Source organism: Anatilimnocola aggregata, assembly GCF_007747655.1.
In the GTDB taxonomy this organism is placed as follows: domain Bacteria; phylum Planctomycetota; class Planctomycetia; order Pirellulales; family Pirellulaceae; genus Anatilimnocola; species Anatilimnocola aggregata.
Window position 1 is genome coordinate 2,133,070 of record NZ_CP036274.1, and the last position, 57,671, is coordinate 2,190,740.

Here is a 57,671-nt window from a genome sequence, read left to right on the forward strand (position 1 = left end):
CCGACTATGTGCTCGATCGTGCCATCGTTCGCCAAGATCGTCCGATGGTGTATCGGACTCGCATCCGTCGCATCGGCGGTTTGGCACAGTTCGGCGAGTGTTCGTTTCCGATCCAAGGCGGCCAAGTCGATCTGGAGCAAATCAAAGCCTTGCGAAAAATGCGGCTTCCGGAAAAGCTGCCGTACTTCGAAACTATGGATTCGCTTGGCATACTGACGAGCGCGCGTGAATCATATCGTCCGGAGGTCGGCAACTTCTCGCCGTATCATTCCGGTTACTACCGTATCCGCACGTCGGTGTGGAGCTTCGACTACAAGGCCGGCGAAATGAAACCGGCGCGGCGGATGCAATCGTTGGCCCTGTTGGCGAACGAGCGGCTGCTGGCGTATTTCGATGCGCCGTCATTGGCGGCGCGCGAGCATGAGATTGTGGTCTGGTTGAATGCGGCCGAGACGCTGCAACTCAACCCGGCCAACCTCTGGCCGAACTACTCCAACCCGCTGGGATACGACGGGCCGTGTGTGGCCGTCAACTGGGTGGACGTCGAAGGCCCATTGCACGACGCTTGGCCGCCGTTGAGTCACACGCGACTGTTCGGCAATCTGCCGCTGGCAGAATTGTCGAACGAGAAGAATCGACCGGTACCGCGTCAGCCGCCCCCTCCGCTGCGTCATCCGGGCTCCGTTCCGAACCATAAGGACGGCCGCGAATTTCAAAAGAATCAACCGGTTTGGACCGCTGCCTCGCCGTTGCCGACAGCCGACGCAGAGCGGCTGCTGGCCGACTTTCTGCCCCGTGCGTTTCGTCGCCCCGTCGCTGCCGAAGAGGTCGCCGAGTACGTCAAGATTGCGCATGAGCGTCTCGCCGCAGGCGATTTTCTTGAGACCGCCATGCGGGCCGCGTATCGCGTCGCTCTCTGTTCGCCCGACTTCTTGTTCCTCAACGAACCTCCGGGGGCCGCCGACCCGAAGGACCCGATGGCCCTCGATGCCTATGCCGTCGCCGCGCGGTTGTCGTATTTCTTGTGGAACTCGCTTCCCGACGACGAACTAACCACCCTTGCGGCGAAGCGACAACTCAGCGGCACGGCCCTCCCACAGCAAGTCGATCGCCTGCTCGCCGATCCGCGCTCCGATCGCTTTGTGAACGACTTTCTCGATCAATGGCTGGAGCTGCGCGAAATCGATGCGACCAGCCCCGAAGGAAAGCTCTATCCCGGTTTCCGCCTCGACCTGCGCGATGCGATGCTCGCCGAGCCACGGGCCTATTTCCGCGAGCTGCTCACGCACGATCTCGGTGCGGCCCATGCGATTGATTCCGACTTTTTGATGGTGAACCAGCGCCTGGCCGAGCATTACGGGATAGTGGGCGTGGAAGGGAGCGCGATCCGCCGCGTCGCTGTGCCGCCGGGCTGCGTCCGCGGCGGCTTTTTGACCCAAGCCGCCGTGCTGAAAGTGACGGCCAACGGGACTACGACTTCGCCGGTGCTGCGCGGCGCTTGGGTGCTCGACCGCCTGCTCGGCCGTGCGCCGCTGCCGCCGCCGCCGGATATCGCGGCCGTCGACCCCGACGTGCGCGGCGCCACGACCATTCGTGAGCAACTCGACAAGCATCGCAATCACGCGAGCTGCGCCGGTTGCCACGCCCAGATCGACCCGCCGGGCTTCGCATTGGAAAGCTTCGACGTGATCGGCGGCCAGCGGACCCGCTATCGCCATACCGGCGAGACGGGCGACTTGCCGAGTCGCGAGGAATTCGTCAACGTGCCGGCCAAGACGATACTTGAGAGCTTTCGATACGGTCTACCGGTCGACGCTTCGGGCACGACGGCCGACGGCAAAGCTTTCCGCAACGTCGCGGAATACAAACAACTGCTGCTGCGCGATCAGGAGGTCGTGGCCCGGGCGCTCGTCGAACGATTGATCCTCTACGCGACCGGCTCGCCGGTCAGTTTTGCCGATCGGGCCCAGGTCGAGCGCATCCTTACGGCGGCGCAGAAAAGCGAATACGGACTGCGGACGCTGTTACACCAAGTCGTACAATCCCCCCTCTTTCGCCGGAAGTAACGATGAACTCGCTCAAGCGTTGTGCCCTCTCGCGTCGCACATTTCTGCGCAGCGTCGGCGTCTCGCTGTCGCTGCCGCTATTCGACGCCATGACGCCGGCCCTGGCCCGAGCGGCTGAACAAGATACCGCACGACGGCTCGTCGCCGTGCAAACGAATCTCGGCATCATGCCGCACCTGTTCTTCCCGGAAATGGAAGGTTCCGATTACGAGCTGTCGCCGTATTTGAAACTGCTCGAGCCGGTCCGCCGCGACTTCACAGTCTTCTCGGGGCTGTCGCATCCCGGCGTCGATGGCGGTCACGCCAACGAAAAGGCGTTTCTCACCGGCGCGCCGCATCCGGCGGGGGCGGGCTTTCGGAACACCGTGTCGCTCGATCAAGTCGTGGCCGAACAGGTCGGCAGCCGCACCCGCCTGCCGAGCCTGACGCTCAACGTCAGCGCCGGAAACGGTACGAGCAGCATGTCGTTCACTCGCGCGGGCGTCGCGATTCCCGCCGAGTCGAGCGTCGCCGCGCTCTACAAACGGTTGTTCATCCAAGGGACGGCCCAAGAGACTGCCGCCCGTGTGGAAGACCTCAAGGCCGGCCGAAGCCTGCTCGATTCGGTTCGCGCGCGGGCCGGTCGTTTAGAAATGACGGTGGGGCCGGCCGATCGTCGGCGTCTCGATCAGTATTTCACCTCGATCCGCGAACTGGAGCAGCAACTGCTGCAGGCCGAAGCGTGGGAGTACAAACCGAAGCCGCAGGTTTCACTGGCGGAGCCGAAGGACGTCGACGGTCCGGCGCTGTTGATCTCGCAACTGCGGATGATGTTCGATTTGATTCGGTTGGCCCTGGAGACCGACTCAACCCGCGTCGTCAGCTTATACGTCGTTCCGCTCGGAACGCTGTCGGCCATCCCCGGCGTCGAGCATGAAACGCACTCGCTAACGCATCACGGTAACCGGCCCGAGATGATCGACGAACTGCGAAAGATCGAAGAAGCGCAGCTCGCCGCCGTCCGCGATTTTCTCCTCGGCCTGCAAACCGCGAACGAAACAGGCACGTCGTTGCTCGACCGCACGGCCGTGGTTTACGGCACCTGCATGGGGAACGCCAACGGCCACACGAACAAGAACTGGCCCATGCTGCTCGCCGGCGGCGGATTCAAGCACGGCCGACATCTGGCTTTCGATCGCGATCGCAACTATCCGCTAGCGAATCTCTATGTGTCACTGTTGCAACGCCTCGGGTTCGAATCAGACCGGTTTGCTTCGAGCACAGGCACGATGCGCGGTTTGGAAATGACCGCGTAAGTGCGGTTAACGCTAAAAATGCCGTCGATCTGAGCTTCGATTCGGTTCAAGTTCCGAGAAACGTCGGTTAAGATCGTGACTTGTCTTACTCGTCGATAGGGACAGATGCAGCGCGTTGAATTCCTGCGGCGCAGTGTGTCACGACCTTCTGGAGTTTTCTGCGCGAGTTCTCGCCATTCGCCAGCAAGTTCTACCAAATGACAGAGCGGCGATAGGCGGGCCGAGTATTGACCACCGTGCCGCCTAGAATCGGGCGGCGGCGCGAGTATACGACCGTAGAAGGTTGGTAGACAACCATCGGGGCTCGATAGACACGCGTCGCTGGCGGCGCCACGAACATCGGCTGATAAACGCGGCGATAAACCGGGCGATAGGTCCGCACCCATTGAGCGTTGGCCTCGGGTGCCAAGACAAACAAAGCCATAACGGCGAAAATCGAGAGGGCGAACCGCTTCATAGGATGCTTCCTTCTGGAGATGCCAACATGGTTACTTCGAAAAGCAGACCAAGTCTCGGGTGGACATCACGCATGCTTACAGATGTTAAGCACCATCCATGCCAATCGTCAACTGTTGTCAAAGTTTCTCGCCGTGCTGTGCGCCAAGACATTTGGGACTTTTCACGCGAGTTCTCGCCAGTCGGACGGCTACTCTCCTCGCTCGCGCTGAGTTTCACGCCGACGTGTTCTCGGTGATTATTGAGGGATGACCTCAATCACCCGGACCCAGCGCCGGTATGTTCATCGCCTGCGTCTGCAGCAGCAACAACATCGACGCAGCAGTCGGGTGAGGAGTACCCCGATCTACGGCGCGTGGCTGGCTCGCGCCGACGACGACGCTGCCAGTCGTCACGGTGCCAATGGAACGCTCGCCCGGCAGTGCTCACGCTGGCAGGAGCTTTTATCACTCGCAACTTGAAAGGGTCTGCTATTTCCGCCACTCATCGCATTGGATTCGAACTGATCGTTGGCTTCGCCTTCATACTGGGCAACGCTTAGCACAGTTCGCGGGGGCGCCAGGGCGAGAAGACTAAGGCGCTTCAGAAGCGGGAATACACATCGAGCGACAGCAACTCATTGACATTGATCCGGCCCTTGGTGGCCGATAACATAAACATTGCTTGATGGCTTGTGGATTCGCCATTTCTCGGGAGACGATGATGCTCACGATGTTTTCGCAACAGACTTCGCGGTCGTGCGACCAAGTTTCACGCCGCGAATTTCTCCGTGCGGGCGGACTCGGGCTGGGCGGATTCACCATGGTGGACATGCTTCGCTGGCGAGCGATGGGAGCGGTGGATGACCGGCAGCGGGCTAAGTCAGTGATTGTCGTTTTTCTTGCTGGTGGACCAAGCCACATCGACATGTACGATTTGAAGCCGGACGCTCCCGCCGAAATTCGCGGCGAATTCCAGCCGATCGAAACAAATGTTCCGGGCCTGCGCGTCTGCGAATTGATGCCGCGGCACGCGACGATCGCGGACAAGTTTTCGGTGGTAAACGGCGTGGAAATGTTGGACACGCATAGCGCCTGGGTGGTGATGACCGGTTTTGGGGAACGTGAAAAGCGGCCGGTGTTTGGCAGTTACATCAGTCGTATTCGTGGCAGCAGCGTAGGCGGCATGCCTACCTACGTTTCGCTGCGCGGCGAAAATGGCGCTGATCCCGGCGAACCGGCTTGGCTGGGCGCGGCTCATCGGCCATTCACGCCCAGTGGCGAAGGGATGAGCAGCCTGCAACTTTCGCGCGAAATCTCCACCGACCGCTTCGACGAGCGGCGCGGCCTGTTGCGTGATATGGACCGCCTGCCGCCGAACGCTCAGGATCAATTAGGTAATGTCGCGGGTTTTGATGGCTTTCGCGATCAGGCGCTGGAGATCATTCGTTCGCCGAAGACGCGTACCGCGTTCGACATCAGCCAGGAACCGAAGGCACTGCAAGACGCTTACGGCCCGGCCAAACGCTTGCTGCAAGCGCGACGGTTGGTTGAAGCGGGCGTCCCCGTGGTGACGCTTTCGATGGCGGGTACTATCTGCCCGCCGGGCGACTGGGATACCCACGCCGGTACCGACCAAAAGTCGCAAACCAACTTCTATGCCCTCCGGCAGAAGTTGCCCATTTACGATAAAGCGATTCATACCCTGATCACTGATTTGCACGATCGCGGTTTGGATAAGGACGTGTTGTTGGTGGTGCATGGCGAATTTGGCCGAACGCCCAAAATCAACAAGTTCGGCGGTCGCGACCACTGGGCTCCCGCCAGTTCCGTCTTGTTTTCGGGGGGGGGGCTGCAAATGGGCCAAGTCGTGGGCGACACCGGCCCACGGGCCGAACGAGCGGTAGATACGAATTACTCAGGCCAAAACATCCTGGCGACCATCTATCGCCACTTGGGAATTGACCTGGAAACCAAGTTGAACGATCTTTCGGGCCGACCACGCTATTTGCTGGACGACACGCGCCCCATTCGCGAACTGATCTAAGCCGCAAATCCTGATGGCATTTATCAGCAATTCCGTACGTGGTTTCACGCGGAAAGCCGTGCGCGGTTGAAAGGCGATTGCCAACGCGGATCCCGACTTCGTATTCTTATGACTTCGACGTGAACGATCCTAACTTGCGACGCGCATATTGGTGCGAACGGCTGCTCTCTTACGCCCGTTTTCCACAACGCTCACCCGGCGATTCACCAACTGTCCCGTTTCCGAACGCGCCGAAGTCAGCGGAGCACTAAGCTGTAGCATGCGGTGCTAGTGTTACCAACACGCGAATCGGCAGCAGTTGGACGCGCTGACAATGCGGCATGGCCCCGATGCTCTGCTATTTGCGGTGCTGAGAACCACGACATTTTGGACTTTTCGCGCGAATTCTCGCCACCGCTGGATCAAAATGCGATGGAAAAGCGACTAGCGACTCCTTTGGTCGGCAGCCACAATCGGGAGAATATCTAACACTTCAAAGCTGCCCCTCTAATTATTCAAACCTGCGACCCGACGGTTAACAGCCCCAGATCCCAGATGCTAAAGAAAAGCCACATCAGCCCCGGCCGCCTTGAGCGACCGGGGCCGACTGGGACTTCTGAATCCGTCAGTCAGCCACGTGCGGTCGAACGAGGGACCCCTCGTTGGATGGCGCAGTGAATCTCCCGTGTTGTGCGGACCAGATTCCGGAGACGGTGATCATAACGACGTTGCGTGCGAGTTGCGGTGGCCATCACTCGATCATGACCAACCCCACCGGTCGAGCAACCAGGCTGATGGAAATCGCCGCCTCGATTCGACTAAAATGGCGAGAACTCGCGCAGAAAACTCCAGAAGGTCGTGACACACAGCACGGCAACGCTCGTCGGTCGCTTGTCACCGAGCGCCGCTTTCACCTTATCCATCAGAACTTGGTAGAGATCGCCGTTGTTGACCTTTCGAGCAATTTCCTCAGCTCCTGCGGGCAGCGTCCATTTTTTGTGCCAGCGACGAATCGGCTGGCCGCTAATAGCATGCTTCACCACGATCACTTCATCGTCGGCGAATTCCTTGGTACGGCCGGCGTGAACGACACGTTGGGATCGAGGCCCGCCATATTCGATTGCCCCGAAAGAATGAACACCCGAACTTTCTTGTCAACCGCTTCGGCGGAAGAAAGACCGAGGAGTTATACAAAACCGAGGAAGAGAGGCAACGTAGGTTGTAGGCGGTGCATAACCGGTGAACTCCCAGCTGGCACGAGGCGGACTGTTTTCGACATCATGCGCTCCAACGCAGATCAGTGCAACCAAAGTCGATCGTGGGTGTGATACCGTTTGAGAATTCCCCTACCCTTCGCGATTTCGCTGCCCGTCCGCAACACATGCTGAAATTCCTACGCATCGTGAAATAGTGAGTTGCCCTGTTGTAGCATAGTCGATTGTGGTCCATGGTTGGGAGAGTTGCTAAACTGTCGGCTTCAATGAGGCGGCCGGGATTTAGCCAAGAAATGTCTGCGATTTGACGGACGAGCCACCCGTGTTTTGGCAACGCATGCCTGTTGCAAGATTGACTAGCTAACAGGGTTGGGCTATTCCCGCAGCCACCTAGTTGCGATTTGGAGGTATGGCTTCGCTGAAGGGAGTAGGGGTGACTGCCATTGGTGCGAGCAGGGGAGTTGTGTCGAAAATCCCGTAACTTATGCCAGCCGCAAGTGCAGGTTTCAGAAACGCCTCAAAGCGTGCGACGGCAGCAAATTGACCTTTTATAATCCGACCGCCAGACACGACGGCTTTGGCTGCGGTGAATAGAAAGCGATCAAAGTCGTTAACGACGACCTGGATAAAGGCAAGGCCAACCATGAGACAGTTTTGTTACGCGACACTCTTCGTACTGCTGTCCGTTTCTGCCTTAATTGGCGAAGAGCCGGTCGAGTCGGCCGTCGTGCTTAAGTTGAATGTTACGATCACCGATCCCTTGGCAATCGAATTCGGCGAGCTTCCCAAGATTACCGGCGAACATGCCGTCGTCTGTCCCGGGACGGAAGAGTTGAAGTTTCAACTGCACAATTATCTGATTCACCACGACGGCAAATATTGGTGCATGTTCAGTCATGGACCCGTTGTCGAAGACGTGCCGACTCAGTTTGTCAGCTATGCGACCAGCGACGATGGTCTGAAGTGGACCGCAGCGAAGCCAGTCATGACGGCACCCGAGGCTCCGTATGCATACATTGCCCGTGGGTTCTGGCTGCGAGACGGCGAATTGCTCGCGCTGGTCGCTCACTTTCGAGATAAAGGAGCATTCGGAGTCAACAAAGAATTGAAACTTGAAGCTTACGTCTGGGACAAGACGGCCGACGCTTGGAAGTTCAAAGACGTCTTGTACGAAGACGCCATCAATAACTTCGAGCCACAGTCGTTGAAAGACGGATCGTGGCTGATAACCCGCCGCGACGCGCGGTTCAACGTGTACATGCTCCGCGGCGGCGTGAAGGCGCTCGACGACTGGGAGTCGTTCCCTGTGATGCAACGGCTCCAGTATAAACCAATGGTCCCGGACGAACCGCTCTGTTTAATGTTGCCCGACGGCCGCATTCATGCGTTGTTCCGCGACAACGGTGGTTCGCAAAAACTGTTTCGCTCGTTTTCTTCCGACGGCGGCAAGTCCTGGACTAAGCCGGAGTTGACGAACTTTCCCAATGCGACGAGCAAGATCTATTCGATCCGGCTGAAAAGCGGTGCGTGGGTTTTGATCTCGAACGCCTGCGTCGGCGGACCGCCGATGATAGCCGGCCGTCGCTCGCTGTACGTGTCACTGTCGGAGGACGGCCTGACTTTCACGAAGATGGCGCAGCTTGTGATCCCCATGACCAAGGCGACGACGTTTCAGTATCCGCACGCGATCGAGCACAACGAGCATCTGCTCATCGCCTTCTCGCAGAAGAAAATGCAAACTGAGGTGCTCAAGGTGCCGCTGGCATCAGTCGAGGCATTGCGAAAGTGAAATACGGCCGGCTTCTCCAGGAGAAAGAATCATCATGAATCGGCAACTGATTTGTGCAGTCGCCTGCGTCGTTGCGATAGCACTCCTCTCGCCCGTCGTGGCCAACGACGTCGCGTCGCTCCCCAATATCGTCCTTATCGTTGCCGACGATTTGGGATACGGCGATCTCGGGTGCTACGGCGGTCAGCGAGCACGCACACCTCACCTCGATCGCTTGGCACAAGAAGGATTACGGCTGACCGATTTCCATGCCAACGCAGCCTCTTGTTCGCCGACCCGAGCCGCACTGCTGACTGGACAGTACCAGCAACGCTCTGGAGTAGTCGAGGCCCTGAGTGAACGTAGCCCGGGCCTTCCCGATGAAGCCCGCACCATCGCAGAGTATTTGAAGTCCGCCGGCTATGACACCGGGATCTTCGGCAAGTGGCATTTAGGATCGAAGCCCGAAAGCCGTGCGCTCCCCAACCGCCAAGGCTTCGACGTGTTTTGCGGTGCAAGGCACGGTGGAATCGATTACGTCTCGCACGTCGACCGTTACGGGCGACTCGATTGGTGGCACGACGAAAAACCCGTTGACGAGGCCGGCTACGCGACCGATTTGCTCGCCGAACATGCCGTTCGATTTATCGAAGGCCGACGCACCCGACCTTTCTTTCTCTATTTGCCGCACTTGGCCGTCCATTTTCCTTGGATGGAGCCAGGGGACGAAAGCTACCGTGAGGTCGGCAAGAACTACGACGATCGCACCAAGACGGGGCCGCATGCGCCCGAGAATGTTCCTCGCGTCGTCGATAAGATGGTCGAAAGGCTGGACGACGGCGTGGGCAAAGTGATGGATTGCCTGCGGCGATTGAAACTCGAGCGGAACACACTCGTCATCTTTACTTCAGACAACGGCGGCTACGTACATTATGCAGGGGCGAAAAACGTTTCGTCGAACGCACCGCTGCGGGGAGGAAAGATAGGGATGTACGAAGGCGGCCATCGCGTCCCCTGCCTTGCTTGGTGGCCAAGCAAAATTGCCGCAGGCGGCGTAAACTATGCGACGATGATGACCATGGACTTGCTGCCGACCTGCTTGGAGTTGGCAGGCTTGCCATTGCCACCCGCCGGCGGTCCCACGGCCCTCGACGGAGTGAGCCTAGTCCCCGTGCTGCTACGTGACGAACCCATCGCCGAGCGAACCTTGTTCTGGCAGACGGGCGATATGAAAGCCGTTCGCCGCGGACCTTGGAAAGTGGTGATTCAGCACGATCAGCCGGCGGAACTTTACAACTTGACGACCGATCTCGGTGAACGGAAGAATCTGGCGTCGCATGAACCGAAGCACATGCGAGATATGCTCACTGCTCTGGAGGTATGGCAATCGCAGTTCATAAAGTGATCGAATCGACGTGATAAGTCCTCGCAAGACGGTTTGGCAACCGGCTTTGATCCAGCGGTCTGGTGCGGCACTGGGATATGATGCCCCAGTTGCGGTCGTGGCTTCGGTAGCGGCTGCGACGACACCTCTAAGTCGTGTTGAAATTGCAGGTTAAGAAGATAGCCCCGGTGTCACAGCCGGGGTCTTTTTCGTTCTTGCCATGCACTGTTGTCCAGTTTTTTTCGACCCAAACTCCGGCCGCCAAAGATTTCAAAAATACGTGGCGGGTGCTCCTGACCGTTTGCGGGCTAAGTGTGACGAGGCGAATGACGCTTCGAAAAACAAACACTCAGATTTGGAGTCCTGACCATGAAACTTGCAACTCTCGCCGCGTCCCTGGTTGTTGCCGCTGTCGCCCTGATCGCCGTCCAATCGGCTTCTGCTCAAGGATACGGTGGTTTTCAACAAAGCTACTCCACGGGTTACGGCTGCCGCCCAGCCCCTTACTGCCCACCCCAGTTCTGCCCGCCGCAATATGGCCGGCCTTACTGCCCTCCAAGCTTCCAGCCCAACTGCTACCCAAACTGCCCGCAGCCTTGGTGCGGTACCGGGATGCAACGCCCAAATTACGGTTACGGCTTCAGTGGCGGCTACGGCAACCCCTAAGTTGTTTCTGAATCACAAGCTAAGAAGATAGCCCCGGTGTCACAGCCGGGGCTTTTTTTGTGTTTGCCAGGCATGTTTGCCAATTCGAGGGTGGAAGTCCCTTATCCAACCTGATGGAGGTGAAGGATCAGCGAAGCGCAAGGGCGTCGCGGTGACGCGGGGTTTGAAGGAAGCGTGGAGCAAAGTCGCGGCCTGACGCACAGGAATCGGATCGTAGGCAGTACCGGTGGGACGAGCCGCCACGAAACGGCGAAGTCCTCCATCCATCGAAGGCCGGTGCTGTAAATCCGGCGGGCGTGCGACGAAGGTTGTCAAACTTAACCTGGGAGGTCTGGCGTGTGTTTGGGAGGAACAGCCTTGCTGCTGCGACCCGAACTGATTGCTTCGCAAGGAGCGATGACCGCACGTCAGAAGTCAGCCGAGGGCATAGTAGGCGGGTGCCGCCGATCCGCTTGAGCGGGACACTGACTCGAAAGAGCAGAAACGGCCTGGGCTCACACGATCGTCGCGGTCCGTCCGAAGGCCCGAACGGTACCTCGTGCTAAACGAGGTAAATGGAGTGGCAAGTAAGTCCGAGAACTCATGGGCAGCAAACGGCAGAAAAACCAGACGCAGCAGACACAACTGCTGCTGGCCTTTGCGGGGGAAGCTGGGAGTGAATCTCCGAGCGCCCGCGACGAAGGGACCGTGCTGTCTGCGGCGAACTTGAGCACTGAACGCCCGACAGGTAGTGATCGGTTGATGGAGTGCATCTGCGACGCATCCAATCTCAACCAGGCGATTGCGAAAGTAATTGCCAACGGTGGCGCTCCCGGCGTGGATGGAATGCGTGTGACGCAACTCGAAAAGTATTTCGAGCGTCACCGCGACCGGATCGTCGGCGGGTTGCTCGCTGGGACGTATCGGCCTCAGCCGGTAAAGCGTGTGGAGATCCCTAAGCCCGACGGTGGAGTGCGTAAGCTTGGCATTCCGACGGTGGTGGATCGCGTGATCCAGCAGGCGATTCTTCAGGTGCTTTCACCGCTCTGGGACGCGACGTTTTCGGAGCACAGTTTCGGCTTTCGGCCGGGCCGGTCGGCTCACCAGGCAATCGCCCAAGTCCAGCAATATCTGGAGGAGGGGTACACCTGGGTCGTCGATTTGGATCTGGAGAAATTCTTCGACCGCGTGAACCACGACGTGCTGATGAGCCGCGTGGCTCGGCGTGTGGAAGACAAACGACTGCTGAAACTGATTCGTGCCTTCTTGAACTCGGGAGTGATGATTGAGGGGCTAACCGAGGCGACTCCGGAAGGAACGCCGCAGGGAGGCCCGCTCTCACCGTTGCTCTCGAACTTGCTGCTGGATGAACTGGATCGCGAGCTTGAGTCTCGCGGCCTGCGTTTCGCCCGCTACGCCGATGACTGCAACGTGTACGTCAAAAGCCAGCGGGCGGGACAACGTGTTCTGCAAAGCGTGACTCACTGGCTGGCCACTCAGCTCCGGCTGACAGTCAACCAGACGAAGAGCGCCGTGGACCGCCCTGGGAAACGCAAGTTCCTGGGGTTCACGTTCGCCTCCAGCAAGAAGCGGAGCATCGCACCTTCATCGCGAGCGAAGTTCAAGCAGCGAATCCGGCAACTGACCAAACGTAACCGGGGCTCGTCCTTGGAACGCGTGGTCAGCGAACTGCGCAGTTACTTGCTGGGTTGGCGAGGCTACTTCGGCTTCTGCCAGACCCCATCGGTGCTGCGTGACTTCGACAGTTGGATTCACCGTCGGTTGAGATGCTATGCGTGGAAGCAATGGCGGACTGGCCCACGCCGGTTCGCTGAACTGCGAAGGCTGGGAATCGGCAAAGACCTTGCCGCTCAAACCGCCGGCAGCCGCAAAGGCTACTGGCACCTCAGCCGCAGCCCCGCGCTGGGAATTTCGCTCACCCGAGCGTACTTCGAGGCGCTGGGCCTTCCGATGCTCTCCCCAACAACCTGAACCACCCGTTCACCCAGCCGAACCGCCGCGGTACGGACCCGTATGCCCGGTGGTGTGGGAGGGGCAGAGCCGAAAGGCTCTCCCCTATCCCGATTGTTGCCGTGGGCGGTTGTCCCGTTTCCTCCCGATCAAACTCCGGCCGCCAAAGATTTCAAAAATACATGGCGGGTGCTGCTGACCGTTTACGGGCTAAGTGTGACGAGGCGAATGACGCTTCGAAAAACAAACACTCAGGTTTAGGAACTTGGCCATGAAGCTCGCATCTATCGCCCTGTCGCTCGTCGTTGCTGTGATCGCCCTGGTAGCCGTCGAATCGGCGTCCGCTCAGGGCTTTGGCGGGTACTCCTACAGCTGGTCGAGTGGTGGCAACTGCCAGCCTGGTTTTCAGCAGAACTGCTCGCCCTACGGCCAACCCAACTGCCAGCCTGGGATGGGCCTGTACAACCGACCTGTGTGTCCACCGCAGTACGGCATGAACCCCGGCTACTGCCCGCCGAGCTTCCGGCCTTCTGGCCAGCAGATGACGCCCCACTGTGGCACCGGCATGACACCTCGTCAGCACAGCATGGGATACGGCTACAACCCGTAGAGCGACCGGCAGGTCATGAGCCACGCCAGCCCCGGCACTGCGACCGGGGTTACCCGATCCGAACGAGGCTTCTATTCTTCGGCCGATGTGACCGAAGTAGCTTGTTGTTAGGCGAAGGGACGGAAGCAAGCCGGCGGTAGGCCGAACGATTTTGAATTGTAGGCATGTCAGACACGGGCCCCAAACAAGGCCCCTACGCCAGCCGTGAGTGCCATCGCCAATATGCCCCAGAAAGTCACTCGCACCGCGGCTATGAGCACTGGAGCGCCTCCTGCATAGGCGCCAAAACCACCCAGCAATGCGAGGAATACAACGGAAGTCCCAATGACAACGGGAATCAATGCCTGCGGCGGAACCATGATCGCCGTGAGCAGCGGCATTGCTGCTCCCACGGCAAACGTGCCCGCGGAGGCGAAAGCTGCCTGCACGGGGCGGGCGGTCGTCAGATCCGAAATCCCTAGCTCGTCACGAGCATGCGTGGCGAGTGAATCGTGAGCCATCAACTGACCGGCAACCTGTTCGGCCAGCACTTCATCGAGTCCTCGCTGCACGTAGATGGCAGCCAATTCGCGATGCTCAGCGGATCGATCGGCAGCAAGCTCCTGGCGCTCGCGCGCCAGGTCAGCCTGTTCGGTATCGGCCTGCGAACTAACCGAGACATATTCACCAGCAGCCATCGACATTGCGCCCGCGACCAGTCCAGCCACGCCGGCTACAAGAATCTCACTGGATGCTGCCTGTGCAGAGGCTACGCCGACGACAAGACTGGCGGTCGACACGATACCGTCGTTGGCTCCGAGCACTGCTGCGCGGAGCCAACCGATGCGATCGGTGCGGTGCCATTCGCGATGTAACGCTCTCACAAAGTTCACTCCCAAACTGAATTCCTACCGTCCGCGGTGTCGGAACTGCAGTTTCGCGGCGGGTTGCATGATACCACCCCCTGCGCTACGCAAGTTCCGCTCTTGATCCGCCATCACCGCTTGTAAGGCGGCAGTCCACACATCGTCGTCTGCAACATCGTGGGCAGTGGCCACCGCTGCGAGTGTTTGTTCGTCAACATGCTGTAGGTGAATTGCCTGCCGTGGATCGGCAATGCCCTGTGGATTTCCGTCTGCGGAGTTGAGCGCGAAACTGAGTGCTGCGGACTGTTGTCCCGATAAGCGGCTGACAGCACTTGAGTATTCGTACACTCGATCGGTGCCAGAATCCACGATCCAAATGTGGTTGACGTCGTTCGGATCGATGGTCAAGCCAGTCGGATTGCGATTGGTGGCGTCGATTTGCCAGCTTCCTTGCCATGCGCCGGATAGTGAATAGCGAAATACCTTGTCCACCGAGTTGGTATTATTCACTACCCACAGATGCGCGCCATCCGTCGTTACATCAAACGGATCGCGATTGCTGACCGCAAGGGCGAAGTTGGATGTCGCCTTCACACTGCCACTGCGCCGCGCGGCGGCACCCGCAAAGAGAAATATCCGATCGGTTTCGCGATCGACGATCCAGAGATCAGTGCCGTTCGTGGCGATTCCTTCCGGCTTGTCGATGCCTTTGGTTTGCCACTGACCGAGAAGACGACCACTCTGGTCATGCACAAACACCTTGCCATCTTTGTCGACGACCCAATAGACGGAACCGTCCTTGTTGGCCGCAACACCCCGCGACTCCTGAGCCTGCTTGTTGAGTGAGTGCCGAACGACCAAGTTGCCGGCAGCATCGTAATTGAAGGTCTGGTCGGCCGTCGCATCGACGACGATAAACTTGGTGTCGCTGGTGGTGGGCAACGTTTTGACATCGATTGTGACCGTAACCAGATTGCCGTTCAGCAGGCCGTCGCTGGCGAGGTAAGCGAAGGAATCGATTCCGGAAAATCCAGTTCGCGGCGTGTAGGTGAACGAGCCATTGGAATTGAATACCAGAGTTCCGTTGGCCGGATTTGTGGACAAGGCAGCAGACAATGAATCACCATCGACCTCGCGATCGTTTGCCAGCACACCGGTTGTTGCAGGGACCGGGAGCGCAATGCCTTGATTAGTTTGATAGCCATCGTTAACGCCGACCGGCGGGTCGTTGACCGGTGTCACTGTGATGCTCACTGTGATCAGGTTGGAATCGGCCGAGCCATCGTTGGCGCGATAAACAAAGCTGTCGGCCCCGTTGTAATTCGAAATCGGGGAGTAAACGAACGAACCATCGGGATTGAGCATCAGCGTGCCATGACTGGGACCGCTCACCAGAATCGCACGCAGCGTATTGCCATCCACATCAACATCGTTGCTCAACACACCGCCGGCCATCACTGCCAGGAGAACGTCTTCAGCCGTTGAATAGACTTCCCCGGACGCAATCGGTGCGTCATTGACGGCAATGACCGTGAGATTCACCGTCGTGATCGCCGAATCCAGTGTTCCGTCATTGGCCTGGTAAGCAAAGCTATCCGGGCCGTTGTAGTTAGCAGTTGGAGAGTACGCGAACGAACCGTCAGGATTCAACGTTAATGTGCCGTGGCTGGGACCAGCAACAAGCACGGCCGTTAGCGTGGCACTATCGGCATCTGTATCGTTCGCCAAAACGCCATTCGTGATGATCGACAGTTGGGTATCTTCCGCAATCGTATACGAATCCACGCTGGCCAGCGGCGCAGTGTTCACCGGCGTGACGGCTAGGCTCACCGTGACGATATTGGAATCCGCAACGCCGTCATTCGTTTTGTAAGTGAAGCTGTCAGTGCCGTTGTAGTTGGCATTCGGCGAATAGCTGAACGAACCATTTGCGTTTAGAGTCAACGTGCCATGGCTTGGCCCCGTTGCGAGAACGGCCGTCAGTTTGCCCCCTTCGATATCTGTATCATTGCTTAGCACTCCGCTCACAGCGATGGTGAGCGAAGCATTTTCGGCCGTCGCGTAAGAGTCGGCAGTTGCCACGGGAGCGTCGTTCACACTCGCAAGTGAAATAGTAAAAGTCTGCACTGCGCTCGTATCGATTCCGCCATTGGCAGTGCCGCCGTTGTCATGCAACTGCACTATCACTGTCGCGGTTCCAAACGCATTTGCTGCTGGCGTGAAATTGAGCGTGCCATCGGCGGAAACAGTGGGCTGAACGCTGAAGAGCGAATTGCTGTCATTGCTGACTAGGAAGTTCACCGATTGACTTAATTCGCTGGCGGGACCGGCGCTGATAGCCGTTGCCCAGGCTACGATCGACTGCAGTCCGGAATCCTCGGAAACGCTAACATTGCCGCCGCTGACAAACGAGGGGGCCACATTGATTACTTCGATGCTCGAAGCATGTGCGCCAAAGTCATCTTCGTACTCGATCTCGCCTTCTTCCAGATCTTCAAATTCATAGCCATCGCCGGGAACAGGAGTTCCGATCACCACGGGAATTGAGCCCAACACAACGTTGGTTCCAGCCCGTACGAATTGCAGGTCGAAGCGATGTGGAATGCCATCGCCGACGAACTCGAAGTCGAAGGAAGCAGTGCTACCAGCGCTGAGGCCGCGCAGCGTGCCGGTGTGGTTGACAATGCGAACTCGTGGATCGGAGGCTTGCAATTCAATATCAACGGCGACATTAGTCACTGCGTTTTGAATAGCACTCGTCACGCCATTCGCCACACTAGCGCCAAAGCCGGAGGCAATCTGAAAATAGAGTGGGTCACCCGGAGCAATGGGGTCTGCCGTGCCGTTGGCGATCGTTGCCGTCGATTGATTGGTTGCACCCGTGAGTTTGGAGATGGCCTCCAGTCCCTGTCGCGGGTCGATCGTCGCTTGCGGATTGGTGCCCAGGCCGATGACGAGCGCACCCAACGCATTCAAGCCCGTGATCGTCTGTTGAATCCCCGCACCGTTGTTGAACGGCGTAGTGGGGCGTGATGTTTGTGTGAATGCAGAGACGGGTAACGTCAGACCGCCCAAGCCTGTGACCGATGTTTCGCCCTGCGGTTGATAGGCAAAGCCGATATCCGTTGCCAGCAGAATGATGGGCAACGCACCGGCGCGAAAACCTGCACCGCCTAAACTGCCCGCGGCCGGCATCACAGAATTGGCAGCGTCGGCCGTGAAGGACGCAAAGGAGGGAACGTCACCGCTGCTGCCCGGATTGAGTTGCGTCGCCGCCAAACCTGCGCGGCCGCTATCAAGCACCGAGCCGTTGTTGTTGCCGTCGAATCCTCGTCCGGTCACGAGTTGATAGAGCGCTTCAATGTCGGTCTCAGGTCCATCGCCGCCGTATCCTGGTGTTGTGCGATTCAGCGCCGCTTGAATGGCGGTTAAATAGCCCGTGGTGCTGGCCGCCACGATAGGCTGATTCAGAGTGAACGGCCGTCCGGTCGCATATTCCGAAGCGAAGTTGGCATACTCTTCGAGACGTCCCACGCCAAAGCCAAGATCAATGCCTGGCAACGAAGTCTGCAACTGCGAAATGATGCTGGGAAAGGCGGACCGAACGATCGGGCTGTTGTTCACAAAGCTGCCAGTGTCATCGAACAGCAGAAACACGTCCACCAGGTTCGTTAGCGCACCCGTATCTGGAAGCGTGAGACTTACCGTCTGCCGATGGCTCGCACCGATTGCCAGCGATGTCGTGATGCTCGGTGGGTTGACGTTGCCCACCGCGGGATTGCTGACTCCACTCGGCCAGAGAATACCGCCGACCGTAGTTGGCGAAGTTTGGGTGTAACCAGCAGAGATGATTTCGCGAACGATATATGCGCCTGGCGTCAGGTTGGTGAAAGTGTACGAGCCATCGGCCGACGTCATCGTGCTGGGTTCGTCAGCGTCATGGATGTCATCCCGGTCGAGGTCAACATAGATGGTTGCGCCACCCACTCCCATTTCACCTGCGTCGCGCACATGATTTCCGTTGGCGTCATCAAAACGGGTTCCATGGATTTCGTTGGCGCGATACACAGACGCAAAATCAACGCCCGACTGACCAGCAGCGGTGATTGTCACCACATGCTCCCGTTCGGCGGCCGGCGTGGCACTCAGAGTTGCTGGAACAACTTGCCGAACGGAGTACGTGCCGCTGGCCAGATGCGTGAAGCTGTAAGTACCCGCCTCATCGACTCCCGGGGTGTAGTACAAATCGACGGATGTTTGAACCTCTGGCTCACCGACGTCGAGTGTCGCACTGTTGTTGAGATCCAGATATACGGTGACTCCACCGAGGCCGCGCTCACCGGCGTCTCGCACTTGATCACGATCTGAATCAGCGAACACCACGCCACGAATGCTGGAATCCCTAATCTCGGCTTCACCAAAGTCGAGTCCACTGACGGTATCGCCACTACGCAGGGCAACTGTGCGAGAGTTCGTGAGCGGTGCTGTTGCCCGCCAGCCAGTGGTGGGCTGCACATAAATGGTGATAGTCCCAGGCAGAATGCCGGGTAGCGTGTACGAGCCATCTGCAGCCGAGGTCGCCTGGGGCTCGCCGACGCTCAAAAGCCGATCGGAATTGAGGTCCGCATAGACTGTCCAGCCTGCGAGGCCCGGATCAGTGAATTCGCCCGTCGTCGCATTGACGTTACGTATTCCGTTAGAGTTGATGTCGTTCCAAACAGTTCCGCGCAGCGATCCCGGTGTCGCAACTGCGATGTTGTAATTGGCGAAGTCAGGAGCAACCGACTCAGCACCAGAATAGACAACGACCGATTCGCTATCGCTAAAAGTGCTCGCTGCTTCCCAGCCGGTTGGCAGAACTTCGATCACTTGATACTCGCCAACTTGCAGATCGGCAAACAAGTAGTTCCCCGCAGCGTCGGTGAGCGTCGTTGGCTCTGTTGCATCCGCGACTCGATTGCGATTCAAGTCGAGATAGATGGTCCAATTCGCGAGTCCGGGATCCAGATAGGCACCCGTGATCGTACTGACATCGCGCAGACTGTTGCGATTGAGATCATTCCAGACGGTTCCGCTAATCGATCCGTTGAGCGATGTGAAGTTGGCAAAGTCATCCGCCGTCGACACCTCACCACCATTGACTGCCACGGTTTGGCGGGAATCGAAAGTCGGCGATACGCTCCAACCGCTGGGTAAAACTTCGGTGACTTCGTAATCGCCAGCATCCAAACTAATGAACGCGTAGTTGCCGTCCGTATCGGTTACCGTAGAGAGTTCGCCGACATCCAGCGCACGATTATTGTTCGCGTCTAAAAAGACGGTCCAATCCGCGAGGCCAGGCTCGGTGAACTCACCGGTTGTTGGGTTCGTCTCACGGACTCCATTGGCATTGGTGTCGTTCCAAATCACTCCCTGGATCGAACCGTTCGTCATACTGAAGTTGGCAAAGTCCTGCACCACTTGTTCGCGAGCGACGACACTGGCAGTCTGCCGAATGTCAAAGCGGGAAGGAACATCCCAACCCGCAGGCAGAACCTCGGTCACCTCATAGTCATCCGGCGGCAATCCGACGAACGAATAGCTGCCATCCGCCGCAGTGACCGTTGCTGGTTCGCCAGCGCCTAGCGCTCGATCATTATCAAGATCCAAGAATACGGTCCAACCAACGAGGCCCGGTTCTGTAAACGCGCCTGAGACTGGATCCGTTGCGCGGATGCTGTCTTGATCGAGATCGTTCCACACAGTCCCCACAATGTCGCCGCCGCTGAAGTTGAAAAAGTCAGCTTGGGTGCTTTGACCTTGAGTAACGATTACATCCTGGGAAACCGGAGCCGTCGCGGTCCAGCCACTTTGAACCACCTCACCGACACGGTACGTATTGGGAACCAGGCGATTGATCCTGTAGTCACCGTCGACATTCGTGACTGCTGATGGCTCTTGCGTCCCCGCCGCATCGTTGTTCAACGTGCCGCTATTGTCTAAGTCGAGATAAACCGTCCAGCCTGCGATGCCGTTCTCGCCGCCGTCGCGCACGCCGTTGGAATTGACGTCTTCGTAAACAGTGCCGCTCACGGCGGTGTTCGCCGTTCCTTGCAGAACATCGGCCACTAGCATGGCCAGCAGCGAACGCCCTTCCAAGTTTTCCAGCGACAGAAAGCGGCGGCGTTTGTTGTTGCGTGTGCTACTGGATTTCGAACCGCGATTCTTCTTGGGGCTGTTGGCCATCAACAGAGAGACTGGGGCGTTCATGGTGAATTCCTCTGACACAGGTGTAGAAAAGTGGGCATGGCGGCACTGACATGCTGAAAACGGAAGTACATTCGACACCCGAAGAATATTGAGAATCACTTTTTAAAAATGCCGGGGTTGTTCCTATGTGCAATTTTTCGTGCCGGGGTTTCCCCGGCAGCCACTCTGGCGACCCCGGCATAGGGTGGAGATATGACCAGCCTCAGGGCGGTTACACTGAATTGCTTCCGCTGGCTATCCGACGCATTGCTGATCGAAACCCATGCCCACGCGACAAAATCTCGAACTTGGCCGAATCCGACCGCTCCGGCTGTTCGTGATCATCTTGATCTTGCTCTTCTCGATCGAAGTGTTGGTGATGTTGGTTCTGCCGTATCTGTTGCCCATCAGCGGAACTAAGCTTGTCGAAGCGCTCGTTGATGCATTTTTATTGACGGGGGTGCTCGCGCCGTTGCTGTGGTACTTGATTGTCAAACCACTGCAAAAGCTCGCGGCGACCCGGCAACGACTCTTGGCTTTCGCACTGTCGGCGCAAGAGGATGAGCGCGGTCGCATCGCGCGAGATTTGCACGACAGTCTTGGCCAGGCCTTAACCGGTCTGATGATTGGCTTGCGGACGATCGAAGGCTCTTCACAGGAAGAAGCCGTTCAACTGCAAGCCCGCGAATTACGGCGGATTGGCAGCGATATGCACGATGAAGTTCGCCGCCTCGCCCGCGGCTTACGGCCGGCTGTGCTGGATGACTTGGGCTTGGTTCCCGCGCTTGAACGCTATGTGGCTGATCTCGGGGCCGCACATCAGATCGCTGCTAAGTTCGAACGCGACTGCCAAGAGGGGATCAAGCTTCCCGCGGATGTGCAAACGGCCGTTTATCGAATCGTGCAGGAAGCTGCAACGAACGCGGTGCGACATGGCAAGTCACATCATGTACAAGTCAAATTGAGTTGCTCTCCCGCGGAAGTGACCATTGCAATTTGCGATGACGGGGTAGGCTTCAGTGTATCCAAGGCGCTCCGCTCTGGTCAGGACAATTGTCCCTTCGGCCTGCTGAGTATTCACGAGCGTGCCAGCTTGTTGGGGGGCGAGGCCGCAATTACTTCTCGCCCTGGTCAGGGAACTCAAGTGAAGGCAAGTTTTCCTCTGCAACGGACGGTGGCGAACCATGGCTAAAATTCGCGTGTTGGTGGCAGACGACCATGCTGTGCTCCGCAGCGGGTTGAAGCTACTGATCAATTCACAGTCCGACATGCAGGTTGTCGGCGAGGCGGGAAGTCACGAAGAAGCGCTGCGCAAATCGCGCGAACTCAAGCCAGACGTGTTGACTCTCGATCTGACGATGCCTGGTGGGACCGCCACAAAAGTGATCGAAACGCTGTCGCGTGAGTGCCCCGCAACCAGGATAGTCGTGCTCACGATGCACGATGACGCCGCGTATTTTCGCGTGGCGATGGCCGCCGGTGCGTTTGGTTACGTGGTGAAACAATCGGCAGATACAGAGTTGCTCGATGCGATCCGCTGCGTGGCACGTGGGAAGATCTATACGCACGTGCAACTCGCCACGGCTTCCGATCGGCCTGCAGTCATGCTTGTTCCGCCGAACGGACCGACAAACTTGCTCAGCAGCCTCAGTGAGCGCGAACGGGAAGTGCTGACGATGGTCGCGCAAGGTCACACGAATCAAGCAGTGGCCGATCGGCTCGATCTGAGTGTCAAAACAGTGGAATCGTATCGCGCTCGCCTGATGACCAAGTTAGGTCTTCACAACCGTGCCGAACTCACCCAACTCGCCATGGAAGCCGGCTTGCTCGCTGGTAGTGGGGGGCAAGATTGAGTCCGCCTTGCCTCGCTTACTGATTCAACAAGTTCTCGATCAAATCCTTGGCTTCACTCGATGGCCATTCGCCAACAATTCACCATAGCAATGTTTCGCAATGCACTTAATGTTACCAGCTAAACTTCCAACCTTTCTGGATCCGCGCACGCTGCGAGGTCGTGTTACGCTCGTTTTGAATGGAACTCTGATTATTCTGCTCGGCCTATTTTTATTCATCGACTTTCAACGCGACTTCGCCGACCGCTTACGTTTAATGCGAACGGCACTCGACGAACAAGCGAGACTAATCGAACCAGGCATCTTCGAGCATTTGGCAATTAGCCGGGATTCCGCACAAGAATTCCTGAATGCGACCCATCTTCGTATGAACGACGTTGAGCACAGCCGGCATTGGATCGCTGTTCACACTCCTCAGGAGTGGCTAACGATCGGAGTTCCGGAACCCCTCCAGGTCTCCGTTGCGTCGTCCTTGAACAAGGTTTCTCGCGGTGAACTGAAGCTGGAAGAAGCTTTCGACGGAGAGTTTCTGGTAGGAAGTCATTCAGGCTCCGATTTCGAGATCCTCGTTGCAGAAACCTACCAGGAAGTTGAGGCGGGCATTTGGTCAGACCTGCGCCGACATACCTGGGGAGTTGGACTGATTCTGTTAGTGGGAATTGCCACCTTGAATCTGGTGATGAACGCGGGCTTTCTCGGTCCTTTAAACAGCCTGGCAGTTGCCGCCCGCGCTGTTGGGAAGGGCGATTTTGGCTCGAAGATCCAGACCGTGGGAATTCGAGAGCTGGATTACTTAGGCGCAGCATTCAACGGCATGAGGGAGCAACTCGCCGATGTTGAAAAGAACCGGGCAACGCAAATGCACACTGCTCGCCTGATTCAGGAACATTTACTTCCCAAATCCGTCTCAGTGGCCGGCTTCAAGGTTGCGTACTTGTTTCGGCCGACGGAGGCAATTGGTGGCGATTACTTCGACATTCTGCCGCTAAAGCACGGTGGTTCCATCATTGCAATTGCGGATGCTTCTGGGCATGGTGTACCCGCTGCACTCGTTGCGGCCATTGTCAAAGTGCTGCTGCTCGATGCCGTCGAATATATCTCGGACCCAGCGAAGATCTTGAGGCTTATCGACAAGCGGATCAACAGTCTCGATATACCCGAGGCTTTCGTGACCATGCAGCTGGTCCGCTTGTTTCCCGGAACTGAATACATTGACTATGCCAGCGCCGGGCATATTTCGGCCTGGATCATCCAAGACCAAATTCACTGTCTTGCCTTGCCATCCACTGGGCCCCTTCTCGGCGCGGGAATCGATGTAGGTTGGCAAACCGAACGTGTCGCGTTTCAAAATGGGAATCGTTTACTGCTGCTGACTGATGGAGTGATTGAGGCCTCACTTCCCGAAGGCGACGCCTTTGGTGAAGCAAGGTTGTGCGAGACGTTGAGAGGGTCCATTTCGGCCGGACCCGACGAAGCTCTGGGACGACTGCACCAGCAACTGCAAAAGCATATGAACGGTCAGGAATGTATCGACGACGTCAGCGTCATCCTGGTAGATCCCATTCAGTCAACGTAGGTCATGAACTTAGCTCGGCGCAGCCCCGAATAGCCAACAGAAAGAATGACTTTGCCAAATTCACCTGCCCCCAGTCCAACTTCTTCCCTCTCACCCACAGCTGCGAAGGCTTCGCCGCCGGTCTTTAGTGCCATCGCGACCGCCATTTGTGCAGCGCTCGGAATTGCTGGCGCTGTTTTCAACTCGCTGGATTTTTCTGGCGCGCCGATGTGGTCAATCGCAGCCTGTGTGAGTGCTTATCTGGCTGGCGGGCTTGGGCCGACCGCGAATGCACTGGCTGCGTTGCGGAAACGCGAGCTCAATGTCGATCTGCTCATGATTCTCGCCGCGATCGGTGCAGCCACGATCGGCGATTGGCTCGAAGGGGTGGTACTGCTCTTCCTGTTCTCGCTGAGCGGCACGCTGGAAGCGTTTGCCATGTATCGGACGACCCGCTCGATCGAGTCGCTCATTCAATTGCGACCACGCGAGGCCATGCTAGTGCGACCAGGCGTTGTCGACGACGAGCGCGTCGCGGTCGAATCGCTACAAATCGGCGATGTGATTCGGGTCCGACCCGGCGAACGCTTTGCCGTCGACGGTATGATAACGGAGGGAGAGACCTGGGCTGACGAAGCGACGTTGACTGGCGAGAGCGAGCCAATCCACAAACCGCTTGGCGCGACGGTGTTCTCCGGCACGATCAATGGACAGGGTAGTGTGCAAGTGCGAATGACGAAGGCGGTCGCAGACACGACGCTGGAGCGAATCGTCAAGATGGTGCAGGAATCGCAGGCACAAAAGACGCCGACGCAACGCTTTGTCGAGTCCTGGCAGCAACCGTACGTTGTCGGTGTCCTGCTCGTTGCAACGCTGGTGTTCGTAGGGGCCAAGCTCATACATACCGCCAGTTGGTACGACGCGTTTTATCATGCAATGGTGATGCTCGTCGCAGCTTCGCCTTGTGCGGTGGTGGTCAGTGCGCCCGCGGTTTTACTCTCGGCAATTGCCCGCGCTGGTCGGCACGGCGTGCTGTTTAAAGGGGGCGTGCATCTGGAGTCGTTGGGGCAGGTCGATGTGATTGCCTTCGACAAGACTGGGACAGTCACGATCGGCAAACCAGGTGTCACGGAGATTTGGACTCCGCTGGGTGTCGATGTCGCGCGGCTGCTCTGTCTCGCCGCGACCGTTGAGCAACGTAGCGAACATCCGTTAGGAGTGCCGGTGGTCGCTGAAGTCCGCAAGCGCGGCGTGGCTCTTTCTGATTCGCCGCTGGGTGATTTTCACAGCCACACGGGACTTGGTGTGCATGCTCGGATTGATGGAATCTGGGTTGGAGCGGGCCGAGAGGGACTGTTCGAGACGCATGGTATTGCGATTCCTGCAGTGCTCGCCGAACAAGCGCAGCGCATTCGCGAAGCCGGGCAGACGGCTTTGCTAATCGTGACCGATCAGGAATCGCTCTGCGGCGTCATCGGCGTAGCCGATCAGATCCGTCCGGAAGCGACGGCGACCATGGATGCGCTGAAGCACTTAGGAATTCGCAAGATCGTAATTCTGACTGGCGATCATGAGCGAGTGGCCCGCTCGATTGCAGCCACGCTGCATGCCGACGAAGTGCGCGCGGGCTTGATGCCCGATCAAAAGGTCGTTGAACTGCGCCGGCTCGCCGAATATGGCGGAATGGTGGCCATGGTGGGTGATGGCGTCAACGATGCACCTGCGTTGGCAGCAGCGAGCGTGGGAATTGCGATGGGAGGTGCTGGGACAGACGTCGCGTTGGAAGTGGCCGATGTAGTGTTGATGCGCGACGACTTGCGAGCACTGCCGCTGGCTGTTTGGATTAGCCACCTGGCCCGCAGACGAGTTCGCCAAAACATGATCTTCGCGTTCTCGATGATCGCTGTGCTGGTAATTTCAACGTTCTTCGATCTGCCCCTGTGGCTAGGCGTGCTGGGGCACGAAGGAAGCACCGTGATCGTGGTATTCAACGGATTGCGAATTTTGTGGGAGAAAACACCGAAGTTCTCTTGAGCCCGCGAGAGCGACTAGTCCAGCTTGCCACCTGGGCCACCCTTGTAATGGCAATCGGCGCACGAGTCGGAGAGCGTCGTCAGCGCGGCTCGGGCGCGAACGGTATCGCGTTTGTTCGCTTGCATGGCGAGCTCCTGCACGGCGGCGACATAACCATCAGCTGCGTCACGCACGTCTTTATCCTTGGTAGTTACAAGTGCCTCGCTCATGTCTGCTAGTCGCGGCAGCGCTTGGTTGATGGTGGCCCAATCAATGGGATTTGCCTGGGAGGCTTGAATTGCTTTCTTCCAGGGCGACTTCTTTCCTTCGTGCGTTTTCTCCATCAACTCGTGAACTTTCTCATCCTCGTCATCCTTGCCACCATAGGCTTCACGCTGATTCAACTGGTAGGCCAAGAATCCGATCAGCAAACAGGATGTGAACGACAGGCTGATCACGCTAGCGCGGCGCATGCAACAGTCTCCGGGTAAAAGAAGGAGTGACTACCGCGATTGTAGCTATCACCGCCAAGCTGGGGCCATGTCTCAGCCGAAAGTGGATGCCTTGTTGAAAACTTCAGCCTGCGATCAGGGTTTTCCCTCGCATACGGAGCATAACTCCTCTTCCTACCATTCAGCGTGGTGGAACGAGTGCTCGGGTGCGGTCGCGACCTTGCAGGCGGATCACTTCTTTTCTACGGAACCTCTCCGCGACCGGGAACGTTTGACGGCGCTGCCGTCGAAGGAGAATTGCGATGACCATTGGAAAACGTAAGTCTTGGATCGAACAATCGCGGCTGACACTGGAGTCGCTGGAAACCCGGAGCCTGCTCTCCGGAATTCACGGCGCAGCGACCGCGCGCGTCCCTGATCATCATCCAGCGATCGTGAGCACAGCAGCTGCCAAATCGACGGCGGTAGCCGCAAAGTCGTCAAGCGTCAAAAGTGAAACTCACTTGGTTGCCAACCTGGCTGACGCCACCGGCGCGAGCAAGGTAACCGGTACCGCCAAGTTCGAATCGGAGCTGAAAAGGGGAGTTCCCGTTCGTGAACTGAGTGTCGAAGTGAAAGGTGCGACAGCTGGATCGGTGATCCAAGTGACGGCGACGGATGCCAAGGGCACCGCGAGCGTGCTCGGCTCGATCACCGTCAAAGCCGACGGTTCGGGGAAGTTGAAGTTGACGGCCAAGTCGCCAGACATTCTGGCGGGTTCCAGCATCTCGCTAAACAGCACCGATGCGGCGGGAACTGTCAGCACGCTGGCCAGCGGCATCTTCGCCGTTCCCACCAAGGGATCAGGTTCAGGGCACGATTCGAGTGATCACACCGAAACAAAACTGGCCGCAAAGTTAGTTGATCCTGCCAGCAAACTCACCGGTTCAGTCTGTTTCGAGAGCGAAACCGAGCATGGGTTGGTGGTCAGTGAGTTGAGTGTGCAACTCAAGGGGGGAACGCCGGGTGCCGTGATCGATGTGTCGATTTCGCTCGACGGCAAGAGTCCTGCGTCGTCCATCGGCCAGATCACCATTGGTGCCGATGGCACGGGCAAACTCAAGTTGAATAAGACTGCGCCGGCAGTCACAGCAACTTCGGTCATTACTCTTTCAACTGTTTCAACCGCAACCGATGGATCGGTTACCGTGACACCAATCACAAATGCAACCTTCGCCACGGTACCCAAGCCGGGTCGCTAGTGGTTTCCTAATCTTCGAAACTTTGCCGAAGAAAATTGCTGTGTGACGCGGGGCTGCATTCAATGTTGCGAATGCAGTCCCCGTCGCTGCGATTGGCATTCGCAAAGCGAACTTCGACAGGATTGTCAGCTGAGCGATTTTTTCATCCGCATTCCTTGCCGCCTGCGTTACTACACGGGAGACCGCGCAATTTCGCTATGAGCTTTACTGGTCCGACATTCGCACGTTGCAAATGAGTGTTACTACTCGCGTTTCTTACTTGAAAGCCTCAATCATGTCCATGTCCCGCATTTTGGTCTGGGACCTTCCGACCCGGCTATTTCACTGGTTTCTGACCTCGGGACTTGTTGCTTGCTTTGCGTTCGCCCAATTGTCAGGCGAACACGGTACTTGGTTCTCTGCACATATGCTTGTCGGAATCATGCTTGGCTTGATGCTTCTGATGAGGGTGGCTTGGGGCATTATCGGAAGTAAATATGCTCGTTTCGATTGTAAACGACGGTCGAATAGTGCAGCGCGCGGCGGTTGAAAAGTGTGGCGCTGAGGTGGGGAAGGGTCTCAGTCTAAATCAGGGTGTTGGGGCATTCCAGTAAGAATCCTTCCTCCTCCGGAGGAGGAAGGATTGCGACGGTTGTAACGACGGCTAGGATTCTGCCGTTTCATCGGCGGGTGACAAGGATGAGGTCGCCGGTTTCGGGCGCGATCCTTTGCGGCGGCGCCGCGCGTCTTGCAAGCGATAACTTTCGCCGGTCGATTCGAGGATGTGGCAGCGGTGTGTCAGCCGATCGAGCACGGCGCCGGTCAGGCGCTCGCTGCCCAGGACTTCGGTCCATTGCTCGAACGGCAGATTGGTGGTCACGATCAACGATTGGCGTTCGTAAGCGCTACTGATGACCTCGAAGAGCAACTCCGCGCCCAGCTTACTGGCGGGGACGTAACCCAGTTCATCGAGGATCAGCAGATCGAACTTGGCTAGTGACGACTTCATCCGCAGCAGCGTCCGTTCTTCTCGGGCTTCCATAAGTTGCGTGATCAGTTCCGTCACGCGGCAGAAGCGGACCCGTTTGCCCCGCTGACAGGCGGCAATGCCAAGCGCGATGGCCAGGTGCGTCTTCCCCGTGCCCGGATGCCCGAGAAAGATCACCGACTCGCGGCGTTCCACGAACTCGCACCGCAGTAGTTCTGCCACCAGCACGCGATTGAGCGAGGGCTGGGCGGCGAAGTCGAAATCACCAGGCGATTTCAGGTTGGGAAAGCGCGCTGACTTGAGCCGCCGCTCGCTGGCACGCTTCTCACGGTTGAGTAACTCCAGCTCACACAGTTGCAGCAGAAAGCCCAGATGATCGACGTTCTCCGTCGCACACCGCTGGGCCGTTTTCTCGCAGCCCTCCAGGAACGACGGCAACCGTAGGGCCTTCAAGTGATGCTTGAGCAGCACCGTGCTTTTGGTTTCGAGAGATTTCATAACACACCTCCCGTCGTCAGCGCGCAGGTCAGTTCACGGTAAGACAGGAGATTGGGAGGAGGGATCGAGTGCGACTGCAGATGCGGATGATTGTCCAGCCGAAACCACCGCGTCGGCTCTTCCAGTCCCTGCTGCACGAGCAGCCGAATCGCATCGACGGCCAGAACGTCGATCTCCAGTGCCCGCTCAATCGCCGCAGTTAATGCAGCCAGCGAGATAGTCTCCAGCAGCCGCAAGGTTTTGATGAACTCCCGGCGGCCGTGTGCGCCGCCATCTGCTTCCAGACGCCGCCGGAGGAGATCGAAACAGTCCGGCAAGCCCCAGTTTTCCAGGGGTTTCGCGAAGTCCAAGCCCCCTGGCTTCCGCTCCAAGAGTGCCAGGTAATGCAGCGGGTTGTAATGGACCTGCTCCTTCGACCAGTCGCGTGGATGCTGGGCAACCAACTTGTCGTTAACGACCAGCCGAACTTCCTCCAGGCCGCCAATTGCGGTCACTTTCTGATGAGCATACTGCGTCGGCACCGAGTAATCGTTGCCGTCGAAGCGAACCAAGGAAAGAGAGTTGGCCTGGGCCGGTTCGACTCGCCGCGCTTCAAAGCCCGACTTCGGCAGCGGCAACAACGCAGCCTGCTCCTCTGCCAACAACGTGGCTTTGTTCGCCGGTTGTCCGCGTAACTGGCGTTCCAGATCTTCACAGCACTGCCGCTCGAGTTCGGCATTCAGCACTTCCAGGCTGCCGGTCCGTGGTACCGGCACCAGGAAGTTCCGCCGCGCGAAACCGATGAGGTTCTCCGTATGCCCCTTCTCCATCGGCCGTCGCACCAGGCAGAAGTGATGCTCAAACAGATAATGACTCTGCAGCCGTAGGAACTCACGCGTCGGCGTGTCACCCCGTTTCCCCACGAACCGGGCCACAGCAATCCGGCTGTTGTCGTAGCTGATCCGGCGGGGCACGCCGCCGAAGAACTCAAAGGCCCGCTGATGGCCCGCTTGAAACGTCTCGGTGCATTCGCGAGGAAAGACCTGCACGAAGAACGCGTCGCTGTACGGCAACGACATGACGCAGTACGCGACTTTCGTCGGCATGCCTTGCAGCACCACCTCCGCTTCGCCGAAGTCGAACTGGGCTTCGCCCGGTTGATGCGACAAGGGTAAGAACACCTCCGCCGTGGTCGTTCGCCACTCCCGCACGACCTCGCCGACCACCGTGATCCCGCCGGTGTAGCCATGCTCGGCACGCAGGCGGTCGAAGATCCGTTTAGTGGTGTGGCGCTGCTTGCGGGGCGCCGTTTTGTCCTGCTCCAGGATCTCGTGGATGATCGGCAGGAACGGATCGAGTTTGGGCCGCTCCCGGGGCAGACGTTGTCGATAACCGGGCGGCTCAGGGTGCTGCAGGATCTTTTCGAGGGTCTGCCAGTGAAGGGAAAATTCCCTGCAAACCGCTCGTTTGGATTTCTTCTCGGTCAGGACAAGACGACGGATTTCGGTCCAGTTATGCATATCTCGCAGCATGGGCTACGCTCGCGGATCGTAAGGCTTGAGACGCTGGGAAGCCTCAAATCTGCCTTACGGATTCTCACGAGCAGGGCTAGCGCTGCACTTTTCGACCGACCATCGGCTCCGCCGCGCGCTGCACTATTCGACCGTCGTTTACAGACGCAATCAATAGCCCAAAAGGGATGATCGAACCCCCTCTCTGTAGGCCGAATTGCCGCAAACTAAAGAAAAGTCACTTTGTCCACTGGCAATTTATAGAGCCCCTCTTTATAGTCGGATTCGTAGGCATACTCTGCGCATTTTAGCCCAGCCAACCCAGTACACACACGCCGAGTTTGAGAGTAACGGCTCAGCCTAGGCGAAACACACCTCTCTCACTAGCCTTACCTCTCCCATGCTCAACCGCAACCTTCGGTCGCTGTGGTCTCGTATTCTTGGCAAGCAGCAACAGGCAAAGGAACTCCAACGCCGCCGCCGCTCCTTCTTAGAAGTCCTCGAAGACCGCCGCGTATTGGCCACCTACGTTTGGGATGGAACCGGGGATGGTGTGTCCTGGACAGATCCCCTCAACTGGAATCTTAATGCGGGCACTCCGAGCCTTGCTGCAGACATTGCCCAATTTACTGGAACTGCGGCCGGAGCAATCACCGTCGGAGCACCTGTCACGGTTGGTCAAATCCAATTCACTACTACCGCTGCAGCCTACAGCCTCACTGGCAGCGCGATCACACTTAGCACCAGCCTTAGCAACGCGGTCGGTACGAACTCGATTGCCAACGACCTGATTGGTGGAATTGGCACGGTTTCTGTCACCGGTGGAACATTATCCCTCTCAGGTGCAAATACCCTCGGATTAGCAACGATCGGCCCGGGCACGCTTTCAATCAGCACCAATGCCACGGCAGCAGGTGCTGTGGCAATCAACACGAGCGGCGTGTTTGAGATCAACAACGTCACACACAATGCCGCAGTCGCGCTCAATTCTGGCGGCACACTGCGAGGGGTTGGTGCCAACGCACGCGAGAACGGCATCATTACCGTAGCCAATGCGGCAGTAACAATCGGCACTGGTACGAGTGCGAGCGATGTTCTGACACTCAGTGACGCTGACAACGAACTTACAGGTGGAGGCAACGTAATTAACATCGCCGGTTCGGGTACGGTCGCTTTAGCCGGTGACACATCTCCCACCAATAACCTGATTGCCAACACCAGATACTCGGTTGCCGCTACTTCAACACTGAGCTTTATTACGGAAGCTCAGTTGGGTGCGGCACCGAGCACTGCTCAGGCAAATCACATCGCGCTCAGCGGAACATTGCGCGGTGCTGGCACTGGCGCGATGGGATTCACGGCCAATCGTGGAATCACGCTGGCAGGAACCGCGGCCACAATTGATGTGAGTAATTCGGCCGGCGCATTGACAGTCAGCGGCATCATCGCTGGAACAGCTTTAACAAAAGTAGGCTCAGGCTCCGCAATTCTAAGCGGTGCCAATACCTACACGGGAGCCACCAACGTTAACGCAGGTACGCTTGTGGCAAATGCCGCCGCAGCTCTGGGAACAACGGCCGGTAGCACCACCATTGCCAACGGAGCAACCTTGGATGTACGTGCTTCCATCGGAACCGAAGCAATTAACGTGCAAGGAACAGGAGTCGGTAATAATGGTGCCCTGATCACTGCTTCGGGTACTGGCACCGTTGGCGGTGCCGTCACGCTCGCTGGCAATACCTCCATCGGCGGTGCCGCAACGCTCAATATCACCGGAAACATTACAGGCGGCTTTGCACTTACCAAAGTAGGCGCTGGGACAACCGTCCTGCGCGGCACCAACAGTTACACCGGAATTACGACGGTCAGCGCTGGCACTCTGCGGTTCGGCAGGCAAGTCTCGCTATACAACAATGGTACGGTTGCCGGTGGTTGGACGCCAACAAACATCGTGGTTAGCTCGGCAGCAACGTTGGCGCTCAACGTCGGCGGTACGGGTGAATTCACAGCTGCAGACATTACGACGCTCGCAGGCTTAGGTACCCCCACGGGTGGCTTTGCGAACAACTCTATCCTGGGCTTGGATCCTACGAACGCGCCCAACGGACTTTTTACCTACTCCACGGCAATTTCTAATACGAACGCGAACGCCAATGTTCTTGGTGTGTCAAAGCTAGGTGCAGGGATTGTGGTGCTCTCAGGAGACAACAGCTACACCGGTGTTACGCGAGTTGTCACAGGAATTCTGCAGTTTGCCAATCCAGCCTCACTTTACACCAATCCCGCCACCGACTGGAACACGACCAATCTTGTCGTCGAAAGCGGCGCGACGATGGCCTTCAACGTCGGAGGTGTGTCCGATTTCAGCGCAGCACAGCTCCAAACTCTCTCGACGCTTGGCAATGCATCCGGCGGGTTCAGGACTGGCGCTGCCATAGGCATGGATACGACGAACGCTGCCAGTCCTTTCACATACTCACAGAACATCGTCAACCCAGGGGCAAATATTCTTGGCTTTACGAAGCTCGGCTCTGGTGTTCTGAGTCTCACGGGCACCAACACCTACACTGGAACCACCACAATTCTGGGCGGTACGCTCCAAAAAGGCACCGCGACCGCACTTCCGTCGACAACGCCCCTCGTCTTTGGAAACACCTACGACTTTACTGGCTCACTCGACCTTAGCACTTTCAATCAAACCGTTTCGACGTTAAATGTTTTGAGCAACTCTGCGTCAAGCAATTCCATCACGATTGGCAGCGGAAGCATCCTAACTTCCACGGGCAACATCACGATTGGATTCAACTCTGCTGCGACGACCAGCAGCAAGCTAGTCGTCTCTGGTGCGACACCCGGTGTGGGCACTTGGACTGCCAACAACTCCGCAACAAATGGCAGAATTCAACTTGGGGGCAGCACCACAGACAGCTTCAGCAACGCTGCTACGCTTGACATGTCGGATCTAGGCACATTTACGGCCAATCTGTCAGGCACAACAACAACCTTTATGGTTGGAGATGCAACCAACGGAAGTGGCACAGGTACGGCTGGTTCGACCCTCATTCTAGCCCGCACAAGCACCATTATCGCCGATACATTTACTTCCGACTCGCCGGCTGGCGATTCGACTTTCGCGATTAAACAAGTCATTAAGCTTGGCAGCACAGCCAATACGATTCGAGCGAACACAATCAACATCGGGGCATCAGGCAATCGCGCGAATGGCACGCTCGACTTCCTCACCAGTTCTGGCACGCTGACGATTCGTAACAAGGCGAATGCGACAAATGCCGCAATTATGAATGTGGGCTACGGTGGAGCAACAACTGGTTTTAGCTTTAGCTCGACGGTTAATTTGAACGGCCACTCTGTTGATATTAACCTTGCTAGTTTGAATATTGGTGGACGGACAGGTACTAGTGGTGCCAATTCGACTGCCAGTTTTTCTTACGACACTGGAACGCTGACGGTCGGAACATTAAATGTGGGCCGGCGAAACTCCACCGCTAGCACCAGTTCAGGGACTTTAAACATTGGAGGTACCTCAACTACCACAATCACTGGCGCATTCGCGATTGCCGCCCAACTCGCTGCCTCGGGATCATCGGTTACCAATGGCACAGTGAATATTACTGGGGGCAATACGACTGTGTCGGGCGGAATTTCGCTGGCAAATCGCCCAACCGCCGGAACGGCAACCGGTGCATTGAGCATCACCGGTGGAACGCTTTCCGTCGGTGGCGATATCACAGTGACGGGGACTACCAGTGAGTCAATCACGCTCGACGGTGGCACACTCGACATGGGGGGCTTTAATATCGGCAGCGTTGCCTCGCCGATCATTCCTCTAACCTTCGCCAGTGGCACGCTCAAGAATGTCGGCACGATCAACGGTACCGCTGGCCTCACCAAAACAACGACCGGTCAGTTGATCCTGGATGGCACCATTGGCTACACCGGTGCCACGGTTATCAACGGCGGAAAGTTGGTCGTGAATGCAACAAACGCGCTCACGGCGTTGCCAGGTGCCGTGACCGTGAACTCTGGCGGCACACTTGGCGGTACGGGAACTATTACCGGTACGGTTTCTGTTGTCGGTACGGGTGCCATCGATGCCGGTGCAACAGGTGCCGATGAGACCGGTACTCTGACAATCTCGAATACCTTGACGCTGGCCGGTACTTCGACTTTTGCGGCACAACTGAACGGCAACGCCCCCGGCGACGGTGCTGGCTTCTATGACCAAGTGACATCGACCGGCGCGGTCAACTTAACCGGCGTGGACCTCATCCTTACTGGCACCTACGCTGCAGAAGCTGGTGATTCGTTCACCATCCTCACCGCAACTGGCGGAATCACGGGCAACTTTGATGGCTACGCTGACGGGCAAAAATTTATCCTGAACAACCGCCCACTGACTATTTCTTACACCCCGACCAGTGTGGTCGTGACCTTCGACACCGATCCCGTGGTGGATGGCACTGCAGCAGCAGACACGTTTGTCGTTAAGCAAGTCGGCGCGAACCTGGAAGTCAGCTTGGGCATGGTTGTGGTGTTGTCCACTCCCGTGTCAGACATCGACACCCTCACAATCAACGGCCTGGGTGATAATGACACTTTGACAGTTGACTACAGCGGTGGCGTGTTCGATGAAGTAATCAACTTCAACGGCGGCACACAGACGGGTTCTCCTGGTGACGTTCTGGAAATTACTGGCGGCACGTTCGACAAGCTGCAATATGATGCGACGGATGTTGGGTCTGGCGAGATTACGCTGAGCAGCATGGCGGGAACCGGCACGGTGATCTTCACTGGATTGGAACCGGTGATGGTCGACGCGGTCGCGGCCACGGTGGAGATCAATCTCGATCCATCGAACCTTGTGGCTGGACCCCATACGGTCGAGATCACCGATGTGGCAGCTACCAACGAGATGCTAGTCTCGTTCAATTCTGGTTTCGAGTCGATGTCGTTCGTCACGCCGACGGTCGAACTCATCATCAACGGCGATAACGTTGACAACGACACGATCACGATTACTTCGGTCAATGCACCCGCGGACGGCGGCTTTGTCGCTGGTGTCACCATCAATGGCCAAGGCGGAACCGACAGCATCATCGTCAATGCTGCTCTTGCGCTCGGAGATGGGCCTGGTCCGGGTACATCCACCGGTGCCGTTTCGCTGACTGCGGAGACGATCGACATCAACGCCGCCATCAGCACAGTCAACGAAGGAGCTACTGGCACGATCACGCTGAGCGGCAGCACGATCAGCACAAACTCAGATCTGAGTACCGATGGCGCTGCGGTCTCGGTCGCGGCTGCCACTGCCTTTGTAGTGGACGGCACAAATGTCATCATCGATACCGAATCGGGCAACAACAGCGCTGCCGGTGCGATCAACTTCACGGGCACTGCGTTGATTCGCGCGGATGCGCCCGCACGTAACCTCTCGCTGCTCAGCGATTCCGCGGTTGGCGCGAACGGTGCGATCACGCTGGCCGCGTTTGGCAACACGGGCGGCGCGTTCGTCAACAACCTGACGATCGACGCTGATGACGCAGCGTCGGTTGGCCAAACGGTGACGATCGCGTCCACCAGCCAAGTTGCCGGAAATCTCTCGATTACCGGCGGCACGATTGCTTCGAATGCCAATTTTACGGCGGGGGCTTCGAGTGCGATTTCGTTGACATCTGACGCCAGCATCACCGATGGCAATGGCAGTGGTACGGGCAACCCCAACTTTACTGCTACGAGCGGCTCGCTGACGGCTTCCGCACCCAACGGGATTGACCTCGATATCGACGTCGCCCAAATCACGGCCAGCAGCACGAACACCAATATCACGCTGCGAGAGGCCAGCGGACTTACGGATCTGAACATCGCAGCGGGTACAGGAAATGTCTCTCTCACATTGGCAGCTGGCAGCATTACCGATACGGCCGCTGACGGGAACGACATCGTCGCGAACGTCATTACGTTGGTAATGCCCAGTGGAGGTGCAATTGGCGCTCCAGCGAACCGCGTAGAGATTAATGGTACGCAACTGCAGGTAACCTATTCCGTCAGCAACTCCGGAAACGATGTCTATTTGGAAGACACCGCCGGTGGTTTGCAACTCAACAATTCGACCGTAACCTCGTCGACCAATACCACCTTCGATCTGTTGGTGACGAATGGCAGCTTGACCAGCGTTGTTGGTGGCTCGCGCGATATTGGTGGCGATATCATCGTTTTACGTGTCACGGGAGCGGCTAGCACGATTGGGCTTAACGCCGCGAATCGGCTAGAGCTCAACGGTGTGGTTCGTGTCGATGCGGCAACCGATGGGGGCAGTATCTTCATTGTTGATACCGACGGCGGCTTGCCTGTCGGCTTGATCGACGCCGGTACAGGCAACGTGGATCTGCTCACCAATGCGGGTACTGTCCGCAACATTACTGATGCGTCGAACGATGCAGCCACAGACGTTATTGGTTCAACCGTCACTCTCACCGTGACAGGTGCCACCAGCACCATTGGTACATCAACTTCGGATCGCTTGGAAATTGATGCCATAACACTGAACGTGACCACAGCGGGTGGTGGCGCATTCCTCAGCGATACGGCTGGCGGCGTAGAACTGAATACGGTGGCGGTCGGCAGCTTGGCTCTTCAATCGGCCGCAGCAATCACCGATAGCACGAATGCCAGCATCGCAGTGACGAACAATGCTTCGCTCACGGGTACGACCATCACGCTGGGCGAACAGGGTACGGATGCCGTGAACTTTGGCTCGCTGACATTTAACAGTGCTGGTGCAGTGAATATCTCGGAAGACAGCAGCACGCTGCTCCTGGGAGCAAGCACGGCCGATAGCCTGGTCCTCAACTCGACCGCTGGTATTACCGACGATGCTGCCGCCAGTGTGACCGTGACGAACAATGCCTCGTTCGATGCGACAGCAATCACGCTGGGTGAACTCGGCTCCGACTTGATGAATTTTGGTTCGCTCACATTCACGAGTGGCGGTGCGGTGAATATCTCGGAAGACAGCAGCACGCTGCTCCTGGGTACGAGTACCGCTGCAAACCTGGTCCTCAACTCGACCGCTGGCATTACCGACGATGCTGCTGCCAGTGTGACCGTGACGAACAATGCCTCGTTCAATGCGACTGCAATCACGCTGGGTGAACTCGGCTCCGATACTGTCCACTTTGGTTCGCTGACGTTCACAAGTGGCGGTGCGGTAAATATCTCGGAAGACAGCAGCACACTACTCCTGGGTACAAGCACGGCCGAAAGTCTGGTCCTAAACTCGACTGCGGGAATCACTGATGATGTTGCTGCCAACTTGACGGTGACGAATAACGCCTCGTTCGATGCCACCGAAATCACTCTTGGCGACGCGGTGGGAAATACGGTGAACTTCGGTTCGCTGACGTTCACGAGCTTGGGGGCGGTGATTATTTCGGAGGATAGTGCGACGGAGTTGACGGGAACCAGCACGGCGTTGAGCCTGGTGCTGACATCGACGGCGGGAATTACGAATGATGCGACGGCCAGCCTGGTGGTGACGAACAACGCCACGTTGAATGCCACGAGTATCGCGCTCGGGAATGTCGGGGCACTCGATACGGTGAACTTCGGTTCGCTCACATTCACGGCCACGGCCGGCGGCGTGACGATCGAAGAGAACTCAGAGCTCGAACTGCTCGGCGCGAGCAGTGCAACCGGCACGATTGTCCTCACCAGCCTCGATACGCTGGCTGCGAATGAGAACATCACCATTCCAGCCATGGCTTCGCTGGAATCCACTACGGCAAGTGTGACGTTGAATGCGGGTGATGGCCTCACGTTGAATGGTGGCTCGTTCATTAGTGGTTTCTCGGGCGTGGCGCTCAATGTCGATAACATCGGCGGGTTGGGAGCGGGAGCCGGATCGGCCAGCACGCTGGCGGGTACGATCCAGACGACTGACGGTAATATCACGATTTCCAGTGGTGCGGGTGGCGATACCTTCACCCAGACCGGCAGCCTGGTAGCTGGCGGCATGGGCGACATCACGATCAGCTTGGGAGCCGGCACGGATCAATACAACGCGGCGACCACGGCGACAGCGGTGTTGACGGCACTCGGCAATACGATCACGATCAATGGTGGGAATGGCAACGATACGATCCTGCTGGGGGACCAGTTCTTTGCGGCCACGATCAGCGCTGCGAGCACGATTCTCAACGGCAACGACGGGACGAACAATCCCGACGGCAGCGACACCTTCAAGGTGCGGGCCAGTACGACCACGCCGTTCACCATCGACGGCGACGATCCGACCGAACCGACTCTGCCCGGCGATACGCTGTTCGTCGATCTGACGGGCGTGTCGGGTCCGGTCAACGAATCGCATGGCGACCCGAACACGACCATCTCGTTTCCCAATCCACCCAATTCGCAGCTTGACATCACCTATCGGGAGATCGAGACTCGGCAGACCACCGGCTTGGGCTCGCCGCTGGTGAACCACATCTTTGACCTGCTCAACTACCCGCTAGTCTCCGATGGCGTATTCGACGTCCAACTCACCAGCGATTCGAATTTGAAAGTGACGCTGAACGGGGCGAGCGTCTACAACGGCGACGACGCCACGGTGAACAGCCTGACCTTCGCGGGGAACGCGGGGAACGACGCCGTTCGCATTCACGCTCTGGCGGGCACGGGCGAACTCCCCAGCGAAGGTGGTCTCGTCGACTTCGGTTTGGACGGCGTGAACACGCTACCGGGTGTCACACCCACCGGCATCTCCTCGATGGATGCCACGCGCAAGGCGGTCAGCGGAGCCTTCGCCGCCAACGCCCGCACGCCGGTCAGTCTCAGCAACAATCGGGCGGGCGTGTACTTCGATGGCCGCGGCGGCACGAACTCGATCGTGCTGGATGTGACCACTGCCCGCGACGTGGCCTACCTGTCTGACAGCCAGGCCGGTTTCGGCGCGAACCAGGGAGACCTGAGCGTGCAGGCAGCGGGCGGTACGCTGCGGGGCTTCGCGGCCTCGTTCGCCAACGTCAATAGCGTGCATCTGCGCGAGCAGACGGCCGTCGGCAGCAAGCTGCTGATCGATGCCAGCAGCACGTCGGCCACGACGACAATCAGCGTGGTCGACATCCTCGATCCGGTGACGACGTCGCAGTACGACGCGCTCAATCCGGTCAACAACTCGCTGGTCGTTAACCCGAACGTCACCTTCACTGGCGCTTCGCAACTGGTCGGCAACGGTGGCGTGGCCGCGACTCGCTTCGCGAACTTCGCCGACGTGACGATCCGCAGTGGTGGCTACACCGGCGCGTCCGTGGGCGAAACGCTGGACCTCATCAGCCTCGACCCCCTGGGCCTGACCACGCTGGCTCTCGACGCCGGTAGCGCGCTGGGGACTGGTGCGGGGCCGGGTGCCGACAGCGGGGCCGCCGATACCATCCAACTGCGAAGCCTCCCCAGCGGCGTCACGGCCACGCTGACGGGCGGCCTGGGGAGCGACACCTTCCGCCTGCACGGCGAAACGACGATCGTCGTCGATAATGGTCTCCCCACCGACTACACCAACGTCTCCGGCAGCGATGGTCTGGACTCCAACGACACGGTCGACAACATCGCCGGCCCGGTGGTGGTCGACGGAGAAGACGCCAACCTAGCGAACAACAACGATCAGTTGTTCATCATCGACAGTGGCGACATGACGGCCGACCCGAACGTGCTGATTGCTGCAGCCGGCGGGATGAATGCGGATTATACGGTGACGGGAATCAACGCCAGCGGAGTCACGTTCCGCAACATCGACAGCTTCGATTACACGGGAACGCAAGGTGGGGACACGATCGACGGCCGGTTCACCCCGACCAGCGTGCCGCACGACCTGAACACGGTGGCCCTGCGTGGCTCTGGCGGTGCCGATCAGTTCCTCCTCTTCACATCGAATCAGTGGGGTGGTATCGACCCGACGACGGGCCTACCGTTCACCCGCGTAGCCAGCGGCGTAGGAACGATCAGTCTGTACGGCAACGATGGTGAAGATATCTTCGGCGAAACTCCGGCCCCGGTCATCGGGAACACGGGAGCCATGCACGTGGGCCTAGCCGTCCCCGCCACGACGCGGCTGATTCGTCCGACCACGGCCGCGACTGCGGGGGGAAGCACCATCTTCATCGACGGTGGCGATCCGGTACCGGCGCTCAATCAGGCCGGTGATTCCTTGGTCGGCGATGTGCTGAACCTGGATGTCACGGACGTGCCGAAGAACACGGCGATGATCGTGGGAGCCGGTTCGTCGGGGAACGTCCTCAGCGCCAACACGGCCCCCTTCAGTTGGGTCAGCATCGAAGACCTCAACCTGGTCGACAACGGCAAGTTGACAGGCGTGCAGATCGGCGACGTGTTCGGTCGCGGGACCACGGGGAACGACCTGATGCAGATCTCGGCCAATGCCACGGCCGCGCTGCCGCATCAGGTGCGGGTGCGCATCGGCGGCGCGATCATGAACTACAACGTGCCGGGCAAGGCCGTGCTGTACGGCGGCAATGGTGTCGACACGATGTCGCAGACCACGGCCTCGATTCCGGCTGTGTTCTACGGCGAAGCAGGCAACGATTCGCTGGCGGGGGGCTCGAACAACGACTGGCTGGTGGGTGGCGACGGGAACGACCAGATCACAGGTGGCGAAGGCCAGAACGTGATCTGGGGGGATAACGCGCCGACGAATCCGAGCGACCCGACCCCGCAAGACTTCCAGGGCCCGAACGACGGTAACGACACGATCAGTTCGGGCAACGGAGCCGACGTGATCTATGCCGGTGGTGGCCACGACGTGGTGAACTCCGGTGGGGGCAACGACTACATCCATGCCGGGGCGGGCAACGACAGCGTCGATGCTGGGGCCGGAGACGACCGGGTGTATGGCTACAGCGGCAACGATACGCTGCAAGGCAACAGCGGCAACGACCTGCTGTCGGGCGGCGACGGTAACGATTGGCTGCTGGGTCACTCGGGGAACAACGTGCTAATCGGTGGCACGGGGAGCGACACGCTCTCGGGTGGGGATGGCAACGACCTGCTGATCACCGGTGGGCTGGGTGGTGAAGAGAACAGCACCTGGACTTCAGCTCCCAACACGATGACCTATGCGGCGAACACCTACAGCGACCCAATGGATAACGACGCAGCCCTGCTCGCACTCCTGACGGCCTGGCAGGGGAACTCCAACGCCGCTGCACCACCGCCCGAAGTGCTTGCCCTGCTCCCCATCCTGACCGACAACTCGGACGACGACGCTTGGGGCGGCAACGGCAGCGACCTCTTCAGCTGGGACGCCGCCGACATGGCCGACGAATCCCTCACCGCCCCCGGCCCCAACGACTTCAACAACCCCGCCACAGGACCAGACGTCCGACTGATCAATCCGTAAAGAAGCCAAACGCGAGACCGAAGCCTGAGTAAGAGCCAACATCTGTCTCGGCAGCCGCGATTGCGCTGTTTTCAAGATGAGCGCAGGCCGATTTGTGCCAAAGCGATTTGTAATTGGCTACCGAGAAGGGCTTTCAGGCAGCTTTCATGCTAAATATTTGATTTCGCCTAAGGTTGATCCGTTGGATCAACCTAAACCGCAGTATCATCTGGCGCTCGGCCTTCATGTAACTTGGTGGGCGAGCTCTTTCTGAGAGCTCGCCGTCGATTACGAGCTGCGGCTAGTGAAAATGCGATCGGGAAACCACGATTACAGGCTTGCCAATATTGGCACTCCCTAGTGAATGGTGGGCCGGACCCCTTTGATAGCCCGTCGCTCGGTGATGTCGGACAAATTGTCTTGTGGGACTGCGAACTTGCACATGGCCAACGGTGATCGGCAGTCCTTTGCCATGGTGCGCGTGGTTTACGCCGCTCGCGATTCCTAACCAAAACCTTGTGAAAGATCTTGTGTAAGAATCAGCCAAAAATTGGTGAAAACGAATGATTGTCGATTAGATTGCAGTGAATTGCGTGAACGGACTAAATCGTTACCATCAAAGGACTAAAGCGACAAGTTGTTGGTGGTCAATGACTTGCAAAAACACCCTACTTCGAATCCTGTCCTCTCCGCTTGTCTCGAAAACGCTCGCCGTAAGCCGCTTTGCAAAAGGCACTTACGGCGAGCGTTTTGTCTTTGTCCCAGTCACTGGGACAAGAACTGGGACAAAATCAAGTCCAGCTCCGAAGGTTTGATACCTGCTGGCACCTTAATTTGTCCCACTCGTCCGGGATCTCTCTCCTTTCATCGCTCAGGTTGTTACCAACGCCGGGGTTACCTAAAACTAACTTCCGGTCCGACCTTCGGCCCGGTCCAAAAACCGAATTTGGCTCATCTTCCGCTGGGCATCCTCACCGCGCAGATGGCGGTAGTGCTCCACCATCTTCGAGTCCGCGTGCCCCAGCCATTCTTTGATTTCCCCTTCCGACGCCCCGCCTAGGAAACACTGGCTACAGAAATAATGGCGGAAGCTGTGAAGCCTGCCATGCTCAAAGCCAATTTCGCCTTGCGGTGTCGGGAACTTGGTTTGCAATGGTTCGATGACGTGCTTGATGAACTGCTCCAGCACGTTGCGAGCGAGCACCCGGCCACCGAGCGCAGCATGAAAGACGAAGCCATCGGGCTTTCGTGTCAGGCCAACCAAAAGGGTGCGAAGCTCGGGGTGAATCGGAATCGTTCTCGAACGCCGCCCCTTAGTCGTGCGCGCCGAGCCCGCTTGACGCTTGAATCGACTGGACCGTTCGTCCGCGACGCGGATCATTCCCTTTTCAAAGTTCACATCGCTCCAACGCAGCCCGGCGAGCTCGCTGATCCGCATCCCGGTAAATGCGAGGCCCATCAGCAGATCTGCCAACCAGACGAGCTTGCGATCATCGCGACAGTGACTGACCAGCGCGGTCACCTCGTGCGCGCTATAGCAGTACGTATCCGTGCCTTGAGGCTTCTTGAGCGGCAGGATCAGCTTGGCCGAGGCCGGCAACAACTTGTGGCTGATCAGCCAGGTGTTGATCGACTTGAGGAGCGTTAGCTCGAGATAAACCGTGCGATCCGCACACTTCTGAGCCAGACGTTTGCCGTACGCCCGTAGCGCCGCCTCATCGAATTCCGCCCAAGTTTCAATGCCGTGCTTCCGGCAATCTTCAACATGCTTATCACGCACTGCGCCGTAGCGCTTGATCGTTTCCGGCGTAGCCCCGCCCATGACGTGATTGCTGTCGATCTCGTCGAGGTATTGGCACCAGCCGTCAGCAATCGACGGCGCGGAACACATTTCTAACGCAGCAGCCGAGATGAGTCCGTGTTCAACAGCCTTTTGTTGATCTAGGTGCTTCAAGCGAGTAAGAGCTTCATCCCGGTCGCGAGTTCCTAGGGAGTGCTTTCCGAGATGATGCTTGTTGGTCCGTCCATCGGCGTAGTAAACGCCATCACGACGGAAAAACCGCCAGGTGAAGTGCTTTGCAGAAATCGACGCAGACTGTTTTTTCGATTTGGCCATATGCTTTATCCGCGTTTAGGAGCTTGCGTCCACTTCGGCCGCGGACCAGATAAGCGTACGCAGTCGTCGCCACTGGCAACGGCGGGAGCGCTTGGTCGGTCCAGTGTGCGAGTGGCCATCAGCTCGATGGCATTGAGGGGGAAGAGAAGTTTGCCCCCTTTGCCAGCTGGCTGAACAAAGGGGATTTTGCCGGCCTTGATCAGCCGATGGATCGTCGACGGCGACAGCCGCGAGATCGCGCTAAACTCTTGCAGAGTGAGGTGTTGCGGTGTCGCTGGCGTTGAGCCGCTGGACATGATGAATGCGCCTGCGCACTTGGAGCGAGTGTGATGTCCCCGACACACCGGGAACCCACTTCTTCCGCTTACCAAATAGCGTGGGCGCTAATTTTTGGCGCTCGTTGCAGAAAACGAGCTACAGAGATTCATCGCGGCGCGACCGGAGTGCTGCGACCAACGCATGGACGTCCTCGATTGATTGACCGCCATCAGAAAACAGCTCGCTGCAGATCTGCTCATCTGAATAGCCGCGTTCTAGGAGCGTCTGAATGTCGAGTTGCAATTCAATGACGGACAGGTCTGATCCGGTAATGCCGACGCCCGCCAAGAACTGCTCGTCGTCAGGTTCGCGACGACCTGGCAGCAACACGCTCTCCGTAGCCGGCCGCAAATTGCGGCTTCGCCACGGTCGCCGCATCGCGAGGCGTGAGAGTTGGTCCGCAGTCGCTAATTTGAGACCTCCGAACAGGCGTATCCAAAGCTCTGGTCGATACTCGTGCCCCGTCAGATATCGAAACGCGGAACGATAACGATTGGCAATCGTGTTAATGGAGCCCGCCTTCAGATGAGCTGCAATTTCCTGCAGCTTCATTTCGCGGTCCCCATGATACTCGCCGTTGTGCCAGCCTTCTCTCAGATCCCAGACCTCCAGATACTCTTTCAGTTTGTCGTCGCGCCGTCTGGTCTCGGTGATGCTGCGCTCATCCTTCCACTGCCGCACCAGGGTCTCGATCGCTTCGGTGATCGCTCGCTGGGGTGACTGAAGATTGATGCTGACGATGGGTGCCTCGGGAAATGAATTCCATGCGTCGCCCGGCAATTGCGACAATCGCTCGTGAATCGCCCACATCTGTTCGGAATCCATCGCGTCAAACTCGGCAGATTCGTTCAGCAAACGGCCAAATTGAGATCTTTGAGTCTTGGGTAATGCAGCGAGCAACATGTGGGCCAGCGTCCGCAACATCGCTGGGGCAACCGCCCCCTCTACCCAACCGCCAGGAATCGAGCCGTATCCGAGCGCTGTGATTTCATCGTGTGGATCTGGAAGCGGCGCGTTCGGCGCAACATTGATTGCGTTCAAAACGATCGAGGCAGCCTGCTGACAGAATCTCTCTGCTTCGTCAGGACTTGGCGATTCTCGAAATGCGCGCGCGGCTCTCCAGCACAGTAGGTAGTACGGATGGCGACGCGTGAATTCCCAGCGGTATTCGACGGGAAGTTCTAGAAAAGCATCAACGGAACGGAAAAGCAAATGGCTAATGGAGTGGGCATCATCCGCTGGTTCCGCAGCCTCAAGGTTCATCGCAAACTCCATTTTCATCGACCGACAATTTCGGCCTTCGCAGGTCGCGTGTGCTAAAACTTCACTACTCTGTATCCACTTCATTATGACACGATTTGGAGAAAAATTCAGGCGCTGGCCTGCGCTGGCGGAGTCTCAACGTGCCGCACCATGCAAGGCAATAGCTATATTCTCCTCATCTTATTATGACGCGTTTTTGCCAATAATTAAGCTACTCGGAGGCCTTTGGTGGAGGTGATCTCGATACCACCGGCGGCGAACTCCAGGGAGCATGATCGATGCGATTTGGAATGCGTTCTGGGCGGGCGGCATCTCGAATCCGCTCGAAGTCATCGAGCAGATCACGTACCTGCTCTTCATGCGGCGGCTCGATGATCTGCACACGCTCGACGAGAACAAGGCCACGCGGCTGAAGAAGCCGATGGAGCGGCGGGTGTTTCCGGAAGGGAAGGACAGCCGGCGTTGTCCCTGCGACGACCTGCGCTGGTCGCGGTTCAAGCATAAGTCGCCGAGCGTGATGTATACCACCGTCGGCGAGCACGGCTTTCCGTTTCACCGCACGCTTGGGGGTTATAACTCGACGTATGCCCACCACATGAAAGACGCCCGCTTCCCATCCCCGCGGTCGCGGCGAGAAGCCGCTGATTTCGCAGTGCCTGAGCCGTTTAAAGGCGTTTGACAGGCCCGTCGGTCGAAATCACCGCCGCAAGTCGGGCGGACTAAACCTTCGTCGCGTAAGAGCTTACGGCCGAATAACGTGACAAAGGTTTCGGCGACGCTCTCTTCAGAGAGCGCTGCTAAAACCTTGATCGCAGTGTCAACACTAATGTGGAGTGAGAATCACCCTCGCAATCCGGAAACAATTTCAGATCGAGCGGCAGTCCAAGCAGGAGAAATGCCGGCCAGCAGCCCAGCGACAACCGAAACACCGATTCCCGTCAGCACGAGGTGCGAAGTTGCCAAAAATGGGACCAGCACGGCTTCGATGCCAATTGCCAGGTTGCCGGTTTTGAGGATCGTCGTCGCAATCAGTAAGCCAATCGCGCCGCCCAACATGCTGAGGATGACACTTTCGGTGAGTACGAGCTAAAAGATCAGCGGCCCTGAAAAGCCCATCGTTTGCAGCACCGCGAACTCGCGGACGCGATCTTACACGGCCATCAACGTTGTCGTTCCGACGAGCGCGAGCACTAGACCGACGCAGGCCAACGCCAGGTAGCGCAGGATTCCAATTAGTCCGATCAGATCGCCCAGGACTGAGAGCTGGAACACGCCTAGGGGGCGAGTGTTGGTGCCCACGTATCCAGCGCGGAAATTCTCGTCGGCGGCCTTGGCGACTTGCTGCAGTGACGCAACTTCGTTGAGAAGAACTCCAATCTGCGTAGCGGTGCCAACGGAGTTGAGGCCGGGGATGCGTTGCAAAAACTCCAGATGCGTGAAGATGAAATTCTCGTCCGCAGCGTTGGTGTCCGTGATCGAGGTCGCCGCTATCACTTCACCTTTCAGAGCGACTTTGACGGCGGGGGGTTCAATCCGAGCTTGTTGGCCCACGAAGACACGCGGCACTTCTTCAAGCCGCACGTCAGCTCGGATCTGCAACCGGGCCGGGGCATACATCGTGATGACAGTTGATGCTTCGGGCGCGGTGGCAGCCGTTCGTCCCATCACCTTGCTGCCGGGCCGGGCGACCAGCGCAAGCACTTTGCCGGCGGTTGGTGCCTTAATGGTCATTCGGCTGAGGTTGAGCTTGGCGACGTCCACCATGACAGTCGCTTGCATCACTTTGGCCTCGGCCAATTCCACCGCAGCCACTGCGTCGTCTCGCTGCCGGATTTCATCCGTCTTCAAATCCAATTGACACTGCAGCGCTTTGCCCCGTCGTTCGTTCGCTGTCTGCTCCTGTTCCAGCGTTGCCTGCCGGGCCAACAACTCTCGGTGCGCTGCGCTGGCCACTTGATTTTCGTTTTCTGCCCGCGCCAATGAGAGCTTTCCCAATACTTCCGTGGAATTTTGTCGGCTTTCCAGTTCCTTCGCGGTGAGCGTCAGTTTCGATTGAGCTGCGGCGATCTGGCATGGCAAACGCGATCGCTCGGTGGCAATTCGGGCCAGCATGGCTTCCGCTTCGGCCAGTTTGGTTTGCAAGTCCAATGGCTCGCGCAAGCGAGTTTCTGCTGCCACCAGCGATGCCTTCCGGCTCGACAATTCAGCTTGGCGCGATTTCAATTCCGCAGCAACGTCCTGCAATCTCAATTTCGAGTCCGAGTCGATCAGTTGTGCTACGTCGTCTCCCGCACTTAGCTCCTGCCCTTCAATCACGGGTACACGGAGAAAGATTTTGCGGTTCGCCGTCGTTCGACTGACCGCTTTTCTTAGCAGTCGATAGAAATTCTGCTGGTCGTATTCGCCCTCGCGTGCTTCGCCTTCACTTTGAAACGCCAACGCCGCCGCGGTGTCTCGTTGCACGTGATTGTCAGTAAACTCTTGCTAGCGGTGGCTGCCGAATCGTCCATTGTTCTTGGCATTCGTTGATCGCTTAGGTAGGAACACGCCTAGATGTGCCTTGGCCAAGATGCAAATCGGTTCAAGTGTAGCAGAAAGGTTCGTGCGGACGATAACGATGAAAAGGTCATTGCGCATGCCCTGCTGCCTGTCGCACGCCAAGCACCCTGGTTGGTGTCCTTTGCTCGACGTACCCCCATCAGCGTTGAGACGATTGATTTGCCGAGCGAAACTGCGCTCGAAATCTGCGCGGCACTCTGCCGCTTTACAGTCTAGTCGCAGCCTTCTGCGGGACTTCGTTTCTCATTTGCGTTTGTCCGGCAACTCGTCGGGACGCGTTTTCACCTAGCGACTTGCCAGTCTTGAGGATCGTCGTCGCTATCAGCAAGCCAATCGCGCCGCCCAACGTGCTGAGGATGGCGCTTCCGCTGAGTTTAAGTCGGGGAAGCAGTTGGAACGGCCGGGGCAGCGATTTAGACTCTCGATTATCGCCTCGAAATTGTCGCTTAGCTAAGCTAAAATGGGCTGCGGCTTTGCTGCAGCGAAATGCGAATCAGTCTCATCAGCCTTGGCACATGAAATCTTCCGCTAGGTCAAGTGAACATGGATGGTCCGCGCGTCATCGACTTGCTCAGCCGCCGTCGACCCTGCCCGGATTCTCATTCGCTGTGAGCGGATTGCTTCGAGACCGCCTCGCGCTTGTTGTTCGCGTGCAGGACAATGGTACCGGAATGTCCGAAGTACAGCGAAGGAGGATTTTCGAGCCGTTCTATACCAGCAAACCAACGGGCACGGGTCTGGGAACTTCGATTGCTCTGCGTTTGGTGGAAGCCCATGGGGGTGACAATCCATGTTGGGCCTAATCGCCTATCTGCAGCAGACAGTTATCTCACGGAAATCGTAGTGACTCTTCCGGTCAAATGATTTGGACTCGCGAACGACAGAACTGCCATGGTGATCTACGCGAATCGGAATAATCGCTGATGCGCATGCCCATCTAACGAATACGAGAAGATGCGATTCTCAAGCTCCGATTGAATACAGCGTTTGATTCGGGCGGACAAGAAACGGGTGACTCCAGCGAAGTCATCGCTGGAGTCAAGGTTTCGCGGCAGTTGCCGCGATCTCGGTAAGCAGTCAACGTCAATCGCGAACGATGTTAACGATACTTCCGCGGATCAGTCTTCTGATACCGCCAGAGATCCTGCCCACCACCACCTCCACCTTGCGTGCCCTGATAGACAGGAGCAAAGTATTGTGGAGCGGGTTGGTACGACATGGCACGGTAACCTTGCACTGGGGCCTGCGGCTGAGCAGCGGCGGTTTGAACCGGTGCGGCGGCGACAGCTGGTGCGACGTAGGTCACGCCACACTGACCGCGGCCACGAGCTTCAACGTTCGTCGCGATCAGCCCGAGGCCGAGGACAGCGAGAGTCGTGGTGAAAATGAGCTTGGACATGACATTCTCCTTCTCAAAGGGGCGGCAGTCGAGGTTCCTCACAAGGAGCGGGCTGTCACCAGTGGTGATGTTAATTTCTCTTCTTCGTCCATCAGGCGGCGACGGTGGTCGCCGCATTTTCTTTGTCGGACTATCTACTTCTTCGCAGGAGCTGCGTGTTTTGGGGCCAGCGAATCCATCAGCTTGGTGTGGCTGTCGAGGATCTTGTCCATTTCCGCTCCGAGGTCGTCACAGCAAGTCATGGTCTTCATCGCATCGAAAGTAGCGTCGTTGCAGCAGGCCATCAGCTTGTCGTGATGCTCATAGGCAGCCGCGACTTGCTTTTCCAAACCTTCGATAGCGGTCACAGCAGACTTATTGGTTGCGAAGTCTTTCTTCATCTGAGCCAAGTGTTTTTTGGCTTCGGCCAAGTTGTGACCAATGCCAGTCGTCACTTCCTTCACCACGGCCGGTGAAGGCTTCGGATTCGCTTGCACGTATCCGCGGAAGTCGTAGCTGTAGTTGCGGGCATTTTCAAAGTGTCGTTGCGAAGCCTTCGACGACCAGAACGGAACAGTGGCTTCACCGCGAGCTTTCGACCCGGCATCTTTCTGAGCCGAGACTGGCCCAACCAACATGGCAGTCGCTGCAACGGCCAGGGCACCAAACAGAAATCGACGTGAGGTATTCATCTTGGGTTCCTTCAAACGATCGCAATCCGCTCCGCCATAACAAACGGTTGCAAAGTATTTCACACGAACCGTGGCTAACTAAGCCAACAAAAATTCGATGATTCTCGATTCAAGTGAGTCTGGCGGGCTGATTTTTCGCCGCACCATTTGTCTCACACAACATTCGATGCGAGTGAATCGGCTTTCTTCTTGGAATTCGCAAGAATTTTCAAGGTTGTGCGTTAGGTGGCTTGGGCGTGCGAATTCGCATACTGCCTGTGCGGAAGCGAGTGGCCAATCCAGCGATTTGAACGATTTACCGTCGATCTCAGGCCAAATGGCGAAGACCTGCCATGGGCACAGTGTTTGCCTAATTAACCCTCGCTTGCCATCTGATGCCTCTCTCCGAATGGGAATACAATCCATGCCCCTCACGCAATTAATTTCGAAAGCAAGAAGAATTGAACCAGCAGTGGCATCTGATCAAGAAGAGGAGCGACTGCGAACGGTGCGATGCCGGCGGTTGACCAGTTTGTTGGCAAAGTGTCAGGAGCGGGATCCTAGCGCCCAACGTGACTTAGTCCTGGAGTCCCAAGAACTCGTCTATCGAACCGTGTATCGTTTGGTGGGCCGGAACGACGTCGATGACGTGACTCAGCAGGTTTACCTGCAAGTGTTTCGGCACATTGATCAGTTCAAGGGGCTCTCGACCGTTGCGACCTGGCTCTGCAGAATTGCCATCAACGAATCGCTGCAACACATCCGCCGTCGCTCGAACCGAAAAGTGGCTGTGCTGGCGGTGGATCCGCAAGATTTTAACCCTCCGCGGCCAGCTGATTCAGATGACCGAGAGTTGTTAGAATTGGCAATGTCTCGAATCGAGCCGGAATTGAAAATCGTGTTCGTCTTACGCGAGGAGGAAGGACTGACCTACGAGCAAATCTCTGAAATGCTGGATCTGCCAGAAGGCACGGTAGCGTCCCGAATCAATCGGGCGCGGCAGCAGCTTAAAGAGCATTTAACCAGACTCGGATGGTCGCCTGAAAATCAATGAACTGCGAACAGGTCATCCCGTTACTCTCCGCATTCCACGACGGTGAGTTGCCGGGTGACCAGGCAGACGACGTGGTGGATCATCTTGCGCGTTGCCAGAGCTGCCGCGATCAGTTGGAATCGCACGAAGCTCTTTCCGGGCTTGTTCGCAAGTCGCCCACCCCCAAACCACCGGCTGGCCTAGTTCGGAGCGTGCAACGAGCCGTGGCGCGAGATGCAGTTGCTTCTCCTGATTCAGCAAAACGACGGCGCTGGTTGACTGCAGCCGCCGCAATTGCAGCAACTATCTTGATTTCGGTTGGGATTTGGCAGCCCTGGGTGACGAAGCCGACCACGCATGATCACCGGCTGATGGTCACTTCGTTCAATCGGTTCTTGGATGCGTATGTTAGCGGTAACGCTGAAGCAGCAGGGATTCTTGCCAAGCAGTTCCACGGGAAGGTCGTTGATCAGGAGGGAGCATCGGAGTTTCTGCGCCGGCGCACCATCGCCACTCCCACGCTGCTTGCTAAACATCAAGTAAGAGAACGTCTCGCGATCAAAATGCCCTGCTGCGACTGTGTACAAACGAACTATTCCTGCGAAGGGCAAACGTCTTTCGTCCTGTTTGAACACACGGAGGAGCAAGGAGATTGGTTCGGCAGCAGACCTCAGGTGCGCACTGAGTGCGCTGGAAAGTCTTGTTGCCTCGTCGAGGCCGGGAAACAGCTGGTTGCGACTTGGCCCGTCGAACGCGGCTTCGTGACAGTGGTTGGGGTCAAAGACGTTACTGAATTGGCAGCACTAGTTGCTGAGCTAGAGCCACAGTGACCAGATTAAACTGCGCGGTTGATGGCCGCTGACGCTGTCATTTCTGCTGGCGAAGCGATTTGCGTGATTCCACCAGACCTTCGGCGTAAGCGATCTCTTCCAAGGTCGTATGGACCGCGATTGCCGCCTCTCGAATCAGCAGGACAATGCTGTAGAGGAAGGCCATCGCCCCAAGCATCGCTAAAGAGATAGGGATCATGCTTACGATCTGGGGAATGATCACGTGTAGCCCGGCTGTGATACTGGTCACTACCAACAGAGCGATTGCCACATACATTCCCGTGACTGCAGAGCGCAACAAAAGGAGCCGCGTCAGCAAACTCGCGAGTTGCTTCAAGATCAGTTCGTCCTTCAAATTTTGGTTGTCCGCCGGATTCGACGTTGGAGTTTCCGCATCCAACTCGGCAATCAGCGTTTGAGTTCGGTCATTTACACGGCCGAGGCGGTTTGCCGTGGATAACAGAAGCAGGGCCGTGGCTGAAATGAGCACGCCCGGAGTAATTAACGCCGCCAAAACCTCGACTGGATGAAGCACTCTCTGCAGCCCTCTGAATGATGTAAGTCGTCCCAGTTCGGCACATCTTAACCGGGTTTCCTAAACCGCTCGATGCCGGGCATTTTGAATCCATTCACTGCCGTGCGGATGGAAGCCGATGCGATGCGGCCGTGCTGACAAACGGTGCTGGTGAAAATCGGGATTTCCACGGCATGGCGCGGCGTGTCTCACGGCCGGTATTACCGGCACATTTTGACTAAACGAATCCAGCCGAACGCTGCATCGTGGAAAATCGACGCTCCGCCCGTATCGGTTACGACTTGAACGCGGATTGTGCCGAAGTCAGCGATAGCTCCGTAGTTTTCATGTGTGCCGGCGGCTAGTCACTTCCCCAAGGTTTCGCTGCGATGCGCAAGATCGTGCGTCTGGACGTTTTTCTCCTGCAGACAGCAGTAGTGATCTGCTGTCTCGGGTGTGAAACGTCGAAACAGCAGCAAGTCCGCACATCGCCTCCACTAGAACAAAAACCCGTTTCCGCTGCGGTGACGCCAGTCGTTCGGCCGGTCGAGCCAACCGTCCAATTGGCGTCACATCAGCAAGGCAATCCAGGTCAATTGCCGCCACCGCAAAACGCCGCTGGCCTAGAACATGTTGCCCCCGTGCTCCTTCAGCACGTTGAGACGCTCGCCGATTTGGAACTTGCGGGACTGAGCAACAATCCCACGCTGCGGCGAATGCAACAAGAAGCCGCGGCTGAATGGGCCAAAGTCGGGTATGTCGCGAAGCTGCCAGACCCAACACTCTCGGGCATGTTTTTCGGCGACGCGATGAACTTCGTGCCGGATCGGCAGTTGGCCGAACTGCAATACATGCAGATGATTCCCTGGATCGGCCGGCTGAAAGCCGAAGCCCAGATGGCGAGTTTTGAAGCATTGGTCGCCGAGAATCAGTATCAAGCCGAGCGGCTGCGAGTCGTGGGAGAGATTCGTACAACCTGGTACAAGTTGTACGTCCTTGGCAAGCAGATCAGCACAACGCAGGCGGAACAGGGGCAACTCGAATCGCTCATCAAAACCGCGAATGCCCGCGTCGCTGCTGGCGACGCGCAGGCGGGCGACGTCTTAATGGCGACACTCGAATTCAGTAGCCTGCAGGAGCAACTCCTGAGCTATCGGCAACAATTGGTTGCGACAACGGCGGAGCTGAACCGCCTGGCTGGCAGAGAATCGCGGACACCCATTAGCCCGCCCACAAGATTAGATGTCGAAGTTCCCCAATGGGACCACGACCTGTTGCATCACATCGCCATGGGTGCCCAGCCTGAGCTAAATGCAGCCCGGCTCCGCACGGCAGCGACTCGCTGGGGCATTGAAGTGGCTCGGCTGAAGCGGCGGCCTGACGTGAGTGTCGGGGCAAGCTGGATGGTGATGGCGGCTGACCCGGCAGACATGTCGCCAGGCGCTGGCAACGACGCCTGGACTTTGAATGTTTCCAGTACGCTGCCGATCTGGCATCGGAAGAACGAAGCGATGGTCAACGAAGCGACCCGCCAGCATTACGCGGCTCATGCCACTGAAGACGAAGTAAGCCTGCGCATCGACGCCAACTTGCGCGATCTGTGGGAACAGGCGCGAGCGGCACAGCAAACCATCGAACTCTACGAGAAAACGATTCTTCCCCAGGCCCGGCAGACTTTCGAGGCAGATCAAAAATCACTCGTCAACAACACGGTGACATTTGACCGTGTGATTCGCGACTATCGCACGCTCCTTAATCTCGAATTGGGTTACCATCGCGCTCTTGGCCAACTCGCAACGACACTGGCCCGCATCCGGCAGACGGTCGGTGTCGATCTCTTAGCCACCCCCGACGCACCACAACCTGCGCCCTAATCAACGGATCTTACGCACTAGACACGACTCCTCGCCGCAGGATAATGGAGACGTCGTGTTCATTGCGGCGCAGCCCATTGGTGTGGAATGTTCAATCGCGGCGGATATTTGCGATGTGTGATCTCCCTCTTGCTTCTGGCACCGATTGCCGGAAGCGGGTTAGGGACACCCTCGCTAGCGCACGCTGGTTGTTCTTCCGCTACAGCATCGCCTGCGGCTAGTTGTAAGAGTGCTACGAAGTGCTGCTGCAGTTCAGCCACGCCGATGCCGGCTTGTTCGTGTCAGCGCCAAGAGGAATCGCGGGAGCCATCACAACCCGCCGCAACCGACGAGAGTGGCCGATCGCTGAAGTGGGTCGCAGGGTCTCAGGTTACGGTGCAATCGGCGATGTTCGATCGGCCGTTAGATTCTGTTTGCTGCGATTCCATCGCGGTTTCCGTGAAGTCCCGCTCGATTCAGTCGCGATTCTGTGTCTGGCGATCCTGATCTGATTCCGGTCCACCGCTGCGCGCTTTTTTCCGACAATACGCAGCACGGAAGCCTCAGGCTTTCCTTCTGGGCTAGTGTTTTCGCTTCATTCGCAGTCGCTTTCGCTGCGCAATCGGTTTGAACCAGATTTGATTTGAGGCCTCGTCATGTCCGCAGCGTCTAGCATCCCGAACTCCCCCCAGTCTCAGCCTTCGCTGAAAGATCGCCTGTTCTGGATTGGTAAGAAACTGCTCCCGGTGGGCCTGTTTCTGCTCGGGGTTGTTGCCTTGATCGTCGTGGTCGGTTTGGCCCAGCGATTGGGTTTGCTACCTGCAGCGGCGGGGACAATGGCAACTGCGGCGAAGTCAGGGGCGATCTATACCTGCCCCATGCACCCTCAGATTCGGCAGCCGTCTCCTGGCCGCTGCCCGATTTGCGGGATGGAATTGGTGCCCGCTTCCAGCGCTGCGGCCGACCTGGATGAGTTTTCCGTCAAGATCGAGCCGGCCCAGCGAAGACTGGCCAATATTCTAACTGCCAAGGTGGTGAGCGGGCCACTGGATGCAACGCTGCAGACCGTGGGCGCTATTGCCGTCGATGAAAGTCGCCAAGCGACCATCGCCTCATACATCGACGGACGCCTCGAACGGCTCTTCGCCGATTACACCGGCGTCGAGATCAAGAAGGGAGACCATCTGGCGGTCCTTTACAGCCCGCAGCTGTTTGGCGCCCAGGTGGAATACATCGAAGCGCGGCGTGCACTGGCCGCAGCAGGCGGATTAGCCGCCGTTCGTCAGGCTCAAGAATCCTTGGCCGCGAATACACGGCAGCGACTCCGTGAATTTGGAATGACGGATGATCAACTCGCCGAACTGGAACGCTCCGGGAATGCTCAATCTCGCCTCACGATCTATGCACACCAAGGCGGCACGGTGGTGGAGAAGCTGGCTGTTGAAGGGAACTACGTGAAAGCGGGCGATCCCATCTATCGGATTGCCGAGCTGTCGACAGTGTGGCTGATGCTCAAACTGTTTCCCGAAGATGCCACGCGCATTCGCTTCGGCCAAAAAGTGGAGGCGGTCGTGCAATCACTGCCCGGAGAAAAGCTAATCGGCCGGGTCGCGTTCATTGATCCCACGGTCGATCCCAAGACGAGAACCGTTGGCGTTCGCGTCGAACTGCTGAACGACGGTCGCTTACGACCAGGCGACTATGCCGAAGCGCTGATCACACTACCGATCGGTCCCAAGGGAAACGTGTTTGATGCCGACCTGGCTGGGAAATGGATCAGCCCAATGCACCCTCAGATCATTCGCGACGATCCTGGGCAATGCCCGATCTGCGGAATGGATCTCGTGCCAACGTCCAGGTACGGATTCGTCAACGAACCAACTCCGCAGAAGGCGTCGTTGTATGTGCCACGCCCTGCAGTTTTGATGGCCGGTGGCAACAGCGTCGTGTATGTCGAAGCGAAACTTGGCGTGTTTGAAATCCGCCCGGTGACGTTAGGCCCGATCTTGCGCGACAAGATCGTGATTCTCGAAGGGCTCAAAGCGGACGAGGAGGTCGCCACGGCTGGCAATTTCCTGATCGACTCACAAATGCAATTAGCGGGTAAGCCAAGTTTGATTGATCCGCTGCGAGCCATTGCTCGTAGCAAAGAACGGAAGGGGCCGCTGGTCTTGGAAAACATCGCCGTCGCGTCGGTTGGCGGAGACACGGGAAAGAATCTTGAGGATCTCTATGCGGCCTACTTTCAAGTGCAGCAAGCGCTGGCTTCCGACAAGAAGCCGACAGCACGCGCAGCACAATCAATCCATGAGTCTTCTGCTAAGCTGGCGGAAGATCCAGCGTTTCCGGTAGCGGCGAAAAAGCTCGTCCAGGAAGTGGCTGCCAAGTCAGAGCATCTCCACCACATGGATCTGGCTGAGGCTCGCAAGGGATTCAAACCCATCAGCCACGCTATTGTCACCCTTGCTTCGCAAGTGCGGAGTGAAAGTGCTCAAAGTCCTTTCACGCACTTCTACTGTCCGATGGTTCCCGGCGGCGGAGGCGATTGGCTCCAGACGGATGACAGGCTTCTCAACCCGTATTTCGGCAGTGAAATGCTACGCTGCGGCGAGAAGGTGCAGATGTTTCCGACACAGGGTAAACCCGAAATCAAGGACGATTCGCATAAACAGCGCCAGGCAACGCCAGTGAAGAAAGGCGATGCCTAACGATGTTGAGAGCGATGATTGACTTCTGCGTTCGCCAGCCGTTTCTGACTTTGTTCTTAGCGCTGATCATCGCTGCAGTCGGCGGATATTGCGCGACGGTGGTGCCGATTGACGCCATTCCCAACGTCGGTGAGAACCAAGTCATAGTTTTTACCGAATGGCCAGGACGGTCTCCCAAGGACGTCGAGGACCAGGTCACCTATCCCCTTTCTGTTGCCTTGCTCACGGTGCCACACGCAGAAAGCGTGCGGGGCAAGAGCATGTTCGGTTACAGCTTCGTGCAGGTAACCTTCGCGGACGGCACCGATTTCTATTGGGCCCGCTCCCGAGTGCTGGAGCGATTGGGAACCGCGATTGCGACATTGCCGGCGGGCGTCACGCCGACGCTCGGCCCGGATGCGACGGCACTGGGCCAGATTTTTTACTACGTGCTCGATGGTCCGAAGGGCATGAACCTCGCCGA

The 57,671-nt window shown here is 57.7% G+C and carries 37 protein-coding genes (2 of these 37 only partly in view); 21 read left to right on the forward strand and 16 right to left on the reverse strand.

Going from position 1 to position 57,671, the window contains the following annotated elements:
- Together ETAA8_RS08205 and ETAA8_RS08210 are read left to right on the forward strand one after the other, a co-directional pair.
- Positions 1-2,066, forward strand: partial view of a DUF1592 domain-containing protein gene (locus ETAA8_RS08205; protein WP_202921675.1) — the 3' portion only. 544 nt of this gene lie to the left of the window's left edge; only the last 2,066 of its 2,610 coding nucleotides appear in the window; its start codon lies beyond the left edge, outside the window; its stop codon occupies positions 2,064-2,066.
- Positions 2,067-2,068: 2 nt separating this feature from the next.
- Positions 2,069-3,361: a DUF1552 domain-containing protein gene (locus ETAA8_RS08210; protein ID WP_145087363.1), complete on the forward strand. Its 1,293-nt coding sequence runs from the start codon at positions 2,069-2,071 to the stop codon at positions 3,359-3,361.
- Positions 3,362-3,551: 190 nt separating this feature from the next.
- Here ETAA8_RS08210 and ETAA8_RS08215 read toward each other — a convergent pair whose 3' ends face one another.
- Entirely contained in the window at positions 3,552-3,818 is a 267-nt protein-coding gene (locus tag ETAA8_RS08215) for a hypothetical protein (RefSeq protein ID WP_145087365.1), read from the reverse strand.
- 800 nt (positions 3,819-4,618) lie between these two features.
- On the opposite strand from ETAA8_RS08215, the gene ETAA8_RS08220 reads away from it, so the two are divergent.
- Complete coding sequence (locus tag ETAA8_RS08220; RefSeq protein ID WP_202921676.1) at positions 4,619-5,842, forward strand: DUF1501 domain-containing protein; 1,224 nt, start codon at positions 4,619-4,621, stop codon at positions 5,840-5,842.
- A gap of 797 nt (positions 5,843-6,639) precedes the next feature.
- On the opposite strand, the gene ETAA8_RS08225 is transcribed toward ETAA8_RS08220, so the two are convergent.
- Both ETAA8_RS08225 and ETAA8_RS08230 read right to left on the reverse strand, forming a co-directional pair.
- Positions 6,640-6,861 (reverse strand): hypothetical protein, encoded by a 222-nt coding sequence (locus ETAA8_RS08225; protein WP_145087368.1) that lies wholly within the window; start codon positions 6,859-6,861, stop codon positions 6,640-6,642.
- 564 nt (positions 6,862-7,425) lie between these two features.
- On the reverse strand, positions 7,426-7,680 hold the full coding sequence (locus tag ETAA8_RS08230) for a hypothetical protein (RefSeq protein ID WP_145087370.1): 255 nt from the start codon (positions 7,678-7,680) through the stop codon (positions 7,426-7,428).
- Here ETAA8_RS08230 and ETAA8_RS08235 point away from each other — a divergent pair.
- From ETAA8_RS08235 to ETAA8_RS08255, 5 genes are all read left to right on the forward strand, one after another.
- Positions 7,679-8,824: an exo-alpha-sialidase gene (locus tag ETAA8_RS08235; RefSeq protein WP_145087372.1), complete on the forward strand. Its 1,146-nt coding sequence runs from the start codon at positions 7,679-7,681 to the stop codon at positions 8,822-8,824. The two genes, ETAA8_RS08230 and ETAA8_RS08235, sit on opposite strands and share 2 nt — an antisense overlap.
- A 34-nt stretch (positions 8,825-8,858) precedes the next feature.
- On the forward strand, positions 8,859-10,208 hold the full coding sequence (locus ETAA8_RS08240) for a sulfatase-like hydrolase/transferase (RefSeq protein ID WP_145087374.1): 1,350 nt from the start codon (positions 8,859-8,861) through the stop codon (positions 10,206-10,208).
- A gap of 348 nt (positions 10,209-10,556) precedes the next feature.
- Positions 10,557-10,853: a hypothetical protein gene (locus ETAA8_RS08245; protein WP_145087376.1), complete on the forward strand. Its 297-nt coding sequence runs from the start codon at positions 10,557-10,559 to the stop codon at positions 10,851-10,853.
- A gap of 582 nt (positions 10,854-11,435) precedes the next feature.
- Positions 11,436-12,824, forward strand: coding sequence for a group II intron reverse transcriptase/maturase (ltrA, locus tag ETAA8_RS08250; RefSeq protein WP_238397424.1), 1,389 nt, complete (start codon positions 11,436-11,438; stop codon positions 12,822-12,824).
- Between the two features lie 250 nt (positions 12,825-13,074).
- Positions 13,075-13,413: a hypothetical protein gene (locus ETAA8_RS08255; RefSeq protein ID WP_145087378.1), complete on the forward strand. Its 339-nt coding sequence runs from the start codon at positions 13,075-13,077 to the stop codon at positions 13,411-13,413.
- Positions 13,414-13,580: 167 nt separating this feature from the next.
- Here the strand turns inward: ETAA8_RS08255 and ETAA8_RS08260 are convergent, their stop codons facing one another.
- Entirely contained in the window at positions 13,581-14,276 is a 696-nt protein-coding gene (locus ETAA8_RS08260) for a VIT1/CCC1 transporter family protein (protein WP_145087380.1), read from the reverse strand.
- Positions 14,277-14,300: 24 nt separating this feature from the next.
- Positions 14,301-20,507 carry a tandem-95 repeat protein gene (locus ETAA8_RS08265; protein ID WP_145087382.1) on the reverse strand — a complete coding sequence of 2,069 codons (6,207 nt, stop codon included), beginning with the start codon at positions 20,505-20,507 and terminating at the stop codon, positions 14,301-14,303.
- A gap of 262 nt (positions 20,508-20,769) precedes the next feature.
- Here ETAA8_RS08265 and ETAA8_RS08270 point away from each other — a divergent pair, with 262 nt between their 5' ends.
- The 4 genes from ETAA8_RS08270 (at position 20,770) to ETAA8_RS08285 (ending at position 25,928) form a co-directional block, all read left to right on the forward strand.
- Positions 20,770-21,678, forward strand: coding sequence for a sensor histidine kinase (locus ETAA8_RS08270; RefSeq protein WP_145087384.1), 909 nt, complete (start codon positions 20,770-20,772; stop codon positions 21,676-21,678).
- Positions 21,671-22,339 carry a response regulator gene (locus tag ETAA8_RS08275; protein ID WP_145087386.1) on the forward strand — a complete coding sequence of 223 codons (669 nt, stop codon included), beginning with the start codon at positions 21,671-21,673 and terminating at the stop codon, positions 22,337-22,339. Before ETAA8_RS08270 ends, ETAA8_RS08275 begins: the two co-directional genes overlap by 8 nt.
- A 175-nt stretch (positions 22,340-22,514) precedes the next feature.
- Entirely contained in the window at positions 22,515-23,915 is a 1,401-nt protein-coding gene (locus ETAA8_RS08280; protein ID WP_202921677.1) for a PP2C family protein-serine/threonine phosphatase, read from the forward strand.
- Between the two features lie 45 nt (positions 23,916-23,960).
- Positions 23,961-25,928 carry a heavy metal translocating P-type ATPase gene (locus ETAA8_RS08285; protein ID WP_145087390.1) on the forward strand — a complete coding sequence of 656 codons (1,968 nt, stop codon included), beginning with the start codon at positions 23,961-23,963 and terminating at the stop codon, positions 25,926-25,928.
- Positions 25,929-25,942: 14 nt separating this feature from the next.
- Here the strand turns inward: ETAA8_RS08285 and ETAA8_RS08290 are convergent, their stop codons facing one another.
- Positions 25,943-26,380 (reverse strand): hypothetical protein, encoded by a 438-nt coding sequence (locus ETAA8_RS08290; protein ID WP_145087391.1) that lies wholly within the window; start codon positions 26,378-26,380, stop codon positions 25,943-25,945.
- 281 nt (positions 26,381-26,661) lie between these two features.
- On the opposite strand from ETAA8_RS08290, the gene ETAA8_RS08295 reads away from it, so the two are divergent.
- A complete protein-coding gene (locus ETAA8_RS08295) occupies positions 26,662-27,600 on the forward strand; it encodes a hypothetical protein (protein ID WP_145087393.1) in 939 nt (312 codons plus the stop codon).
- A 643-nt stretch (positions 27,601-28,243) separates the two neighbouring features.
- Here ETAA8_RS08295 and istB read toward each other — a convergent pair.
- Positions 28,244-29,065: an IS21-like element helper ATPase IstB gene (gene istB, locus ETAA8_RS08305; protein WP_145086466.1), complete on the reverse strand. Its 822-nt coding sequence runs from the start codon at positions 29,063-29,065 to the stop codon at positions 28,244-28,246.
- The gene (gene istA, locus ETAA8_RS08310) at positions 29,062-30,576 is read right to left on the reverse strand and encodes an IS21 family transposase (RefSeq protein ID WP_145086469.1); all 1,515 of its coding nucleotides are present in this window, start codon (positions 30,574-30,576) and stop codon (positions 29,062-29,064) included. The genes istB and istA overlap by 4 nt, the downstream gene beginning before the upstream one ends.
- 379 nt (positions 30,577-30,955) lie before the next feature.
- Between istA and ETAA8_RS08315 the strand changes: the two genes are divergently transcribed.
- On the forward strand, positions 30,956-41,986 hold the full coding sequence (locus tag ETAA8_RS08315) for a beta strand repeat-containing protein (RefSeq protein ID WP_145087397.1): 11,031 nt from the start codon (positions 30,956-30,958) through the stop codon (positions 41,984-41,986).
- An 883-nt stretch (positions 41,987-42,869) separates the two neighbouring features.
- Here the strand turns inward: ETAA8_RS08315 and ETAA8_RS08320 are convergent.
- The 3 genes from ETAA8_RS08320 to ETAA8_RS08330 all read right to left on the reverse strand — a co-directional run bounded on the left by ETAA8_RS08320 (position 42,870) and on the right by ETAA8_RS08330 (position 45,662).
- Positions 42,870-44,081, reverse strand: a complete 1,212-nt coding sequence (locus ETAA8_RS08320; RefSeq protein ID WP_145087399.1) for a tyrosine-type recombinase/integrase — start codon at positions 44,079-44,081, stop codon at positions 42,870-42,872.
- Between the two features lie 5 nt (positions 44,082-44,086).
- Positions 44,087-44,377 (reverse strand): helix-turn-helix domain-containing protein, encoded by a 291-nt coding sequence (locus ETAA8_RS08325; RefSeq protein ID WP_145087401.1) that lies wholly within the window; start codon positions 44,375-44,377, stop codon positions 44,087-44,089.
- Positions 44,378-44,495: 118 nt separating this feature from the next.
- Positions 44,496-45,662, reverse strand: coding sequence for a hypothetical protein (locus ETAA8_RS08330; RefSeq protein ID WP_145087403.1), 1,167 nt, complete (start codon positions 45,660-45,662; stop codon positions 44,496-44,498).
- 271 nt (positions 45,663-45,933) lie between these two features.
- Here ETAA8_RS08330 and ETAA8_RS08335 point away from each other — a divergent pair, with 271 nt between their 5' ends.
- Entirely contained in the window at positions 45,934-46,341 is a 408-nt protein-coding gene (locus tag ETAA8_RS08335; RefSeq protein WP_145087405.1) for a type I restriction-modification system subunit M N-terminal domain-containing protein, read from the forward strand.
- 161 nt (positions 46,342-46,502) lie between these two features.
- Here ETAA8_RS08335 and ETAA8_RS08340 read toward each other — a convergent pair whose 3' ends face one another.
- Together ETAA8_RS08340 and ETAA8_RS08345 are read right to left on the reverse strand one after the other, a co-directional pair.
- A complete protein-coding gene (locus ETAA8_RS08340; protein ID WP_145087407.1) occupies positions 46,503-46,718 on the reverse strand; it encodes a hypothetical protein in 216 nt (71 codons plus the stop codon).
- A 93-nt stretch (positions 46,719-46,811) separates the two neighbouring features.
- Positions 46,812-48,125 carry an HlyD family secretion protein gene (locus ETAA8_RS08345; protein WP_145087410.1) on the reverse strand — a complete coding sequence of 438 codons (1,314 nt, stop codon included), beginning with the start codon at positions 48,123-48,125 and terminating at the stop codon, positions 46,812-46,814.
- Positions 48,126-48,736: 611 nt separating this feature from the next.
- On the opposite strand from ETAA8_RS08345, the gene ETAA8_RS35565 reads away from it, so the two are divergent.
- Positions 48,737-49,024: an ATP-binding protein gene (locus ETAA8_RS35565; protein WP_261343624.1), complete on the forward strand. Its 288-nt coding sequence runs from the start codon at positions 48,737-48,739 to the stop codon at positions 49,022-49,024.
- Between the two features lie 296 nt (positions 49,025-49,320).
- On the opposite strand, the gene ETAA8_RS08355 is transcribed toward ETAA8_RS35565, so the two are convergent.
- Entirely contained in the window at positions 49,321-49,620 is a 300-nt protein-coding gene (locus ETAA8_RS08355) for a hypothetical protein (protein ID WP_145087414.1), read from the reverse strand.
- A gap of 134 nt (positions 49,621-49,754) precedes the next feature.
- Positions 49,755-50,291 carry a hypothetical protein gene (locus tag ETAA8_RS08360; RefSeq protein WP_145087416.1) on the reverse strand — a complete coding sequence of 179 codons (537 nt, stop codon included), beginning with the start codon at positions 50,289-50,291 and terminating at the stop codon, positions 49,755-49,757.
- A gap of 403 nt (positions 50,292-50,694) precedes the next feature.
- Between ETAA8_RS08360 and ETAA8_RS08365 the strand changes: the two genes are divergently transcribed.
- Both ETAA8_RS08365 and ETAA8_RS35865 read left to right on the forward strand, forming a co-directional pair.
- Positions 50,695-51,324 (forward strand): RNA polymerase sigma factor, encoded by a 630-nt coding sequence (locus ETAA8_RS08365; protein ID WP_202921678.1) that lies wholly within the window; start codon positions 50,695-50,697, stop codon positions 51,322-51,324.
- Positions 51,321-52,133: an anti-sigma factor family protein gene (locus tag ETAA8_RS35865; RefSeq protein WP_145087420.1), complete on the forward strand. Its 813-nt coding sequence runs from the start codon at positions 51,321-51,323 to the stop codon at positions 52,131-52,133. Before ETAA8_RS08365 ends, ETAA8_RS35865 begins: the two co-directional genes overlap by 4 nt.
- A 37-nt stretch (positions 52,134-52,170) precedes the next feature.
- On the opposite strand, the gene ETAA8_RS08375 is transcribed toward ETAA8_RS35865, so the two are convergent.
- The gene (locus ETAA8_RS08375) at positions 52,171-52,668 is read right to left on the reverse strand and encodes a DUF2721 domain-containing protein (protein WP_202921679.1); all 498 of its coding nucleotides are present in this window, start codon (positions 52,666-52,668) and stop codon (positions 52,171-52,173) included.
- Between the two features lie 368 nt (positions 52,669-53,036).
- Between ETAA8_RS08375 and ETAA8_RS08380 the strand changes: the two genes are divergently transcribed.
- From ETAA8_RS08380 to ETAA8_RS08390, 3 genes are all read left to right on the forward strand, one after another.
- On the forward strand, positions 53,037-54,521 hold the full coding sequence (locus tag ETAA8_RS08380) for a TolC family protein (protein WP_145087424.1): 1,485 nt from the start codon (positions 53,037-53,039) through the stop codon (positions 54,519-54,521).
- A 635-nt stretch (positions 54,522-55,156) separates the two neighbouring features.
- Positions 55,157-57,208: an efflux RND transporter periplasmic adaptor subunit gene (locus ETAA8_RS08385; RefSeq protein ID WP_145087426.1), complete on the forward strand. Its 2,052-nt coding sequence runs from the start codon at positions 55,157-55,159 to the stop codon at positions 57,206-57,208.
- A 14-nt stretch (positions 57,209-57,222) separates the two neighbouring features.
- On the forward strand, positions 57,223-57,671 hold the start of the coding sequence (locus ETAA8_RS08390; protein ID WP_315851586.1) for an efflux RND transporter permease subunit. The gene runs 3,076 nt beyond the window's last position; the window shows 449 of its 3,525 coding nt (coding positions 1-449); it begins with the start codon at positions 57,223-57,225; the stop codon falls past the right edge of the window.

Bases quoted from the DNA above. Each gene is read 5' to 3' on its own strand.
- ETAA8_RS08210 (WP_145087363.1), top strand. From the start codon at position 2,069: ATGAACTCGCTCAAGCGTTGTGCCCTCTCGCGTCGCACATTTCTGCGC.
- ETAA8_RS08215 (WP_145087365.1), bottom strand. From the start codon at position 3,818: ATGAAGCGGTTCGCCCTCTCGATTTTCGCCGTTATGGCTTTGTTTGTC.
- ETAA8_RS08220 (WP_202921676.1), top strand. From the start codon at position 4,619: ATGGTGGACATGCTTCGCTGGCGAGCGATGGGAGCGGTGGATGACCGG.
- ETAA8_RS08235 (WP_145087372.1), top strand. From the start codon at position 7,679: ATGAGACAGTTTTGTTACGCGACACTCTTCGTACTGCTGTCCGTTTCT.
- ETAA8_RS08230 (WP_145087370.1), bottom strand. From the start codon at position 7,680: ATGGTTGGCCTTGCCTTTATCCAGGTCGTCGTTAACGACTTTGATCGC.
- ETAA8_RS08240 (WP_145087374.1), top strand. From the start codon at position 8,859: ATGAATCGGCAACTGATTTGTGCAGTCGCCTGCGTCGTTGCGATAGCA.
- ETAA8_RS08245 (WP_145087376.1), top strand. From the start codon at position 10,557: ATGAAACTTGCAACTCTCGCCGCGTCCCTGGTTGTTGCCGCTGTCGCC.
- ltrA (WP_238397424.1), top strand. From the start codon at position 11,436: ATGGGCAGCAAACGGCAGAAAAACCAGACGCAGCAGACACAACTGCTG.
- ETAA8_RS08255 (WP_145087378.1), top strand. From the start codon at position 13,075: ATGAAGCTCGCATCTATCGCCCTGTCGCTCGTCGTTGCTGTGATCGCC.
- ETAA8_RS08265 (WP_145087382.1), bottom strand. From the start codon at position 20,507: ATGAACGCCCCAGTCTCTCTGTTGATGGCCAACAGCCCCAAGAAGAAT.
- ETAA8_RS08270 (WP_145087384.1), top strand. From the start codon at position 20,770: ATGCCCACGCGACAAAATCTCGAACTTGGCCGAATCCGACCGCTCCGG.
- ETAA8_RS08275 (WP_145087386.1), top strand. From the start codon at position 21,671: ATGGCTAAAATTCGCGTGTTGGTGGCAGACGACCATGCTGTGCTCCGC.
- ETAA8_RS08285 (WP_145087390.1), top strand. From the start codon at position 23,961: ATGACTTTGCCAAATTCACCTGCCCCCAGTCCAACTTCTTCCCTCTCA.
- ETAA8_RS08290 (WP_145087391.1), bottom strand. From the start codon at position 26,380: ATGCGCCGCGCTAGCGTGATCAGCCTGTCGTTCACATCCTGTTTGCTG.
- ETAA8_RS08295 (WP_145087393.1), top strand. From the start codon at position 26,662: ATGACCATTGGAAAACGTAAGTCTTGGATCGAACAATCGCGGCTGACA.
- istB (WP_145086466.1), bottom strand. From the start codon at position 29,065: ATGAAATCTCTCGAAACCAAAAGCACGGTGCTGCTCAAGCATCACTTG.
- istA (WP_145086469.1), bottom strand. From the start codon at position 30,576: ATGCTGCGAGATATGCATAACTGGACCGAAATCCGTCGTCTTGTCCTG.
- ETAA8_RS08315 (WP_145087397.1), top strand. From the start codon at position 30,956: ATGCTCAACCGCAACCTTCGGTCGCTGTGGTCTCGTATTCTTGGCAAG.
- ETAA8_RS08320 (WP_145087399.1), bottom strand. From the start codon at position 44,081: ATGGCCAAATCGAAAAAACAGTCTGCGTCGATTTCTGCAAAGCACTTC.
- ETAA8_RS08325 (WP_145087401.1), bottom strand. From the start codon at position 44,377: ATGTCCAGCGGCTCAACGCCAGCGACACCGCAACACCTCACTCTGCAA.
- ETAA8_RS08330 (WP_145087403.1), bottom strand. From the start codon at position 45,662: ATGAACCTTGAGGCTGCGGAACCAGCGGATGATGCCCACTCCATTAGC.
- ETAA8_RS08335 (WP_145087405.1), top strand. From the start codon at position 45,934: ATGATCGATGCGATTTGGAATGCGTTCTGGGCGGGCGGCATCTCGAAT.
- ETAA8_RS08340 (WP_145087407.1), bottom strand. From the start codon at position 46,718: ATGTTGGGCGGCGCGATTGGCTTACTGATTGCGACGACGATCCTCAAA.
- ETAA8_RS35565 (WP_261343624.1), top strand. From the start codon at position 48,737: ATGAAATCTTCCGCTAGGTCAAGTGAACATGGATGGTCCGCGCGTCAT.
- ETAA8_RS08355 (WP_145087414.1), bottom strand. From the start codon at position 49,620: ATGTCCAAGCTCATTTTCACCACGACTCTCGCTGTCCTCGGCCTCGGG.
- ETAA8_RS08360 (WP_145087416.1), bottom strand. From the start codon at position 50,291: ATGAATACCTCACGTCGATTTCTGTTTGGTGCCCTGGCCGTTGCAGCG.
- ETAA8_RS08365 (WP_202921678.1), top strand. From the start codon at position 50,695: ATGCCCCTCACGCAATTAATTTCGAAAGCAAGAAGAATTGAACCAGCA.
- ETAA8_RS35865 (WP_145087420.1), top strand. From the start codon at position 51,321: ATGAACTGCGAACAGGTCATCCCGTTACTCTCCGCATTCCACGACGGT.
- ETAA8_RS08380 (WP_145087424.1), top strand. From the start codon at position 53,037: ATGCGCAAGATCGTGCGTCTGGACGTTTTTCTCCTGCAGACAGCAGTA.
- ETAA8_RS08385 (WP_145087426.1), top strand. From the start codon at position 55,157: ATGTCCGCAGCGTCTAGCATCCCGAACTCCCCCCAGTCTCAGCCTTCG.